Consider the following 49,426-nt stretch of genomic DNA (forward strand, 5'->3'; position numbering starts at 1 on the left):
AACGCGGACAACCGGGGCAGCGCGGCGTCGCGCGCGATCCTGATCGAGCGACGCAGATGCCGGGCCGCGCCGGGGAAGTCGTGCATCTCGCGCAGCGCGAGGCCGATCGCGCGCTCGGCGATCGACCATTCCGCGCGATCTTCCGTCGTGCGGAGGACCGCGCGGGCCATCTCGACGGCCGCACGCGGGTTGCGCTGCCTGGCCTCCAGCGCGTCCTCTGCGGAAAAGTCGCTCACGGCGTCACTTTATCGGCTGTGGTAGCTTGATCAAGCTCGGTCGGGGTGCCCGTCAACGCTGCTTTAGTGAGGCCGTGGTGTCGAAAACGCCAGAAAGCGCGGAGCTTTACCAAAGAGCTTTTCTGCAGCTCATCGCCGAGGACAAGAACATCAGCTTCCACGCCGAACGCGGGCGTGAATTCCTTTATCGACCCGGCCAGCTGCTCGTCAGCGCCGAGGATCAGCAACGCGTGATCGAGAAGCTGCGCGAAAACAACATCGTCGCGCGACCCGGCGAAGGATTCGCCGGAATGGCCCGGTTGACGTTGCCGAACAACGCGGAGGACATTCCGCGCATCGTTCGATTGTTGCGAGATCAACGAAACTGGCCTAATCAGCGGGTGCCACTCGTACAACCGCACCACGTGATCGTCGGCCACGGCGGTCTGATCATGGGCAACCCCGGCGACCGGCCGTACCCGGCGGACCCGATCAGCGCGCCCAAGTCGGACGAGCGGCTCAAGGACATCCGCGTCGGCGTCATCGACACCGGCATCTCGCAGGGCGCCGACAGCGAGCACTCCGACTGGTTCGCCTCGCGCTACGCCAAGGAGATCGACGACGTCGACCCGGCGTACGCCAGCGGGGACGTGTTCGCGTTGCAGGGCGGGCACGGCACGTTCGTCGCGGGCGTGATCCAGGCCGCCGCGCCGGGCGTCACGTTCGACCCCGAGGTCGCGCTCGACGCGAACGGGTTCGGCGACGAGGAACGACTCTGCCGCAAGATCACCGAGCTGGGCCGCAAGAAGGTCAACGTCCTCAACCTGTCGCTGGGCTGCTTCACCGAGGACGACGTGGCGTCCGAACCGATCCGGCGCACGATCGAGGCCCTGCCCTCCGACATCGTCGTGGTCGCCTCCGCCGGCAACTCGGGCACGCAACGGCCGAGCTGGCCCGCCGCCCTGTGCGGGGTCACGGCCGTCGCCGCCGCGGAGCAGACGAAGGACGGCGCGATCATCCCCGGCTGGTACTCGAACTGGGGCCACTGGGTCGATGCCTGCGCGATCGGCAACCGCGCGTCGACCTACCTCAAGGGCGAGTGGAAGCTGCCCGGCGAGGCCGCGCAGCCGTTCGCGCTGTGGGCCTACTGGTACGGCACGTCGTTCGCCGCGCCGCTCGTGACGGGCAGGATCGCCGCCACGATGGCCTCGGACGGCATCACCGCAGTTCAGGCGCGTGACAAACTGTTGAGCGAACCGGAGTTCCACCCCGGCTACGGGGTTTTTGTCAAATAGTTGTATCTGGGGAGCAACCTCGGCCTCCGCCAGTTGTGACCGCAAGGAGTCGACGTGACCTCTGCATCCCCGATCGCCGTGCTCGTGAGCGCGGCGGCCGAGGGCGATCAGTCGGCGTGGAACGAGATCGTCGATCGTTACACGCCGCTGGTGGTGTCGGTGATCTACAAGCACCGGCTGCGCCCAGCGGATGCGGCCGACGTGAACCAGACGCTGTGGCTTCGGCTCGTGGAGCAGATCGGACGACTGCGCGAGCCGGAGGCGCTGCCCGGCTGGATCATGACGACCACCCGCAACGAGTGTCTGCGCGTGCTGCGCGTGCAGCAGCGGACGCACCTCTACGACCCGTTGTCCGAGGCCGACGCGCTGGAGTCGGAGCAGATGGACGCGGACGTGGAGGCCGACCTGCTGGCGGTGGAGCGGCGGCAGGCGTTGCGGGACGGGTTCGCCGACCTCACGGACCAGTGCAAGCGGTTGCTGACGAAGCTGATGACGGATCCGCCGCCGAGCTACCAGGTCGTGAGCGAAGAGCTCGCGATGCCGGTCGGCAGCATCGGCCCCACGCGGATCCGGTGCCTGGAGAAGTTGCGCAAGACCCCTGCTCTCTCAGCTTTCCTGGGAGGGTCGGCCACGAGAGGAGGTGTGCTGGGTGCGGCACGACTGGGACAGTGACGAGATCTTGCTCGATGCCTTGCGCGACGCGTTGAGCACACCTTCGGAAGAGGTTCCGCCGGAGTTCGTGGAAGCCGCGAAGGCCGCGTTCACCTGGCGGAACATCGACGAGGAACTGCTGCTCATCACGTCGTACGACTCGGTGCTGGACGATACGCTGTTCGCCCGCGCCCGGTCCACGGCGACGGCGAGGCAGCTGGTGTTCGACGCCGACGGCGTGTCGTTGCAGGTCGAGGTGTCCGCGGCCGGGATCACCGGTCAGCTGATGCCGGGAGGCGGTTCGGTCACGCTCGTGACACCGTCCGGCGACCACGAATCGGCGGCAGTCGACGAACTGGGGATGTTCGTGATGGGGGCGGCACCGCGCGGACCTGTGAAGTTCCGGTTCGCAAGTGGTTGCACCGATTGGTTTATCCTCTGATAACCATTCGAGTGACACTGGAATTCGCTCGTTCGGCCTACATCTGCGGCCAGTAGGGTTGTCGACGCTCAGAATTCGCATCGCGAGAGGTGTGTACTGCTGTGGTCGATCGAGTCAGCTGGGTTCCGGAAGGTGTCAACGTCGACGTGCCGAGTTCCGCCCGGATCTACGACTACCTGCTGGGCGGCGGCCACAACTTCGAAGCGGACCGCGAGACGGCGGAGGCGCTGATCAAGGTGCTGCCCGTGCGGGGCATGGCGCGGCTCAACCGCGCCTACCTGCGGCGGGCGGTGCTGGAACTCGCGGACCTCGGCATCCGGCAGTTCCTCGACCTCGGCTCGGGCATCCCGACGGTCGGCAACGTGCACGAGGTGGCGCACGAGGTCGCACCGGAGTCGAAGGTCGTGTACGTCGACTTCGAACCGGTCGCGATCACGCACGCCGAGCTGATGCTGGCCGACGAGCCGAACGTGACGGCGTTGCTCGGCGACCTGCGCGAACCGGAGAAGATCGTCGCGCAGGCACGCGAGCTGCTCGACTTCTCCCAGCCGATCGGGTTGCTCGTCGTGGGTGTCCTGCAGTTCATCCCGGACTCCGACGACCCGTGGAGCGTGTTGTCGCGGTACGTGGAATCGCTGTCGTCCGGCTCGTACCTGGCGCTGTCGCACTTCACCGCGGACAGCATGCCGGCGGCCATGGCGGCGGGTAAGGAGATCTTCGCGAAGACCGCGGAGCCGATCACGCCGCGCACCAAGGCCCAGGTGACGGACATGCTGGCAGGGCTGGAGATCGTGGAGCCCGGCATCGTGTTCACACCGCAGTGGCGCCCCGAGACGCCCGAGGACGTCGGCGACGACCCGACGAAGGCCAACCTCTACGCCGCGGTGGGCCGCAAGCCCTGATGGCCACTTCGCCCCTCGCACAGCGCTGGGCGGCTGTTCTGATCGAGAGCGCGTACTCGCCGATGTCCCGGCGGAAGCTGACGCAGCATCTCGAGGAACACGCCGCCCGGCTTCGTGCTGGGCAAGCCGCGATCGCCATCGGTGAATGGTTGGTGCGTCGACGCTTCACCGGCCCGGACTCGTTGCGCCGCACGCTGGAGGTGCTCGCGCCGGAGTTCCCGCCCGACGTGCTGGGGGCCTTGGCAGCCGGGTACGTGCGGGCGACGCGCGACCAGCTGTTCGCCGAGCAGGAGAAGGTCAAGAACGCGCTGCTGAAGGCCGTCGAGGACGCGCAGCGCGACCTGCACGACAGCGAGGCCCGGTTCGCCCAGGTCTTCGCGTCGACGGCGGTCGGCATCGCGATCTTCGACCTGCTCGGCACGGTCGTGGAGGCGAACGAGGGGCTGGCGACGATCCTCGGTTACGAGGAGATGCCGAAGGAGCTGTTCGCCGAGGCGGACGCGGTGGCGCTGGCCGCTGCGTGCTCGCGCATGATCGCGTCCTCTGTGGACACCGACAGGCGCGAGTGGGAACTGAGCCGCCACAACGACGACACGGTGTGGGCGAACGTCGTGCTGTCGGTGCTGCGCGGGTCGGACGGGCTGCCGAAGTTCTTCGTCGCGCTGATCGAGGACGTGACCGAACAGCGGATGCTGCAGGAGTGGCTGCGGCACCAGTCGTTGACGGACCTGCTGACCGGGCTGCCGAACCGCGCGTCGTTCACGGACAAGCTGGAGTCGGCGCTGGCGTCCGGCGAGCCGTACACGTTGGGATACCTGGACGTCGACAGCCTGACGATCGTCAACGACGGCCTGGGCTACGTCGCCGGTGACGCCGTGCTGGTGGAGGTCGCGCGACGGTTGCGAGTGGTGCTGCCGGACGCGGTCGTAGCGCGGGTCGGCGGCGACGAGTTCGTCGTGCTGATCCAGGGGTCGCCGGACGTCGCGGCGCTGGCGGCGATGATCGACGACGAGCTGTCCGAACCGGTGTACCTGGAGGGCGCGGGTGTCGCGGTGTCGACGTCGATCGGCTTCGTGCACGCCCAGGGTCCCGGCGTCGACCCGGCGGTCGTGCTGCGGCGCGCGCATTCGACGTTGCGGCGGGCCGAGAACGGCGGCAAGAGACAGTGGGCGATCTACGACCACGAGGCCGACGTCGCGGATCGCGCTCGTTTCGCACGGATCGCGGCCATGCCCGGTGCCTTCGAGAACGGCGAGATCTCCGTGGAGTACACGCCGGTGTCGTGGATTTCGGGCTCGCTGGCCTTCGTCGAGGCTTCCGTGCGGTGGGGTGCTTCGCGGCACGACGACGTTGTGGCCTATGCCGATGCCTTGGGACTGGCTGCGCGCCTCGGGCAGATGGTGTTGCAGGACGCGTGTTCGCGCGGCGAGCCGGTGCTGATCCGGTTGTCCCGCGACCAGTCACGCGACCCGGACCTGGCGGCGCACGTGCGCTCGAACCTGCGGGCCTGCGCGTTCCCGGCTTCGTCGTTGTTCCTGGCGCTCGACGTGCGGGCGATGCCGGACGGCGAGGAGAACCTCGAAGTGCTGCACGACATGGGTGTCCACGTGTTGCTGCACGAGTTCGGCGGCGGGTTCGCCGGGTTGTCCACTGTGGACCGCAGCCCGGTGTGGGGCGTCCGGCTGGCCACGCCGCCGTCGGAACGGCTGGCGCGCCAGGGTTTGTCGCTGATGGTGCCGCTGCTGCGATCGGCGGGCGTGCACGTGATCGGCGGGCCGGGCGATCGCGACGAGCTCACTGCTCTGGGCGTGGATCTCGTTGTGTCGTGAGCGGTTGTGGCCGTCAGGGAGACCACAACCGCTCACGATCAGCTGTCAGGCAGCGTCGACGACCTCGGTGAGGTCAGCCTTCGCGGTGCCGGCGAAGAGCCGCTCGACACGGGCCTTCTCCGCCGCGTTCGGGGTGCGCGACTTGCAGTCGACACCGCCGGTGGAGCCCGACATCAGACTGGAGCACGGCCCCGGCTTGACGTCCGGCAGACCCAGGATGTGCCCGATCTCGTGGGCGGCGATTCGCCTGATGTCGTACTTCTGGTCGATCGCCTGCTTGCCCATCCAGATCTTGCCGTTGCCCAACGAGGTCGGCTGCGCCCTCGGCCAGCCGGGGTCGGACACGATGGTGAAGTTCGCACGCGCGCCGGCGGCGGCCTTCTTGATCTGGACGTTCTTGACGCTGGAGTTCCAGATCGCCACAGCGTCCGTGATCTCCGTCTCGTACTGCGCCGCACCCGTGGAGTTGTAGGTGATGGTGCGGGCTGCTTGTGCGGTGCCCACGACGCCGAGAGACAGGGCGGCGGCGCTGGCCAGCACAGCAATTGTTTTGCGCAGGAACACAGGAATCTCCTCGCAATGCAGGGTAATTGCTCCCCGACTGTATCGCCGAAGCGTTGGCGCACAAGAAGAGTCAAGTGTCAACCAGCGCTGTCACGGTCCAGAGACTTCGTCGGTGACCGGCCCGCACGCTGCGGTTTTGCGGCGTGCCACCACGAACAGACCGCCGCCGGAAGAGGGGTATAACTGTTGACGCCCAGTGGGCCTGATGGCCCGAAAGGCGTCAGCGCCTACGACCGGCCGATCTCGTCGAGCACGGACCGGATCTTCTCCGGCGAGCACTCGAAGGAATCCATGTCGACGCCGTACGGGGTGTCCTCGGTCGGGTAGAGGTTGCACCAGAACAACCCCTTCGCGGTACCCGGCTGCACTACCAGCCGTCCGTACTTGCCGAACTTCCGCCACTCGAACCTGTTCCGGTCCTCGCCGTTGAGCGGCAACGACACGGTCTCCTTGGAGTCACCGGTGCGCACGTCCGCGACGAGCCGGCCGGAGTAGGCGTTGTCCCCGTCCGCCTTCAGCTGCACCAGAACGTTGCCGGTCTCACCGGGTTCGAGGTTGAACGCGAACGGACGGCTCTGCCCCTCGGCCTTCTCGTACGCCTTGAGGTCGCGGTCCAGCCGGAGCTCCAGCGCGACGAACTCCCCGTTGCCCTGGTCCGGGCACTCGAAGTGCACGGACGGCTGCGCCTTGGTGGTCTCGACGTCCACCGCGCGGATGTTGTCGATGGTGAGCATCGCCCCGTCGTCCGCGGAGTTGCGGATCGCGATGCCCTGGTTCCGCGGGATCTCCGTGCCGAAGCGCCGCAACCACTCGACCTGGTCGCCGCCGCAGACGTTGGTGGAAGCGAACGGCATCTGCTCGAAAGGCACGTCGAGAGGCAGCGCGAAATGGGTGACCTGCGGTTTGTTCGCGGGCTCCGCGGCGAGGCTCGAGGTGTCGGTGCGATCCGTGAACCAGTCGCGCACCGGGCCGGTCAGCGCGGCGATGCCGCCCACCACCCCGGCGACGATGACCAGTCCCCCGACGAACTTCGCGGCGCCCACCTGACCCGCCCCCTCCGAGCTCGAGTGCACTCAGAGGGTAGCGGCCGGCGCGTTCCCGCTGATCACCGTACGGTGAGTCGATGACCTACCCGCCCGGCTACGTCGAACAGCAGATCGAGATCCTGCGCGCTTTGTGCCAGGCAGCGGACTCCTACGCGGAGATCGCCGGGATCATCGCCACGTCAGCGGACGAGGCCACCGCTCTGGCCGCGCTCCAGGAGCGGCTCGGCACCGTCGAGATCGGCGCGCGAGCCGTGCTGGAGATGCAGTTCCGCCGTCTCCTGCCCGACCAACGCGAGCGCCTGCGCTCCCAACTCGAGGAGCTGAGCACGCAGGCGCAAGGATGAGCTAGGCGAACGACGGCTGGCGCAGCGCGTGCTCCACCAACGCGATCAGGATCTGCTTCGTCGACTGCCGGTTCCGTGCGTCGCAAGGAATTATCGGCACCGAGGACGGGATCGTCAGCGCGTCCCGCACCTCCTCGGCCCGGTGGTGCATCAGGCCGTCGAAGCAGTTCACCGCGATCACGTAAGGCAGATCGCGGTCCTCGAAGAAGTCGATGGGTGCGAAGGCCTCGTCGATCCGGCGGGTGTCGACCATGACGACGGCGCCGATCGCGCCGCGGACCAGGTCGTCCCACATGAACCAGAACCTGTGCTGGCCGGGCGTGCCGAACAGGTACAGGATCAGGTCCTTGTCCAGGTGCAGGCGCCCGAAGTCCATGGCCACCGTGGTGGTGACCTTGTCCGGGACCGCGGACAGGTCGTCCACGCCCACCGAAGCCTGGGTCATGACGGCCTCGGTGGTCAGCGGGGTGATCTCGGAGACCGAACCGACGAACGTCGTTTTACCGACGCCGAACCCGCCCGCGATGACGATCTTCGCCGACGTCGCGGTCAGGTCGACCCCAGGTGACCCGGGACGACCCGGAGCACCGTTGCTCATGGGGAACTTCTCTCTACTCAGGCTCGCATGGAAACGTGGAGCTGGGCACGGATCTCCGGCGTCAGCTGGAGACCGACCCGTTCCACCAGCCGGGTCATCGCGTAACCGATGAGCCCGATGTCGCAGTTGGGTGCGGCGAGCACGGCGAGGCAGGACCCGTCGCTGATGGACATCAGGAAAAGATAGCCCCGTTCCATCTCGACGACGGTTTGTTTCACCTCACCCGCCTCGAAGCAACGCGCCGCGCCGAGGTTCAGCGAGACCAGGCCGGAGGACACGGCGGCCAGCTGTTCGGCGCGGTCGTGCGGGAGGCGGTCCGACGACGCGAGCAGCAGACCGTCAGCCGAGACGACGATCGCGTGCGCTACACCGGCGACCCTGCTGACGAAGTCCTCGACCAGCCAGCTGAAGTTGTCCAGTTCCTCAGTCGCGGTGGTCACTGGTGTTCCCTTTCTGCGATCACGGGGATGCCTCCGACGGCCGAGTCGAAGAGCGACTCGCGGCCCATCTGGACACCCTTCTGGTACGTGGCGAACCGCTGACGGAGCCGTTCCGCGGAACGGCCTCCGGTACCGGCGGCCGCCAGCTGGGGAACGGGTGACGACGGTTTGGGAGAGGAGCCCGGAACCAGGCGCGCCTTCGGGACGCGCTTGGGCAGGCCGTTCTCCGTCGTCTGTGCGGGCACGCTGGTTTCCAGCGCCCCGGCGGCACGCCAGCCCTCGTCGGCCGATCCCCAGTCGGACTCGGCGAAGTCTGCTACCGCGCGCGGCACCGCCGTTGGTGCCTCGGACTTCGAAGGTTCCACCGGACGCTGCCGCTTGGGCAGACCGTTCACAGTGGAGGGTTCGGACTCGTCGTGTTCCGGCTCCGCTGCCGGAACGTCCTTGGTGGAACTGGAGCCAACGGGTGTCACGCCGACGACCGTGGCGGCGTCGACGGCCGGCCGCTGCGGTGCGGCAGCCGGAGTCTGGAACCAGCGGGACAGGCTCTCGGCGTCGATCTCCTCGACGTCGTCCCTGATCGCCGGGAAGATCTCGGTCGCGGGGTCGGCTGGCTCCCTGGGCTCGGGAGTCTCGGCCGGCCGTTCCATCGGCGGCTCGTACGAGTACGCGTCCTCAGTGGACACCTCGGATGCCTCGACGCGCGCGGTGAACAGGCCGTCCGCGGACGTCTGCTCGATGCGGTGGCGCCCTGAGGGCTCGTCCTCGGACGGCGCGGACGGCACCACGACCGGGTGCTCTGGCGTCCACTTCGGCACACCGGCGAGACCCTCGTTGGTCGTCTCGACCGGAGAGGCGGCGGGCAGCGGCAGCGCGGGCGCGGGTCCCTTGTGCAGCAACGAAATCGGCAGGATCACCTGGGCGGTGACACCGCCCTCGATGTCGTCGTTGTTGCCGAGCGTCACGCGGATCTCGTGGCGCTTCGCGAGCTGGCCGACCACGTACAGGCCCATCTCGCGAGCGACGGAGACGTCGACCTCCGGCGGCTCGGCGAGCTTCGCGTTGGCCTCGGCGATGTCCGCGTCCTGCATGCCGACGCCGCGGTCGTGGATGCGGATCGCGATCTCGCCCTTGCGGGTCTCGATCGTGCGCACGGTGACCTTGGTGGTGGGCTTGGAGAACGCGGTCGCGTTGTCGAGCAGCTCGGCGACGAGGTGCGCGAGGTCGTTGACCACGCGGCCCTGCACCATCAGGTCCGGCGTCGGCGCGATCTGCACCCGCGCGTACTTCTCGACCTCGGACACCGCGGCGCCGAGCACCTCGGAGACCGCGACCGGGCGGGTGACGCGGCGGTTGACCGTCGTGCCGGAGAGCACCAGCAGGTTCTCGCTGTTGCGGCGCATCTGCGTCGCGAGGTGGTCGAGCTCGAACAGCGACGCCAGGTGGTCCGGGTCCTGCTCGTCCTGCTCCAGCCGGTCGATCACGCTGATCTGGCGTTCCACCAACGCCTGCGAGCGCCGCGACAGGTTGATGAACATGTCGTTCACGTTCGCGCGCAGGGCCACCTGCTCGACGGCGAGGCGGACGGCTTCGCGCTGCACGAGGTCGAACGCGCGCGCGACCTGACCGACTTCCTCGGTCGTGTTGATCGGCACCGGGACGATCGCCTCTTCCGCGGCGCGTTCCGGCTCGCGGTGCGAACGGATTCGGCGAATGGCCTCGGGCAGCTGGTTGCGGGCCACGTCGAGGGCGCTGCGGCGCAGGACGCGGAGCGGTCGCAACATCGACTGCGCGACCATCGCCATCAGACCGAACGCGACGATCAGCGACGCGGCGACCAGTGCGGCGTCGCGCCACGCGTCGGTGCGCGCGATGCTCGCGAGGTTCGAGGTCGTGGCGTCGGCCTGGCTCTCCAGATCCGTGGCGACGTCGCGCAGCAGGTTGGCGGTGTCCTCACCGATCTTGAGGACCTCGGCGTCCGTGATCGACACCGGCTTGCCCTCCGCGTCCTGCGCCAGCGCCAGCTTCACCAGGCGGTTGCGGCCGTCGACCGACGCACCGGACACCTTGTCCTGGAACTTCTGCTGGTTCGCCGCGGAGGCCACGTCGTTGAACTCGTTCAGCGCCGCGTCGAGCCGGGACTGCGCGGCCCGCAGCTCGTCCGTGCCTCCGGGGGCGAATCCCTTGCGCAGCGCGGTCGCCGTGAGGATCGCGTTCTGCTGGCCGAGCTGTTCCTGCGCTTGGTAGAGCGCCTGCGCGGCGGCGACCAGCGGAACGATCGCCGGTTCGCTGAGGCTGGAGATCGCGGCGCGGTGCACCTGGCCGAGCGAGGCGATGATCTGGTTGTAGGCACCGATCACGGCCATGTCCGGGTACTTCGTGCTGAGGATCGTGATGCGCAGGCTCGCCAGGCCGTCCAGCGACTGCAGCGACTTGCCGAACGCTTCCTTCAGCGGCGCGCTCAACGCGGTCGTCGTCGCGCCGGTGTCCCGGTACTTGCCCAGTTCGTTGTCGGTGAGGCCGGTGCGGGCGGCGTGCTCGGGGCACGCGTTCTGCCTGCCGGCGCCGACGCACTGCACCGCCCAGTCGCGCTCGACCTGCAGCGCGTTCTCCACCTTCGCGGCCTGATGGCTCACGGCCAGCTCGCGCTGGACGGTGCCGAACAGCTCCACGTCGTCGAGCTGCGTGTTCAGGCGCAGGCCCGCGAGAGTCGCGGTGCTGAGAGCCGGAACGAGCAGAACCACCGCGAGCTTGCTGCGCAGGCGCCAGTTGCGTAGACGAAACCGGTCGATGCCCCGCTGGTCCTCACGACCGCGCACCGTCAACACTCCCCGCCCCGTTTAATAGCTGCAAACCTGGTGGATCTTGGAGTAAAACACGCGCTTCTCATACCGCCGTTCGGACGACGAAACAGCTGGTTCGAGAATCAACAACTTCGACCTGCGCGGCTAAACGGACCCTCATCGATAATTCATCCGGAGGAAACAGCAGCGCGGGTGACCATGATCACGGCACGATCACAGTCACCCGCGCTGTTCGTCAACTGCCGGAGGGCTGGATGAGCATCGGCTTGACGTCGAACTCCTTGTCGAGCAGGCCGTAGCGCTGCATCAGCTGCGGGACGCGCTGCAGCCGCGTCGCGTCGAGCGTGGTCGGGAACGCGCCGAAGTGCACCAGAGCAGCGGTTTCCTTGTCGACCTTGGCGTACTCGACGAGCAGCGGCTCGACGGTGGGACGGTCGACGGCGTCGGCCTGACCCTTGGCGATCGCGCGCTGGAACGCGGCCACCGTCTTCGGGTTCTCCTTGGCGAACTGACCGCTGGTCGCGAAGCCCGCGATCGGGATGTTGTCTGTCGGACCCGAGGCCGCGTCGAGAATCTTGACCTGGCCGGCGGTGCGCTGAGCCTTGGTGATGAACGGCTCGACCATGAACGCCGCGTCGACGGTCTTGTTCGCGACCGCCGCCTGCATGTCCGGGAACGGCATCTCCTTGAACGTGACCGACTTCGGGTCGACGTTCGCCGCCTCCAGCGTCGCCTTCGCGGTCAGTTCCGCGATGTTCTTGAAGGTGTTGATCGCGATGGTCTTGCCCGCCAGGTCCTTGGGGCTCTTGATGGCCGAGTCACCGGCCGCCAGGATCAGGAACATGTCGGGTTTGGCCTGGTAGCCATCGGCGATGAGCTTGAGCCCGTCGACCGCCTTGGCCGCGTCCTTCGACTGGGCGGCGAAGAACGAGACCCAGTTGCCGAACGTCATGTCCAGCTCTTTGCTGATCAGGCCGGGGATCGCCTGAGCACCACCCTGGATGGTCTTGAGCTCGACCTCGAGGCCCTCGGCGGCGAAGTAACCCTTCTTCTTCGCCACGTGGACGGACGCCACGTCGAGGATCGGCAGGACCCCCAGGGTGATCTTGGCCTTCTCCACCTTGCCGTTCGCGTCGGGGGTGGGAGCAGCCTGCTCTTTGCCGCCGAGCAGTCCACAGCTCGCCACGGTGGCGAGCAGCGTGGCAAGGGCGATGCCACGGACGGCGATGCGGCGGACTCTTCGAGTCATCGGGAGCACTCTCCTGTCGGAGCGGTGTCGTCGTTGCGGGGTGAGCGCGACGGTCAACCACTCAGAGTAGTGATACTGCTCCAAAAGACCCCAGTTGACCGACACGTGCAGGTTCCAGTCCACTACCTGCGGTGAGCATCTAAGCACAGCAGGTCTAGGGCTAGGAGAACCCAGTTGAAGCGCGCTGTAGCCGTTGTCGGCGCCGGGCCGGCCGGTCTGACCTTGGCAAACCTGATCCAGCAGTCAGGTATCGACTGCGTCGTCCTCGAAAAAGCTAGTCGTGCTCATGTGGAAACTCGACCACGGGCGGGTGTCCTGGAGCATCGCTCTGTAACCATGCTCGACTCGCTCGGACTCGCCGATCGTTTGCTGATGGAAGCAGACCGTCACGGAACGTGTGAATTCCGCGTGAGCGGCCAGGCGTTCCAGGTGTCCTACAGCGACTTGTACGGGGACCAGAAGCACTACGTCTACCCGCAGCAGGAAGTTGTCAAAGACCTGATCGGGTCATTCCTCGACGCCGGGGGTGACATCCGGTTCTCGGTCAGCGACGTTGAGTTGCGAGACCTGACGTCCGCTGAGCCGTCCGTGCACTGGACCAGCGCCGATGGGGTGCGCACGTGTGTCAGCGCCGACTTCGTGGCCGGGTGCGACGGGTTCCACGGGGTGAGCCGTCCATCCATTCCCGATGGAGTGCTGAAGGAATTCACCCATCAGCACGGAATTGAGTGGCTGGCCATTCTCGCGGAGGCTCCTCCGTCGACTAAAGCGATCATTTACGCATTGCACGAGGATGGTTTCGCAGGACACATGTTGCGATCGCCTTCCGTTTCCCGCTTCTACTTGCAGGTGCCGGTTGGAACTAAAGCTTCGGACTGGTCCGATGAACAAGTGTGGGAGGCGTTGCACAAGAGGTTCGCGTTGCAGGACTCCACCTGGTCGCTGACCGAGGGAAAGATCATCGAGAAGCGCGTCCTGGACATGCGCAGCCACGTGGTGGAGCCCATGTCGTACGGCCGGCTCTACCTGCTGGGTGACGCAGCCCACATCATCACCCCGGTCGGCGCCAAGGGCATGAACCTCGCGCTGAACGACGCCGCGACGTTCGGACGTGCGCTGATTGACTTCTACGCCACCGGATCCGAGGCCGGCCTCAAGACCTACTCGGACGACTGCCTGCACCGCGTGTGGCGCGCACAGGAATTTTCACAGTGGATGCTGAACATGATCCACACGGACGTGAGCTCGCCGTTCTTCGGACGCTTGGCCCAGGCACGACTGGAGCACCTGGCCGAGTCGGCGGCCTACCGCGCGACCTTCGCGGAGAACTACGTCGGCCCCTGAGGGCACGAATCTCGCCCTCTGGGGTGAGTCCGGGGCTTGCCGCTTGCGCCGACCGGGTGAGATCGGCGGGAAACCGGGTGACACCCCGGGGTCCCCTAACGGGTGACACGGTCCCCCTAGGGATCTCGTTTCGTCACGATCTGGGGCCAACTCCCGATGCCGGGGGATGTCGTTCATCCATACGGTTCAACACGACATCCCCCGATTCAGCTACAGGAGCCTGAGTCCCATGCAGCAGCAGCAGACCGAGACCGCCGCCCCCACGACGGTGCAGACCGGCCCGACCACGGTCCAGACCGGCGACACCACCATCGAGACCGGCGGCACCACGGTGCAGACCGAGCAGGTCACCCTGCACGACTTCACCCTCGGCCTGCTGACCGACCTGGACGCCCGTGAGGCGTTCCAGCAGGACCCGCTCGGCTGCCTCGAGGCCGCGGGCCTCAGCGACATCACCGCGGGCGACGTGCAGGACATCCTGCCGCTGGTGCTCGACGCCGCGTCCGTCCCGAACGTCGACGTCGTGGACGACGTCCTCGGCGGCGGCTCCGAGCTCCCGGCCGTCGACAGCCTGCTGCAGATCGCGGGCAACGTGGAGGGCGTGAACGGCCTCACCGACATCTCCAGCCTCACCGGTGTCGCGGCCCCCTCGGCCATCACCGCGCTGGTCTCGGACTTCTCCGGCCTGGGCGACGTGTCGAACACCCTCGACGCCACCGTTCTGAAGGGCACCGACGTCGTCTCCAACGTCTCGGACATCGCCACCGACAACTCCATCGTCGCCAAGGTGACCGACGTGGCGGACGTCGACGGCGTCACCAACGTGCTCGTGAAGGACCTCGACACCGACGTCCTCACCAAGAACGTCGTCGACACCGACGTGCTCGTGAAGCACACCGACGTGCTGGTCAAGGACGTCGCGGACGTGGACGTCAACCACGTCGCCGACATCTCCCACAACGTCGTTCAGGACGTCGCGCAGGTCGGCGACGTGCACCACAACGTCGGCAACATCCTCGGCGACGTCAACGTCGGCGACATCGACATCCTCGACGGCATCGGCAACCACAACGACGTCGACGTCCACTTCTGAGTTCTCTGGTCGTTCCTGGCGGAGTCACGGGGGAACGGACGGCAGGCGCCCTGAGCTCTGCCCCCGAGCAACGGGTGCCTGCCTCCCCTGCCAGATCTGTTCGCACGCCCTCCTGTGTGAACTTCGCACGGACGATGGCTTTCTCGTTGGCTGGCGGGCCTTCTCGCAAGCCCTGTCGTCCGTGCGAAACAGTTCAGCCCCGGACCGCGGCGGGTCCGGGGCTGAACTGTGTTCAGGGTCAGTCGTAGAGAGACGAGACTCCGCGTTCCATGGCCTCCCGCACGCGGTGCAGGTCCACAGGCGACCCGTGCTCGCCACCGGCGTCGACCGCGCGCCACAAGTCCGGCGGCGCAACGCCTTCCGGCAAATCCACGTACCAGGCGAACCCGCGCGGCCGTGGCGGCGCGCCGGCGTCCACGAGGTACGAGTTGACGAACGTGTCGATGATGTCCTGGTCCGGATGCACAGGCGCGGGTGTGCGCACCACCCGACGAGGACCCGCGGCCCACGCCAGCAGCAACTGGTAGCCGTTGTCGGGCAGCGCGAGCATCCGCCGTTCGGCGAGCAGCACAACCCTGTCCCGCCCGCCGGACACCTCGACGGGTTCCGCGTCGACGACGAGGAACAGGTTCCAGTCGGTCACGCCGTCGAGTGTCTCAGGAAGACACGGTTTCGCTCATCGACTCCCGCTCGGCGGCAGCCCACTTCTCGACGTCCAGCGCCGGCTTGCCCACGTTGAGCAGCCGCGCCACCTTCGACCGCAGCGCCACGAACCCCTCGTCGGTCCGCGTCGTCACCTGGTCGCGCTCGGCGGGCAGCGGCACCTCCAGGTCGGCCACCAGGCGCGCCGGAGAACCACTCAGAACAAGGATCCGGTCCCCCAGGTACACCGACTCGTCGATGTCGTGGGTGACGACGAGAACGGTCGTGTCGTGCTCACGGCGCACGCGCAGCAAGAGGTCCTCCAGCTCGAACCGGGTCTGCGCGTCCACCGAGGCGAACGGCTCGTCCATCAACAACAACGCGGGCCGGTAGGCCAGAGCGCGCGCGATCGCCACACGCTGCTGCATGCCGCCGGAGAGCTGCCACGGCCGCTTGCGAGCGGCACCCGAGAGACCCACCCACTCCAGCGCCTCGGCGGCACGGGCGCGACGTTCCGCGCGCGGCAGTGAGCGCAGCGGGAACTCCACGTTGCCCTGCACGGACAGCCAGGGGAACAGCGAGCGCGAGTAGTCCTGGAACACCACCGCGAGGTGTGAACCGTGCAGAGAAACGTCGCCGCGCGAGGGCGCGACGAGCCCGGAGATCGTGCGCAGCAGTGTCGACTTGCCACAGCCCGATGGTCCGACCACGCACACCAGCTCGCCGGCGCGCACGGTGAACGTGAGGCCACCGATGGCCTCGTGGTCGCCGTAGGTGTGGCCTAGGTCGGCCACCTCAAGCATGTTGCTCATCCCGACTCCTCGGTTGCCACGCCAACACCCTGCGTTCCACCGCCAGCAGCGCGGTGTTGAGTCCGTAGCCGAGCACGCCCAACAGGACGATGCCGGCCCACATGCGCGTGTAGTCGAACTCGCGCTGTGCCTGCATGAGCTGCGAACCGATGCCGTTGTCCGTGCCCACGAGCTCGGAGATCACCATCAGCACCAACGACAACGACAACGAGACCCGCAGTCCGGCGAAGATCTTCGGGGAGGCCGCGGGCAGCACCACCCCGAGAACCCATTGCCAGCGCGGAATCCGGAAGACCGCGGAAGTGTCCACTTTGGTCACGTCGACCGAACGGGCACCGTCCACGCTGTTCAGCAGCACCGGCCACACGACACCGAAGACGATCGTCGCGAGCTGCATCGAGGTGCCGCCGCGGAACAGCAGCAGGAACACCGGCACCAGCGCGGGCGGCGGGATCGAGCGCAGGAACACGAGCAACGGTCCCGCGTACTCCATCGCCCGGTCCGAGCGGCCCAGCAGCAGCCCCAGCGCGACGCCGATCACCGAAGCGATGGCCCAGCCACCCAGAAGCCGCTCGACCGACGGCAGCACGTGCTCGGTGAGGTTCGACGGTTCGAGAACCCACCACTCCCAGGCGGCCGCGAGAATCGCGGACGGCGGCGGGAAGAACGGGTCGTCCGCGAGCCAGCCCAGCAGCTGCCACACGGCAACCAGACCGGCGAACACGGTCCACCGCTGCAGGAACTTGGTCACCAGGCCACCCAACGCCGGCGGACGCGTTCCAGGCCGTTGTTCAGCAGGACGCCGATCGCGCCCGCGACCACGGTGCCTGCCAGCACCTGGTCCATCCGGCCAGGCCCGCTGCGGGCCTCCATGATGAAGTAGCCGAGGCCGATCTGGCTGCCGGCCATGAGCTCCACCGACACCATCACGATCAGCGCGGTCGTCGCCGCGAGCCGGATTCCGGTGAGGACGAACGGCAACGCGCTGGGCAACGCCACCCGGAACAGCACGCCGAGCCGGCCGGTGCCGAAAACCCTTGCGGTGTCAACGAGAAGCGGGTCCAGTTCGTCGAGCGCGTAAATGGTGTTGAACAGGATCGGCCACAGTGCCGCGTACACGGCCAGCGTGATCTTGGTTTCCGGACCGAAGCCGAGCATCACCAGCGCGAGCGGAATCAGTGCCACAGAAGGGATCGGGCGCAGGAACTCGACGACCGCGCGCGTCGCGTGGCGCACCGCCGGGACGCTGCCGAGAACGAGTCCACTCGGCACCGCGATGGCGATCGCGATCACGATGGCGATCAGCACCGCCAACACCGTTGCCACGACATGACTGATGAACGCGGGCGAAGTCAGTTGCGTGACCAGCTCACCGAACACGACGGACGGTGGCGGCAGCGAGTCCGCAGGGACGAGCGGAGAGCGTCCTAAGAGCTCCCACAGCACGAGAAACCCGGCGATGCCGAGAAGTCCCCTTGTGAACGCACGCACTCGGTCACCCTAGAGAGTGGATCTCCCGTTCACAATGCGTGCTTGCCCAACTCCGGGTTGTTTCCCACACATCAGCGCGGTTCGCACACCTTCACGCGCTCCACTTCGCCGAAGCTCTTCACCCATTCGGAGTCCGAGAGCCGGGCGCCGTCTTTTTCACACATCTTCTTGATGATGCGGCTGCTGTCGAGCGCGTACGGCAGCAGCTCCGGGCTGCCGCCGCTCGAGCGCAGCAGGAAGTCGGCGTACTGCGGCCGGTACATCGGCTGCGCGTTGCCGCCCTGCCCCATCACGTACGCGAGCCGGTCCGCCGGACGTCCGGTCGTGTAGATCTGCTGCACCTCGAAGATGTTCTCGCGCACCACCGCGATCCGGGCGTCGTCCGAGAACGTCACGTGCGCGGTCGACCGCGTGACGCTGTCGATCGTCGCGCGCAGCACAGGCGACCCGCTCGGCACGCGCTGCCACACCTGGACCACGCCCTGCGGCGAGTGCTCGACGGCGAGCCAGCGGCCGTCGCTGCTGTAGGTGAGGCTGCGGACGGAGATCGGCTGGGGCAACGGCGGCGCCGCCTGTTCGAAGGTGCCGCCGACGTTCCAGAAGTAGATCGTCGTCATGCCCTTCGCCGCGTCCCACGAGCTGGTCGCGAGCTCACGGCCGTCGTAGCTCAGCGCCATGGTCCCCGCGTCGCGGGCCGGCGCGGGCATCGGCAGCTCCCGCGGGTTCCTCGGGTCGCCGAGGTCGTACACCACGGCCCGTTCGGTGTCGTTCGGCGTCGGCAGGCCGAGCTCGTCGACCCCGCCCATCTTGCCGGCGATCCGCGAGCCGTTCGCGCTGATCTCCATCGTGCGGAACCTGGTGTCCAGCGCGGTCAGGTAGGTGATGTCGTTGGCGCTCTTGACGTCCCACAGGTGCTGACGGCCCGCGGCGTCCTGCGTGACAGCGCGGTGCTCGGCGAGCTTGACGACCTGGTGCCGGTCGGGGAACCGCTTGCCGGGCACCGGACGGTCCTCGTCGAGGCTCCACATGCGGTCCGTGCCGTCCTGGTCGGTCACCGCGACCAGCTCACCGCGCGGCGCGATCTGCACCGTCGCGTTGTCGGCCGACGTGCCGGTGAACGGGATGCCGTGCGTGACCGCGTTGGCCAGCCGCAGCACCTTCTCCGCCTCGATCGACGGGTTCACCGTGTAGCCGACCAGCGCGTACTTGTCCGCGTACGGCTGGCGCTGCTCCATCAACGCCTCGGACTCGGAGATCGCCTTGCCGCCGAGCTCGCGGTCGTGCAGCTCGGTGATCTTGCGTTCGTTGGCCAGCGCGTACACGACCGTGCCCGGCACGAGCGCGAGCAGCACGGCCATCACCGCGATCAACGCCGTCGAGCGCCGCGTCTCCCGCCTGGTGCTGATGTCGACGAACCGGCGTTCCCGCGTCGTGAGGAAGTCGCCGAGGTCCTTGGCCTTGCGCAGCCGCGCGCCCCGGTAGAGCGCCAGCGGGTCGCGTTCGCTCGCCTCCCACAGCTCGATCGCGGTGACGAGCTGCTGGTGCGTGCTGAGGTTCTCGCGTTCCTCGTCGACCCACTCGGTGAGCCTGGGCCAGCGCAGCACGGCGTCGTGGGCGAGCTCGACGCCGTCCTCGGTCAGCGTGACGAGCCTGGCCTCGGCGAGCAGGTCCAGCAGCCGCGGCTCGACGTCGAGCCTGCGCGTGCGGCGCTGCACGATCGCGTTGCGCTGCACGGAAACCAGCCGCAGGAACACCCTCTTCGCCGCTCGGCGGTCGTCCTCGCCCAAGCCCTCGAAGAAGCTCGTCGCCGCCTGGGCGACGACGTGCTCGATGCCGCCAGCCTCCTCGAACCCGGCCTGCGACAACGTCATGCCGCGCTTGCGCCGCCACGTCTCGGTGAGCACCTGCTGCACCAACGGCAGCGCGTGCTGGTTCGCGGCGTCCGCGACCAGCCTGGCGACCAACGCGGTCTCGACCGTCGCGCCGATCTTGGCGGCGGGCTCGGTGATTGCGCGGCGCAGCTGATCCGCGCTCATCGGCTCGATGACGATCTCGTGGCCGCGCAGGTCCGCGCACCTGTCCCGGTGGTCCGCGCGAACGGCGAGGACCACGTGCGGGCAGCGGGTGAGGGCGGTGACGAAGTCGGGCTGGTCGAGCGCCTTCTCGGCGTCGTCGACGAGGAGCGTGAGGCCGGGCCGGTGCTGGCGGATCCGCAGCCGCACGTGGTCGGGGTCCTGGCGGAACTCGGCGGCGAGCTGGTCGGCGGTGGTGTTCTCGAAGATCTCGGCGAGAGCGGCGGCGAGGTCTTCGAGCGCGTGCTCGCCGGGCGTGATGACCACGGCGTCGTCGAGGGCGGGCTTCAGGCCGGCGTGCAGGAGGGACGTGCGGCCGGCGCCGGAGGCTCCGACGAGCACGGTGAGGGGTCTGGCCTTGGTCGACTCGACGATCTGCTCGACGAGGTACTCACGCCCGAAGAACCTCTTCGCGTCGTCCTCGCCGAAAGGCACGTTGCCCGGATACGGTGCGTTGGGATGCAGTGGCAGAGCGTGTTCGGCGGCGAGCTCACGCCACCTGCGGGTCCAGGGCGCCGGATCGCCCTCGCAGGCCCGGACGAACGCCAGCGTCAGCGCGAGCGACGGAAGCTTCCGCCCTCCCGCCGCGTCGGACAACGCCGTGGGCGAGTAGTTGGCCCGCCGAGCCAGTTCGCGGTAGCTCGGTTTGCCGGCCTGGTCACGCAGTCTGCGCAGGTCACCGGCGAACCGCAGCAACGCGGTGTCCTCCGGACCCAGCGGTCGTTCCCCTCGTGGCATGCCGCCTCCCGGCCGGATTGTCCACCAGAGGTTCGCCCGCCGTCTAACGCCCCGCTAATCGCTCACCATCCACCGGACCGCTTGGTGATCGTTCAACCACGGCACGGCGGGCTGAAGTCGAGGTCGCCGAAGTACCGCTCCCACTCCTCGCGGGTCATCGGCCGGATCACCTGGTCGCAGATCCGCGTCGCCGGGTCGCGAGGGTCGACGTTCCACAGCCGCACCGCCTTGTCCGCGCCACCCGTGACGACCTCGTCGCCCTTGGGCGTGAGGCCGACCGCGGCGACCGGCCCGACGTGACCGCGCAGCAACGCCTGCTCCACCGGCTCCTTCCCTGCTTCGAGCCGCCACAGGCGCACCAGGCCGTCGTCCGTGGCCACCGCGACGCTGTCGGTGCCGAGCCAGGCGGAGGTGACCTCGCCGCCGCCGGACGGGATCTCGGCGCGCAGCACCGGGTCGCGCGGGTTCGTGGTGTCCCAGAGGTGGACGGCGGTCGTGGCGGTGGTCAGCAGGAGGCTCTGACCGGCGAACTGGGCGGCGCCGGCGAACTCCTTGGTCAGCGACAGCAGCTTGGGGTCGCGCGGGTCGGCGACGTCGACCAGGTGCACGGAACGGCCGATGGTCGTGGCGGCGAGGACCTGGCCGTCCGAGCGGAACGCGATACCCGCGAGCGGTCCGAGGGAGAGCTGGGTGGTGAGCAGCAGCCTGGGGTGTTCGAGGCGCAGATCGGTCCAGAAGCTCAGGGCGCCGTCGTGGTCGGTGGTGACGAGAGTGGTGCCCTGCCAGGCGATCGCGACGGCACGAACCGGCAGAACGGTCAGCTCACGGGGCCTGCCGAGCGAGACGTCGACGACGTGGACGGCACCGTCCTCGCCCGTCGAGGCGACCAGGCCGCCGGTCGAGTCCATCGCGAGCGCGGTCACCGCACCGGAGTGCCGGGTGGCCTCGTGGGAGGTGCGCGGCGACGGCAGGTCGTCGAGATCCGTCAGCACGACCGTGCCGTCGCGGTGCCCGGTGACGACCTGTTGCTGGGTCGGGCCGACGACCAGCGCCGTCACCTCGGCCTGGGCGCTCCACAGCACCTGGGTGGGCACGTCCTCCTGGCGCAAACCGTTGCGCGCCTGGGACAACGGCGCGAGCTGGTAGGCGGCGAGCGCGACCTGCTGGGCCAGGTCGGGGTTGGTGGAGCGCAGGACGGCGGCTTCTCCCACCGCCTTCAGCACCACGGCGGCGGTGCGTTGTTCGGTGGCGGTTTTGTTGGCCTGCAAGGCGAAGACGGTCGAGCTGGCGGCGACGACGACCAACGCGGCCAGGGCGGCCAGCAACTGTCTTTGGCGGCGGGTGCGTCTTCGTGCGCTCGCCGAGACCTCTTCCTCGGCGGCGAGGCTGGCGGCCAGGAACGCGCGTTCGTGCGAGTTGAGCGCGAGACCCGGTGGCACGTTCGTCAGTCGCCGCCCGCGGAACAGCGCGCCGGGATCGCGGTCGAGCGACTCCCACGTCTCGGTGGCGTGCGTGAGTTCGCGCTGTGCCTTGATGTTCTCGCGATCCTCTTCGATCCACTCGTGCAGCGCGGGCCAGCTGCGGATCAACGCCTCGTGCGCCAGTTCGACGCCGTCGCGGTCGATCACGACGAGCCTCGCGGCGGCCAGCACGCGCAGCACCTCGCTGTCGGCTTCGAGCTCGTCCTTGTGGGCCCGCCGTTTCGTGTCCTCGACCGTGACGAGCCGCAGCAGGATCCGTTTCGCTTGCCGCTGTTGCTCCGACGTGAGGCTGTCGAAGACTTCTTGCGCGGTGCGGGCGACGGCGTGTTCGAGCCCGCCGACCTCTTCGTACGCGGACAGCGTGAGCGTCATGCCGCGGCGGTGCAGCCACGTCTCCGCGAGGGAGTGGGACAGCAACGGCAACACCGCGGCCTGCCCCACCGCGTCGGCCATCAGCCGCGCCAGCAACGCCGTCTCGATCTTGGCACCGACGACGGCGGCGGGTTCGGTGATGGCGAGACGCAGCTCGTCCGGCGTCATCGCGCCGACCATGACCTGGCTGCTCGTCAGCAGTTCGACGAGCTCGGGGTAGTGCGCGCAGTGCCCGTAATAATCAGCGCGCACGCCGATGACGACCTTCGCGCAGTTCTTCAGTGCCGCGATGAGCCACGTGCGCAGCTCTTCGTTGCGACACAACGTGAACAGCTCCTCGAACTGGTCCACGACGACGAGGTGCGGGTGCCTGCGGTGCAGCTCCTCGGGATCCTTCAGCTCATCGGCCAGCTCCACGGCGTCCGCGCCGGTCAGCAACGCCAGCGCGACCGCGCACTCCTCGACGGGATTCGCGCCGGGCGTGAACAACAGCACCGGTTCGCGCGTGCGGGCGATGAGACCGGCCCGCAGCAACGACGACTTCCCCACCCCGGACGGCCCGAACACGCCCGTGAACCGGTTCTTCGTCGTGAGCAGCTCGGCCGTCAACCGCTCGCGCCCGAAGAACTTCGGCGCGTCACCGGGCTGGAACATCGCGAGCCCGACGTACGGACTGTCGTTGATGCCGTGCGGCGCGGACTCGGCGACCTCGTGCCACCGCCGCACCCACTCGTCCGGGTCGGCGTCGCACGCTTTGACGTACGCCTTGGTCACCGCGAGGCTCGGCAGCTTCCGCCCGCCGGCCGCTTCGGAGAGCGCGGCCGCCGAGTAGTGCGCCCGCCGGCTCAGCTCCCGGTAGGTCGGACTGCCGGCCCGTTCCCGCAGCCGGCGCAGATCCGCGGCGAACTGCAGGAGACCGCTCTCGCCCTGGTCGAGAGGGCGTTCCCGTCTCGGCATCCCGTCATTGTTCAGAGAACTTTGTTCAGCGGCCAACGACTGACCGTGAACAACCCGTTCGCCCTAACGTCCCCAGGTGGGGATGGGCCCGGTGCTTTCGCCCCGAACCGGCGCCGGAGTGGCCGTGGGTGGCGTCGCCTCCTGCCACCCACGGCTCAGCTGCTCATGTCCGCAGTTTTTGTCAACCTGCGGACACCGACCGCGTACAACGAGGTGTGCCTAGCTTGGAGAGGTATGACCACTGACTCGGTCGTGCCCGCCAGGATGGTCTGCGAGATGGTGCGCGGCGTCCTGCTGCACTGGCCAGGCGAACCGCCGCGGCGCGTCCCGGCCGGCACCGTGTTCTACGTCGACGCGTGGGTCGGCGACGGGTGGTATCGCGGCTGGCTCTGCGACGACCCTCGGCCCACCCAGATGCACGCGCGAGACCTCGGCCTGCCGTCCGGCGGTCAGCACACCGGTACCCGCTTCACGCCGGGGAAGTAGCGCCGCCACTCGTCGTCGGTGAGCTCGATCGTGCGTTCGCGGCACAGTCCGCGCTTCACCTTCGCCAGGTCGGTCTGCAACGACCAGCCTGCCGGCTGGTCGTCGATCACGCTGAACGCCTGCTCCCGGTCCCGGTAGCGCAGCCCCTGCGCGCTGCCGCGGAAACCGCCGAAGGATCCGGCCGTGGTCGCCTCGCCCTTCTTGCTGATGTCCCAGACGTCCACCGTGGCGCTGCTCTGCACGGCGAGCCGCTCGTCGTCCGCGCTGAACTCGAAAGCGCGGGTGTCCGCTTCCGCTCGCGGCACCGTCCCCCACACCGTCGGCTCGTTCGTGCTGATGTCCCAGATGGTGAGGCCGGAGCCCGTCCAGCCCGCCAACAGCCTGCCGTTGTTGCTGATCGCGACGACCCTGGTCTCGTCGGGGACCTTCCACCAGGTCCGGATGTGCTTGCCGCCGTTGCGGAGATCCAGGACCTCCACGTGCACCACCCGCTCCTTCTCGTCGCGGATCAGCAACGCGACGTCGTCACCGGACGGGGCCACGGCAGCGGAGAACACGCTCATGTACGGCCAGGGAGTCTCCAGCGGTCGTGCCGGATCCCGGAGATCCCAGATGAACGCCTGACCGCGGCCTTGGGGATCGCCGTCGCGCAGGACGACTTCGGCCGCGACGGTTCCGTCGCGGTTCACGCTCAGGGCGTGTCCCGTGCCGTGCAACGAGAACGCGCCGAGCTGCTTCGGCGAGCGGGGGTCGCTGACGTCCCAGATGCGCGCCCCACCCGACTCCTCGACGGTGATGACCCGCCGGTCGTCGTTGGTGAGCACGGCCTGGCTGACCTTGTCCCCCATCGCCGGGGGCCTCGCGCCCTGGTCGTTCCACCCGGCCAGGATCGTGGCCGGCCTGATCCCGTCCGTCCCGATGAGGAACTCGCTGTTCGTGGCCATCGACAGGTTCCGGCCGAGCGTCTGGGCCCCGAACGACACCGCCCTCGTCATCCGGGCGGCATCGGCGTTCAGGACCGCGTCGCGCGTCGCCGGCCCCGGCGTCACCGCGTACGCCGCGAGAGCCAGGCGCGCGGCCTTCAACGGGTCGGTCGGAACGAGCCGCATGACCTCCGTCGCGGCACGGCCGGCCAACGCGTCGTTGCGCTGCTGAGTCGCCTCGTCCGCCTTGACCGCGGCGAACACGACGGTGCCCGCCAGCAGCAGGACCAGCACCGACAGGATGCTGACCACCACTCGGACCCGTCGGGCGCGGCGCCGTCCGTCGGCTTGGCTCGCGGTGAGGAAGGCGCGTTCGGGGTCGGAGAGGGTGTGCTGGCTCAGCTCCTCGGCCTGGGCGAGGCGCGCGCCCTTGTAGAGCAGGTCGCGGTCGCCCTTCCACTCCGCGGCCGCCACGGTGAGCTGGTGGTGGACGCGCAGGGCGTCGCGGTCCTCGGCGATCCAGTCGCGCAGCCGTGGCCAGGACCTGATCAACGCCTCGTGCGTGAGTTCGGCGTGGTGCTCGGTCAGGGTGACGAGCCGGGCGTTGGCGAGGTGTTCGAGGACTTCCGCGTCGAGATCCTCACGGGACGCGCGGCGCTTGGTGTCCTCGGTGCCCTCGCCCAGCGCGATGAGGCGCAGGAAGGTTCGGCGGGCGGTGAGCTGCTGCCGGTGGGTCAGCTTCTCGTAGACGGCCTCGGCGGTGCGGGCGATGGCGTGGTCGACGCCGCCCGCCTCCTCGTAGCCGACGAGTGACAGCGTCATGCCGCGGCGCCGTTGCCAGGTCTCGACCAGGGCGTGCTGGACGAGCGGGAGCGCCGCCGCCTGACCCGCCACGTCCGCGACGAGGCGGGTGACCAGGGCGGACTCGACCGTGGCGCCGACGTGCTGGGCGGGTTCGATGATGGCGCGGCGGAGCTCGTCCGTCGTCATCGGGCCGACCAGGAGCTGACCGCCTTCGAGCGCCTCGACGAGTTCGGGGTGGCGGCCGATGTGGCCGTAGAAGTCGGCGCGGACGCCGATGACCACGCGCGGGGCGTTCGCCAGGGCCTGGACGAACCAGTCGCGTTGCTCGGGACCCGCCAGGGTGAAGATCTCCTCGAACTGGTCGACGACCAGCGTGAGGTCGTGCTGACGGGCGATCAGGCCCAGCGCCGCCGGGTCGGTGAGCTCGGAGTGCAGGACGACCGCGGAGTCGCCGGTCGCCTGGGCGAGCCGGACCGCGCACTCGTCCTGGGGCTGCACACCCGGCGTGAAGATCAGGGTGTTGCCGAGCTTGGGGAGCAGGCCCGCGCGCAGCAGTGACGACTTGCCCGAGCCGGACGCGCCGAAGACACCGGTGAAGGGGCGCGTGGTGACCAGGTCGACGAGCTTCGCGGTGAGCTTCTCGCGACCGAAGAACCGATCGGCGTCTTCCTTCTCGAACGCCTTGAGCCCGACGTACGGCGCCTCGCCACGCGGCTCGGGCGGGGCGGCGATGTCGCGCCAGCGCTGTTCCCACTCCCGCACGTCACCGTCGCAGGCTTTGACGTAGGCGAGGGTGACGGCGAGCGACGGGAGTTTCTTGCCACTGGCGGCGTCCGAGAGCGTGGCCGCGGAGTAATGCGCGCGTGAAGCGAGCTCCCGATAGGACGGTTTGCCGGCCTTGTCGCGCAGCTTGCGCAGATCGGCGGCGAAACGGCCCAGTTCGGTGTCTTCGCTGTCCAACGGGCGTTCGGTGCGTGGCATGTCGGTCTCCCCCTGTGACCGATTGTCTACACCGTGTTGTTCAAAGCGCATGATCGACCCCTTACAACGTGGTTCGCCGTAGCGTTTTCGTTGCAGGTGGTGATCGGGGGATCGCCGGTTGCGCCCCTCCGGACTCGGGGGTCGGAGGGGCGCTCTTACCTAACTCAGAGACCGACGAGCTTGTAAAGCCCGCCGACTTCCTGGCGGTTCAGGACCCGCATCGAGCCGGGACGCTGGTTGCCGAGGGAGACGTCGCCGACCGCGACGCGCACCAGCGACTGCACCGGGTAGCCGACGTGCTCCATGAGGCGGCGCACGATGTGCTTGCGGCCCTCGTGCAGCACGATCTCGACCAGGGCCTTGCCGGGGACAGCGCTGATCAGCTTGAAGGAGTCGACCTTGATCGGGCCGTCCTCCAGCTCGATGCCGGCCTTGAGCTTCTTGTTCAGCCCCTTCTCGACCGGGCCGGGGACCTCGGCGAGGTAGGTCTTCATGACGTTGTAGCTGGGGTGCATCAACCGGTGCGCGAGCTCGCCGTCGTTGGTGAGCAGCAGCAGACCCTCGGTCTCGGCGTCGAGGCGGCCGACGTGGAACAACCGCTCCTTGCGGTTGCGCACCAGGTCACCCACACACGGACGGCCCAGGTCGTCCTCCATCGTGGAGAGCATCCCGTACGGCTTGTTCAGCGCGATCGTGACGACGTCCTCGCGGATCTGCACCCGCACGCCGTCGACGTGCACGATCGCCGTCTCGGGGTCGATCCGCCGCCCCTGCTCGCGCACGACCTTGCCGTCGACCTGCACCCGCCCCTGGTCGATCAGCTCCTCCGAAGCACGGCGCGAGGCGATCCCCGCCTGCGCGAGCACCTTCTGCAGGCGCACGCCCTCGTTCTCAGACATCGTCGATCGCATCCACTTCGGGCAGCAGCGGCGCGATTGGAGGCAGGTCTCGCAGTGACGAGAGCCCCAACCGCTCCAGGAACAGTTCGGTCGTGCGGTACAGGATCCCACCCGTGTCGCTGTCCGTGCCCGTCTCCTCGATGAGCCCCCGCGCGACCAGGGTCCGGATCACACCGTCCACGTTGACACCACGAACCGCCGCGATCCGCGCCCGCGTGACAGGCTGCCGGTAGGCGATCACCGCGAGCGTCTCCAGGGCCGCGCGGGTGAGTTTCGCGCGCTGGCCGTCGAGCAGCAGCTTCTCCACGAACGGGGCGAACCGATCTCGCGTGTAGAACCGCCAGCCGTCCCCCGCCCTGCGCAGGTCGATGCCACTGCCGGACTCGGTGTACCGAGCAGCCAGTCTACGGAGTGCCTCCTTGATTCGCTTAACCGGCTGCTCAAGGGCACTGCCGAGCTGGTCTTCGGCGATCGGGCTGTCCACGACGAGGAGCACGGACTCGAGCGCCGCCTCGAACGTCGCGTCGTCGGTGAGGTCGGGGAGGCCGCTGTCCTCGATCGCTTCTTCGGGGGCGGCGGCGAGGAGCTGGGCTTCGAGGGTGGCGGCGTCGGCAGCGTCGTCAGGGTCGACCTCGACCTCAGGCCCGGGCTCAGCAGCTGGCTCGGGCTCGGCGGCTTCGGGCTCGGCCTCGGGCTCGGGCTCGGCGGCTTCGGGCTCGGCCTCGGGCTCGGCGGCAGGCTCGGGTTCGGGCTCAGCGTCGGCTGCCGGCTCGACAGCCGTGTCGTTGCCCCCATCACCGTCACCGTCGTAGGCCGGTCCCGCGTTCTCGACCTCTGCCGCGTCCGGCCCCACCAGTGGCTCGCTCATCAGCCGTAGTCCTCGTCCTCGTCGCCGGCGTGCACCTGCGCCTGCGCTTCCTCCAACGTCCCACCGACCCACGTCACCTGCAGCGGCCCGAGCGGGTCCTCCTGCTCGAAGGCCAGCGACTTCTCCCGGTACAGCTCCAGCAGCGCCAGGAACCGCGCCACGATCTCCATCGTCTCGGTGCACTCCGCGACGATCTCCGAGAACGTCGTCGTGCCCTTCTCGATCAGCAACGCGCGCAGGACGTCCGCCGTCTCGCGAATCGACACCCGGTGCTGGTGGATGTGCGCGACCGACAGGGTCCGCTTCTGCTTCGGCCGGAAAGCGGCCGCCGCGATCAAAGCGAACTTGTCCGGCGTCACCCCGAGCATCACCTCGGGCAGCAGCCCCTCGAACCGAGGCTCAAGAGACACCGACCGCGGATACCGCCGATAAGCACCCTGCTCCAGCTCGGCGAACAAGGCCGCCACCTGCTTGTACGCCCGGTACTGCAGCAACCGCGCGAACAGCAGGTCCCGCGCCTCCAAGAGCGCCAGGTCGTCCTCGTCCTCGACGTCGCCCTGAGGCAGCAGCCGCGCGGCCTTCAGGTCCAGCAACGTCGCCGCGATCACCAGGAACTCGGTGGTCTCGTCGAGGTCCCAGTCCGAGCCCATGCCGCGGATGTGCGCGATGAAGTCGTCGGTGACCTGGTGCAGCGCCACCTCGGTGACGTCCAGGGTGTGCTGCGAGATCAGCTGCAGCAGCAGGTCGAACGGACCCTCGAAGTTCGTGAGCCGAACCTTGAACTTGCCGTCGTCAGCAACAACAGGGGCTTCCTCTGTCACTGCTCGCGCAACCTGCGTACCAGCAACGACGCGTCACCGTGCGTCTCGAGGTCGTCCAACACGATCGCGATCGCCTCGCGCACCACACGCCCGCGGTCGACACCCAGGCCGTGAGAACCGCGCAACAACAGCCGCGCCTGCTCCAGAGCCATGAGCTCCTCGTCCGACACGTACACCGTGATCTTCGTGGTGTGCTTCGTGCGACCGGAGCCCCGTCGTTGCTGCGGAGGCTCGACCGAGTCCGAGACCTCGGGAGCAGGAGCAGCGGTCAGCCGGAAGAGCTCCGCCGCCCCCGGCAGTGAAGGGCGACGGTTCACCGGGCGATCACCTCTCGAGCCAGCGCGCGGTACGCGTTGGCACCGGAGGAACGCGGTGCCCACCGCGTGATCGGCTCACCGGCGACGGTCGTCTCCGGGAAGCGGACCGTGCGGTTGATGACCGAGTCGAACACGATGTCGCCGAACGCCTCCACGACGCGGGCCATGACCTCGCGCGAGTGCAGCGTGCGCGGGTCGTACATCGTGGCGAGGATGCCGGTGATGTTGAGCTTGGGGTTCAACCGTTCCTTGACCTTCTCGATGGTGTCGATGAGCAGCGCCACCCCGCGCAGCGAGAAGAACTCGCACTCGAGCGGGATCAGCACTCCGTCCGCGGCCGCGAGGGCGTTCACCGTGAGCAGGCCGAGCGAGGGCTGGCAGTCGACCAGCACGTAGTCGTAGTGGTCGATGACGGGACGAAGGGTGCGCACGAGTGTGTGTTCGCGGCCCACCTCGGACACGAGCTGGATCTCCGCCGCCGAGAGGTCGATGTTGCTCGGCAGCAGGTCCATGTCGTCGACCATGGTCTTGCGGATGACGTCGCGGACGGCGGTGTCGCCTTCCATGATGACGTTGTAGATCGTCGTCTCGAGCTGGTGCGGGTGCACGCCGAGGCCCACGGACAGCGCGCCCTGCGGGTCGAAGTCGACGAGCAGCACCCGTCTGCCGTACTCGGCCAGTGCCGCGCCCAGGTTGATGGTCGACGTCGTCTTGCCGACGCCGCCCTTCTGGTTGCACACAGCGAGGATCTTCGCCGGGCCGTGGTGCAGCAACGGCGGCGGATCCGGGATGTGGCGGCGCGGGCGGCCGGTCGGGCCGATGCCGTCGACCTGCTCCTGAGCGACGTCGTCCACCGGCGCGGCGTGCGGAGCCAGGTTCAGATCGGCACGGGGCGCGAAAACGTGCTCCGGTGTCGACATGGCTGGCGTTCCCTCACTCGTCGTAGTCGTCTCTCCGGGCGCAGCCTAGGCCGCACCCGTGCGAGCGGCAACGCGCCTCGCCGGTGTTTGTCAAGACTTTGTTAGGCAGGAACATCCGCTCGTGTGCGCCTGTCGGCGGCGGAAAGCACCACGTCGAGGAGGCCCGGGAAGAGAAGATCCAGGTCGTCGCGACGCAGCGACACCCACCGCTGGTTGCCGCGGCAGCGTGTTCGTGTGATGCCGGCTTCGCGCAACACGCGCAGGTGCTGGGAGAGGGTCGACTTCGCGACGTCGACCTCGAAGGCCCCGCACAGCCTCTCACCGCTCAACTGGATCTGGCGCACGACCGCGAGACGCGTCGGGTCGCTCAGCGCGTGCAGCACCGCGGCTAGATCAATGGCCTGTGGGGACGGCTCGTCCAAGTTCGGCACCTGTCCACCGTACCCGTGGAAGCCTCATGTTCCAGTGGCCCGAGGGTGTGCAGTTGCGTAGACCTCCCTCAAAGTCGTAACGGTTACCAGTGTGTACACCTGAGTGGTCGTAACCGATGCGTGCCCGAGAAGTTCTTGCACCACCCGAACGTCAGCACCCCCTTCCAACAGATGGGTGGCGAACGAATGCCGCAACGTGTGCGGAGACACCGCGGCGCTGATTCCGGCCTCCTCCGCGGCGGTCTTCAGAACGGTCCACGCGCTCTGCCGCGACAACCGTCCACCGCGCGCGTTCAAGAACAGCGCGGGCGTGCCACGACCCTTTGCCGCCAACGCGGGGCGTGCCCGAACCAGGTACGCGTCCACGGCGGCCAGTGCCGGTCGACCGACCGGGACGAGCCGCTGTTTTCCACCCTTTCCGTCGAGCAGCACTGTCCGTTCGGAAGCGTCGATGTCGTCCACGTCCAACCCGACGACCTCGGAAATTCGAGCACCCGTCGAGTACAGCAACTCCAGCAACGCCTTGTCCCGCAGGTTCCCCACGGTGTCGAGCAGCGTCAGGACATCGTTGACAGGTAACGCTTTCGGCAACCTCTTCGGCGGCGAAGGCGGGTGTACGGCGCGTGCGGCGTCATGCGGCACAACGCCTTCCTTGTGCGCGAAGCGGTGCAAGCCGCGCACGGCGACCAACGTCCGTGCCGCCGACGACGCCGCAAGACCGCTCTCCCGCAATGCAGCCAGGAACTCGCTCACCTGGATCTCGGTCACCGCACCGAGATCCGTGATCCCCAGAGCCTCCAGGTGTTCGGTGTACCGGCGCAGATCGCGGGTGTAGGAGTCGAGCGTGTTGCGTGCCGTGCCGCGTTCGACGGCGAGGTGGTCCAGATAGGTCGCCACCAGCTCAACGATCACGCCAGCCCTTCCAACACGATCTCGCCGTCACGAGCGTTGACCCCCTTGGCCAACGCCGCGTCCTCCGCCACCGCACGCTCAAAACCCTTGTCCGCCAACGCGAGCACGTACTGCAGCGTCACGTTCGTCAGCGCGTACGTCGACGTGTTCGGCACCGCGCCGGGCATGTTCGCGACGCAGTAGAACACGGAGTCGTGCACGCGGTAGGTAGGCGAGTCGTGCGTGGTCGGCCGCGTGTCCTCGAAACACCCGCCCTGGTCGACCGCGATGTCCACCAGCACGCTGCCGGGACGCATCCGCGACACCAGCTCGTTGCTGACGAGCTTCGGCGCCTTCGCCCCCGGCACCAGCACCGCGCCGACCACCAGATCCGCCCACTGGCAGGCCTTCTCGACCTCGTAGACGTTCGACGCGATCGTCTGCAGGTGGCCGCGGTAGGTGAAGTCGATCTGCCGCAACCGGTTGACGTTGTTGTCCAGCACGACGACCTCGGCCTGCATGCCGACCGCCATCGTCGCGGCGTTCATCCCGGCCACTCCCGCGCCGATCACCGCGACCTTGCCCGCAGCGACTCCGGGAGCGCCGCCGAGCAGCACACCCCGCCCGCCTTGGGCTCGCTCCAAGCAGTGCGCGCCCACCTGCGCCGCCATCCGCCCGGCGATCTCGCTCATCGGCGCCAGCAACGGCAGCGACCCGTCCGGCAGCTGCACGGTTTCGTAGGCGATCGCCGTGATGCCGGAGGAGGCGATGGCCTTGGTGCACTCCGGGCTCGCCGCGAGGTGCAGGTACGTGAAGAGCACCTGATCACGCCGCATCCGGTGGTACTCGGGCTCGATCGGCTCCTTGACCTTCAGCACCAGGTCCGCGGACGCCCACACCTCGTCGGCCGTGGCAACGATCCGCGCGCCGGCCGCTGTGTACTCGTGGTCCGGAAAAGACGAGCCCGCACCGGCGTCGTGCTCGATGACGACCTCGTGCCCGCGACGCACCAGCTCGACCACACCGGCGGGGGTGATGGCGACCCGGTACTCGTGGTTCTTGATCTCCTTTGGGACACCGACCAGCATCGTCGCAGCGTATTCCCGATATCGATCTGCTGCATCGGATAACGTGCTCAGCCGTGTCAGACGCATTCGGGCCAGAGCAGCAGCGCATCGGCAACCAGCAGCGCGAAGAGGCGATCACCGCGCTCAACGACCACTTCGCGCTGGCGCGGCTCGACATCACCGAGTACCAGGAACGGGTGAACCGCGCGTCCTCCGCGCAGTCCTACTTCGAGCTGGCAGAGCTGTTCCGCGACCTGCCCCAGCCGCACCCGCCGTTCCTCGCGCCGCCCTCGATGCCGCCGTTCCCCGCCGTGCCCCCGCCCCAGCCGGGCTTCGCGCCGCCGCAGCCCACCCAGGCCTACTACCCGCCGCCCACCGGACCGCAACCGCAGTACGCGCCGCCGCCTCCGCCTCCCGGCATGATGCCGCCGGGCGCGGGCTACCCGAGCCCTGCCGCCCCGTACGGCTACGACCCGATCACCGGCATTCCGTACTCGGACAAGTCGAAGGTCGCCGCGGGTGTGCTGCAGCTGTTCCTCGGCCACTTCGGCGTCGGCCGGTTCTACATGGGCGACACCGGGATCGGCGTCGCGCAGCTGCTGACCTGCGGTGGGTGCGGCATCTGGGCGTTGATCGACGGGATCATGATCCTGGTCAACGGCGGCACGGACGCGCAGGGCCGCAAGCTCAGGGACTAGGGCCTGTATCGAAGTCCCGTTCGATGAGAGTCGCGCCTGAGGTGGTTCCTGGTGGTGCGGCCGAACGGGCCGCATACCGGTGTTGTATTTGGGTCGTTCGGCCGTGCCGCCAGGGGCCGCCTCAGGCCCGGCTATCGCGAACACGGACTTCGATACAGGCCCTAGTTCTGCTCGGAGGCCGCCTTGATCGAGGCGGCCTCCGTCTCCACGTACCGCTTGGTCAGCGACTTCGACATCAGCCAGCCGATCGGGGCCAGCGCACCGGACACGGCGACCGCGAGGGTGAGCCGGCAGCCGTCGGGGTGCGGTTCCACGTCGTGCGAGGCGACGACGGTGACACCGGACGACTTCGACTCCCACGTGTACGACGCGCCATCGGTCATCTCGGTGACCGTCCAGACGCCGGGAGGCAGCTTGGGCTGCACCAGCTTGGTGCGTGAACCGAGGGCCAGCGGTCCGTCGTCGAGCCGCTCCACCGAGTCGACCGTCGGAATCCGCTCCGGCCACTGCTCGATGTCGACGAGCACGTCCCAGACGCGCTCGGGAGGGGCCGCGATCACCACTGTGTGCTGCAGGCCAGGCATGCGGAAAGCCTAGATCCCGGCGAGGTTCCTGGCCACGCCCCAGATTGCGGCGATCACGATGACGGTGACCCCGACCTGTTTCGGCACCGATCGCTTCTGACCGGTCCACTTGTCCCGCGTCCACCGCGAGAACAGCCACACGGCCAACGGCACCCCAAGCGCCAACATGACCGCGTTGAAGTGGAACGCGCCGACGACATCACCGTGCAGCAACGCGTGCACCATGCGCGTGACCCCGCACGCCGGGCAGTTCAGCCCCGTCAGCCAGTTGAACGGGCACTTCGGCAGCAGGTTGCCGGGCTTGTTCGGGTCGACGAACAGCAGCAACACCGCGCCCGCACCACCAAGGGCGAGAACGCTGAGCGGCGCGCGCAACCGCGTGACCGCACCACTCAGCGTCTTCATCGCTCCAACCTACTTCTTGCGCGCGACGAACCGGGTCGGCTTGTCGCGGAAAGGCGCATCCGCCGGACGAGCCTCCGCACGACCGTCCAGCACCTCGCGGGCCGCGAGCAGGCCGGCGACCGACGACGCGTTCACGATGTCGCCCGCCAGCACCATGCGAACCGCCTCGTCGAGCGGGAAGCGGTGGATCTCCAGATCCGCCTCCTCCTCGCCCTGCACCTCGCGGTCCACCTCGGACAGTTCGCGCGCCAGGAACACGCGCACGACCTCGTCGGTGAACCCCGGCGACGCGGCGACGTCGACCAGCACGTGCCACTCCGAGGCGTCGAGCCCGACCTCCTCGGCCAGCTCGCGGCGCGCGCCCACGACCGGCGGTTCGCCGTCGTGGTCGAGCAGACCCGCGGGCAGCTCCCACAGGTGCCGGCCGAGCGCGTGCCGGTACTGATGGACCAGCGTGACCTCACCGGCGGCGTTCACGGCCACGACCGCGACCGCGCCGGTGTGCTCGACGATCTCGCGCTTCGCCGTTCCGCCGCCGGGCATCTCCACGTCGTCGACGCGCAACGCCAGGATCTTGCCGACGTGCACGTCCTCGCTGGAAACCGTCCGGAAGTCGTGCCTCACTTCGACGCGCCTGCGGTCAGCGGCAGACGGTCCGCGACGCGGTAGTCGATCGCGGCCTTCACGAACGCCGCGAACAACGGGTGCGGCTTCGTGGGACGCGACTTGAGCTCCGGGTGCGCCTGCGTGGCCGCGTAGAACGGGTGCACGTCGGCGGGCAGCTCGACGAACTCGACCAGGCGGCCGTCCGGCGACACACCGGAGAACACCAGACCGGCGTCGGCGAGCTTGCCGCGGTAGGCGTTGTTGACCTCGTAGCGGTGACGGTGCCGCTCGGAGACCTCGGTCGCGCCGTACGCGTTGGCCACGACCGAACCCGGCGTGAGCTTCGCGATGTACGCGCCGAGCCGCATCGTGCCGCCCATGTCGCGCTGACCGGAGACGACGTCCTGCTGGTCGGCCATCGTGGAGATGACCGGCGAACCGCCCTCTTCGAACTCGCTGGAGTTCGCGTCCTCGATGCCCGCGAGGTTGCGCGCGGCCTCGATCACCATGCACTGCAGGCCGAGGCACAGGCCCAGCGTCGGCACCCCGCGCGTGCGGGTGTACTTCAGCGCGCCGATCTTGCCCTCGATGCCGCGCACGCCGAACCCGCCGGGGATCAGCACCGCGTCCATGCCGGACAACGCCCGCGCCGCGCCTTCCGGCGTCTGGCACTCGTCCGACGGCACCCACTTGACCTCGACCTTGGCGTGGTGCGCGAAACCGCCCGCCCGCAGCGCCTCGGTGACCGAGAGGTAGGCGTCCGGCAGGTCGACGTACTTGCCGACGAGCGCGATCTTCACCGTCTCGGACGGGTTGTGCACGCGCTCCAGCAGGTCGCCCCACACCGTCCAGTCGACGTCGCGGAACGGCAGGTCGAGGCGCCGCACCACGTACGCGTCGAGGCCCTCGGCGTGCAGCACCTTGGGGATGTCGTAGATCGACGGCGCGTCGACGGCGGCCACGACCGCCTCGGTGTCGACGTCGCACATCAGGCCGATCTTGCGCTTCAACGCGTCCGGGATCTCCCGGTCCGCGCGGCACACGATCGCGTCGGGCTGGATGCCGATGTTGCGCAGCGCCGCGACGGAGTGCTGCGTCGGCTTGGTCTTGAGCTCGCCGCTCGGCGCCAGGTACGGCACCAGGCTGACGTGCAGGAAGAAGACGTTGTCGCGGCCGACGTCGTGACGCACCTGGCGGCACGCCTCGAGGAACGGCAGCGACTCGATGTCACCGACCGTGCCGCCGACCTCGGTGATGACCACGTCCGGGGTGACGCCGTCGGCGTCCGGCTCGGCCATCGCGCGGATGCGGCGCTTGATCTCGTCGGTGATGTGGGGAATGACCTGGACCGTGTCGCCCAGGTACTCACCACGCCGCTCCTTGGCGATGACCTCGGAGTACACCTGGCCGGTCGTCACGTTCGCGTCGCCGCTCAGATCCCGCGCGAGGAACCGCTCGTAGTGGCCGATGTCGAGGTCCGTCTCCGCGCCGTCGTCGGTCACGAAGACCTCGCCGTGCTGGAACGGGTTCATCGTGCCGGGGTCCACGTTCAGGTACGGGTCGAGCTTCTGCATCGTTACCCGCAGGCCGCGCGAGGTGAGCAACTGGCCGAGGCTGGAGGCGGTGAGCCCCTTGCCCAGGGAGGAGGCGACGCCTCCCGTGACGAAGACGTGCTTGGTCGTACGTGCCTGCTGCACCAACGGGGCTCCCGTGAAAATCGTGGGGGCGAAATCCCCCTATCCACGGGCCATAACGCTAACACGCCGCCGGTCACTCAGCGCACCACGACCCGGCAGATCACATCACCCGATCGGCGCAGTGAGGGGTTTCCCCGAAGTTCCCCCGGCACGGGCCGAGATCAGGAATCGTTGTCACGTGACCTTCGACGTGGCAGGGGAAGCAGCCAGAGCCGTGCGGGAACGCTCCGCGGCATGGCGTTTCATCGAGGGATTCGCGGCCGCGTGGGCCGAGCCGATAGGGCCGCTCGACGGCTGGAGCCGCGCCGAGCTCGCGGCTACCGAGGAGCAGCTGTGCGTGCGGCTCCCGGAGGCGCTGAAGGAAGCGCTGTCGTTGTTCGGCAAGCGCCCGGACCTGACGAGCAACCAGGACCGGCTGCTGACGCCGTCCGAACTGCGCCTGGATCAGGACGTGCTGATCTTCCGCGACGAGAACCAGTGGGTCGCCGCGTGGGGCGTGGAGCTCGGTGCCGACGACCCGGCTGTGGTGATCAAGCTCGACCTGATCGACAAGTCCGAGGAGCGCTGGGACGCGTGGCTGCCGCGGTTCTCGCTCGCGTGCGTCGAGATGGTGCTGTCCGAGGCGTTGTTCCGCGACGGGGCCGAGACAGCCGACAGGGAGACGTCCGAGGCGGACGTCTCCCTGCTGGAGGAGCACTTCACCGAGCTGCCGCTGAACTCTCCCGGCACGCGCTGGTTCGTCCGCGACGACGTGATCGTGCGCGAGGACGACGGTCAGTGGCTGTGGGCCCGCGCCCGTACACCGCATGCACTCGAGGTGCTGCAGAAGGCGCTACCAGGCGACTGGACGACTGAATACTGAATGCAGTCTTTGTATTCAGTATCCGGGATTCAGCCTGCGGTACCCGGTGACGACGCTTCGGCGTTGCCGGCCACCCCATACCGTCCACTGCGGCCTTCCAGCTGTTCGCGCAGCGCCATCACGACGACGACCTGGCCGGCCGGCGTGTCGGAATTGTCTACAGTAGACAGAATGGAAGTTGCGTTCGTGTCAGCGCGGACGACGCCGATCGCGCCGGTGCCGTTCGCGGAACCGTTCGCACCGGCGAGCACGACACCCGCACCCGAGCGGTCGAGCTGCGTCGCGAACCGCGCGACCGTCGAAGCCCTGTCGGCCGCCGAGTCGCCGATCGCCGCGCCGCCCGTGAGGACGATCGCGAGCTGAGCGGGCTTCACGCCGGAGGTCGCCTTCACGAAGCCGGCGTTGGACAGCCCGGAGAGGGCGCTGGCCGTCTCGTCCGCGGTGGCCTGCGGTTCGTTGTTGGCGGGGTTGAGCAGCAGCAGTTTGCCGAACAGGCCACCCGCGCGCGTGCCGGGGTCACCGGCCGTGGGGAGCTGCGAACCGGCGGGCTGCAGCCGTGCCACGAGGTCGCGGAGCTGGTCCGCGCGGGACGGGTCGGCGAACGCGTCGGTCAGCTGGATCTCGCCCGTCACGGCGGCGCCGGCGGACTTCAGCAGTCCACTCAGAGCGTCCCGATCGGACGGACGAGCGTCGGACGTCGTGACGATGACGACCGTGCGGTCGGTGAGCCTGTCCTTGACCGCGAGCGGGCCGACGGACGCGGCGAACTTGTCCGCCTCGGTCAGCTTGGCGTTCAACGCGTTGCGGTCGTTCTGCAGGTCGTTCACCTGCTGTGCCAACGAGTTCTTCTCGTCGCTCAACCCGGACAACAGCCGCCCGCTGATCGCGGTCGACCCCAGCACGACACCGACCGCGAGCGCCAGGAACACCGCGGTTATAGACACTATGTGGTAGCGCAGCGAGATCACGAGAAGAACCCCTTGAACCAGTTGACGACGAATTGCCACGCGTCGACCACGATGTCGACGTAGACGTGACCGACGCCGGACACCGACAGCGCCGCCACCATGGCGACGATCGCGGCGACCACCAGCAGGACGATCACGCCCATGGACACCCGGCTGCGATGCAAGGTCGCGACGGCCTCCCCGTCGACGAGCTTGCTGCCGAGCTTCAACCGGGTGAGGAACGTGGAGGGGTTGGAACCGGAGTGCCCGCGGTCGAGGAACTCGCGCAACGTCGCGCGCAGCCCCACCGTGACGACCAGGGACGCTCCATGTGCCTCGGCCAGCAGCAACGCGAGATCCTCCGCGTTGCCCGACGCGGGGAACGTCACCGCGCCGATGCCGAGGTCCTGGATCCGCTGCAGACCCGGCGCGTGGCCGTCGGTCTGCGCGGGCACGACGACCTCGGCGGCCGCGCGCAGTGACGCGGTGCCGATGCCGTCCGGGTCGCCGACGATGATGTCCGGCTTGTACCCGGCGTCGTGCAGCGTGTCCGCGCCGGTGTCGACGCCGATCAGCACCGGCCGGTACTCGCGGATGTACTTGCGGAGCTTGCGCAGCTGTTCCGCGTGCGACGGTCCACCCGCGACGACGAGCACCTGCCGGTCGCGCATCGGCACGTACACCTCGGGCACGCCGACGCCGTCGAGCACGAGGGCCCGTTCACGGCGCAGGAACTCGATGGTGTTGGCGGAGAAGGCTTCCAGCTGCGCCGACATGCCGGCCTTCGCCTCGATCATGGCGTCGGCGATGCTCTCGGCGTTCTGCTCGATCCCCTTGGCGAGCTCGCGTTCCCCGGCGTAGACGACACCGTCGTGCAGCCGGATCTTCACGCCTTCCTTGATCTCGCGCAGGGCGACCGCGCCGACGTTGTCGATGAGCGGAATGCCCGCCTCGATCAGCAGTTCCGGACCCAGGTTGGGAAAGCGCCCGGAAATGGACGGCGAGGCGTTGACGACACCGACCACCTCGGCCGCGACGAGTGCCTCCGCGGTGCGCCGGTCGAGGTCGACGAGGTCGAAAACAGCGACATCACCGGGACTGATTCGCCGCACCAGGTCGCTCGCGCGCCGATCAACCCGCGCGACGCCCGTGACACCGGGAAGTTCGTGGTTGGAGCGGCTCAGCAGCCCGGAAAGCTTCATGCGTCAGATAGTGACTCACGGTGCGCACGCGACAGGTGAGGCACGCCGGGTAATTCGCGCTGGTCAGTCGTCGGGGTGAACTACTACGGCCCCAAACGCGAGGATTGTTGCTCCGATCAGGACCCAGATCCCGTTGCCGAAGCCCGCTTCCAGAGCCGGATCGATGGCGATGTTGCCGGTCTTGTGAAAGCTGATGGCGTTCAGCAAATACACGAACAGCATTCCCGTGACGCCGGCGAGTGCGGCGGCTCCGGCGAATGCGACTTTTCGCCACAGGATGCCCGCGAGTGTTGCCGCGGCGGCCGCGGCGATCGGGATGCCGAACAGCGGGGCGTGCTGATCCGGGGTGGCGCCGAAGTGCGTGCTCCAGCCCGTGGTGACGTAGGCGGTCTGCGGCTGGTCCGGGGCGAGCCGGATCAGCAGTTCCGAGAACGGCAGGAACGTCGCCGTGACGGCTGCCGCGGCTGCCGCGACGAGGAGTGCCGCGGTGAGGAGCTTCACCTGGGCTCCTTCTGTGCCGCGATGGCACCGGTCAGGGCTGCCAGCGTTCCGGCTGCGAGGAAGACCAGGCCGTAGCCGATCGCGAAGTCGCCTTGCTGCTCGACGGCGTGGCCGCGTTCCGAGATCGTGAGCACGGTGGTGATGCCGACGGCGCCCAGCTGCGCGGCGGCTCCTGCCAGCGCGGCGCGGTTGACCCAGATTCCCGCGACCAGGAACGCGGCGGTGATCGCGATCGGCACGCCGTACCAGGGCGAGAGCTCGCCGGCGGGCCAGTCACCGGGCTTGTTCACGACCTCGGTGCCCCACGCCCTGACGATGACCTCGACATTTCCCGCGTACGTGGTCGAGTACCACGGCAACACCAGTGCCGTCGCCGTCAGCACCACCCCTGCCGCGATCAACGCCACGGCCGTCGGTCTTCCGATCACCGCGTCTCCTGCTGTTCTTCCTGCTCCAGCACAGCGATCCCGAACGGTGGCGTGTCGTCGTCGCTGTCGAGCTGATGCACGACCACTTCTTCTTCGGACTCTTCTTCCTGCGGCGGTTCCTGCTTCCGCTGCAGGAGCGCCGCGCCGACCAGCCCGATGATCGCACCCGCTGCCATCAGGTACAGGCCGTGGAGGAGATCGAACTCCACCTTCGGCCCGCCCTCTGCCGGCCACGCGCTCATGACCTCCGCCTCGTGCCGGATCTGCAGCCAGTACGCGAGCACGATCCCGCCCAGCGCACCCGCCGCCGCCATCGCCGCGGGCCTGCCGACGAACGCGGTCTGCCTGCGCAGCACGAGCACCGCGGCCACCACCATCAGCCCCGCGGCGATCACCAGCGGCCAGCCCATGGCTTGGTAGGCGTCGCGATCGGGCCCGTCCTTCGGCTCCGACATGACGATCCACAGCGTCGAGGTGTACGTCTGCTCGTTCGCGACCACAATCCGGGCATAGCGGTAGCTGGTGCGGTAGGTCGCCTCGAAGCTCCCCACGAACGCCAGGCCGGCCCCCAGCACCAGCAGCAGGACAGCGATCTTCCCCCGGTCAATCACTCTTCGGCTCTTCCTTCTGGCTCGGCTGTTCCAGCGGCTCCACGATCACCGGGAACCCGTACGGCGGCGTCTCGCTCTCGTCGCCTTCGATCTGGTGGATCACCACGCCGTCGGCAGCCGGCTCGCTGACCCTGCGCGGCAGTTCCTGGTGCAGCACCGCCGACACCACCCCCACCCCGGCCGCGACGATCAGCATCGTCACCCCGTCGCCCTGCTCGACGTCCAACGGCACCGGCGCCTCGAGCTCCTTCAGCTTGCCGATGATCCCCTGCACGCTCGTGACCGCCGACCACGCCGCGCCCGTCAGCAACCCGGCTCCCAGCAACGACCCCACCCGAGCCGCCGGCACCCGGAACGCCAGCACCGTCGCCAGCACCATCACCAGCGCGGCCCCCACCGCCGGTTCGCCGAACTCGATGGGCCCGAGCATCAGCGCGCCCCGGAAGTCGTCCCGCTCGGTGACCCACGACGTCGCCTCGTACCGCAACGTCCGCCCCTGCAACTCGACCTGCACGGCGTAGGAGTTGAGGAAGGTCGCCGCGATCGCGAGCCCGGCCGCGACGAACACCAGCACCGCCCCGAACACCCGGCGCGTGGTCACAGATCCGGTCCACCTTCCACCGCACCACCGTGTGCGTCCGCTGACCGGAGCTTCGGTCAAGCTCCCATCATGCCCGCCCGACGGGGCAAGGTCGCGTCAGAGACACGACGACCGGCGCGGTCCGCGATCTGCGCGGACACACGCCGGTCTGAGTGGGTCTTGTCAGGCCTTCTTCTTGCGGCGCCTCACCACGGGAGCCGCCGACTTGTCCGCCTTCGCCGCCGCCAGCAGTTCCTCGGCGTGGGCGCGACCCGTGTCCGTCGAGTCCATGCCGGCCAGCATGCGAGCGAGCTCGACCACCCGCTGCGTCTCGTCCAACCGGCGCACCGCCGACCGCGTGAACGTGCCGTCCGCCGACTTGTCCACCACCAGGTGCCGATCGGCGAACGCCGCCACCTGCGGCAGGTGCGTCACGACGATGACCTGGTGCGAGCGAGCCAGCCGAGCCAGCCTGCGCCCGACCTCGACCGCCGCGCGGCCACCGACACCGGCGTCGACCTCGTCGAACACCAGGGTCGGCACCGGGTCGGAGTGCGAGAGGACGACCTCCAGCGCCAGCATCACGCGCGAGAGCTCGCCGCCGGACGCGCCCTTGTGCACCGGCAGGGCCGGGGCGCCGGGGTGCGAGATGAGGCGGAGCTCCACGTCGTCGACTCCCGACGCGCCCGCGTGCAGGATCGAGCGGCCCACGTTCAGCGCCTGCGGGTCGCCCGACTCGGCGTGGCGGGGGCGCACGGCCAGCTCGACCGACGCGTGCGGCATCGCGAGGCCGTCGAGCTCCTCGGTGACGGCCTTGCCCAGTTCCAGGGCCGCTTCCGTGCGCGCGGCTGTGACCTGCTCGGCCAAGCCGGCCAGCTCGACGGCCAGTTCGTCGCGGCGAGCGGCGAGACCGGCCAGCGCCTCTTCCGAGGTGTCGAGGCCGTCGAGGCGCGCGCGGGCGTCCGCGGCCCACGCGATCACGCCGTCGACGTCCGCCGCGTACTTGCGGGTCAGCGCCTTCAGCTCGGCCTGGCGCTGCAGCACCTGCTCGAGGCGACCGGGGTCGGCTTCGAGGTGGTCGAGGTAGCCGGAGATCTCGGCGCCGACGTCGGCCAGCAGCGTCGCCGCCTCGACCAGACGCGGTTCCATCTCGCGCAGCTTCGGGTCCTCGGACGCGGACAGACGGCGAGCGGCCTCGGAGATCAGGCCGAGCGCGCCGGGGTTGTCCGGGTCGCCCTCGAGCGATCCCGACACCGCGAACTGCGCGCCCTGAGCGGCTTCGCGGAGCTGGTCCGCGTCGGCGAGACGACGGGCCTCGTCGTGCAGCTCTGCCTCTTCGCCTGGCTTGGGGTCGACCGCGTCGATCTCGGTGAGGCCGTGCCGCAGCAGGTCGGCCTCGCGGGCCAGCTCGCGCGAGCGTTCGGTGCGTTCCTTCAGCTCGGTGGTGACCTTGAGCCACTCCTCGCGAACCGACTGGTACGCGCGCAACGGCTCGGCCACGTCGTCGCCCGCGAAGCGGTCCAGCACACCGCGCTGCTCCGTCGGGCGCATCAGCCGCAGCTGGTCGTTCTGCCCGTGGACGGCGATCAGCTGCTCCGCCAGTTCGGACAGCACGCCGACCGGCACGGAACGACCGCCGACGTGCGCGCGGGAGCGGCCGTCGGAGCCGACGGTGCGGATCGCGATCAGCGAACCGTCCTCGTCCGGCTCGCCGCCGACCTCGTCCGCCACCTTCGCGGCAGGGCTGCCCGCCGGTGCCTGGAAGCGGCCTTCGACCACCGCCTTGTCCGCACCGGTGCGCACGCGGGACGCCTCCGCGCGGCCACCGCCGAGCAGGTGCAACCCGGTCACGACCATGGTCTTGCCCGCGCCGGTCTCACCAGTCACGACGGTGAATCCGGGGTCTAGTTCAAGGGTGGCCTCGTCGATCACGCCAAGGCCATTGATGCGCATCTCGGCCAGCACAGGGCGAACCTTACTTGTCGAGTCCGACATTTCTTCGCGGGCACCGTAACGAGCGAGTGCCGATGCACCGAGCGGCGCGATCAGCCTGCCGATGGTCCCCGCCATCCCTTCACCGGCAGGTCGAACTTCTCGACCAGCCGGTCCGTGAACGGAGCCTGGCGCAACCGCACGACCTTGAGCGGCACCGCGCCTTCCACGATCTCGATCCGCGCGCCGGCTGGCAGCTCGAACGTGCGGCGGCCGTCCGCGGACAGCGCCGCCGGATGACCCGTCGCCTCGATCTCGAACGCCACGTGCGACTTCGGCGACACGACCAGCGGCCGGGCGAACAGCGCGTGCGCGTTGCTCGGCACCACCAGGATCGCCTGCACGTCGGGCCACACGACCGGCCCGCCCGCGGAGAACGCGTACGCCGTCGAGCCCGTCGGCGTCGCACACAGCACGCCGTCGCAGCCGAACGCCGACACCGGTCTGCCGTCGACCTCGACGACGACCTCCAGGATGCGCTCGCGGATCAGCTTCTCGACGCTGATCTCGTTGAGCGCCCACGTCTTCACGACGACTTCGCCGTTCACCTTCGCGATGAGGTCGAGCGTCATGCGCTCTTCCACGAAGTAGTCGCGCTCCAGCACGTGGCCGACCGCCTCGTGCAACGCGTCCGAGTCCGCCTCCGCGAGGAACCCGACCCGGCCGAGGTTGACGCCCAGCACCGGAACGCGCGCGGGGCGGGCGAGCTCGGCACCGCGCAGCAGCGTGCCGTCACCGCCCAGCACCAGCACGAGCTCGGTGCCCTCGGCCGCGTGGTCGTCGGCCGGTACGACCTTGGTGCAGCACGACGGGCCGAGGTCACGCGCCTCGTCGTCGAGCACCCTCGTCGTGACGCCCCCGACCGCGAGACGGCCGGCCACCTGACGGGCGAGATCGATGTTGCTCTGGTGGCCGGTGTGGACGACCAGCAGGATTTCCCTCATTGGGGCCCTTCTGCGACAGCGGTACGCACCATCTCCGCGGCGTCCACAGGATCGCCTTTGCGGAGCCAGAGGAAGTATTCGACGTTGCCGGACGGACCTGGCAACGGGCTCGCTACGACCCCGTGCACGGCCAGGCCTGATTCCGCTGCTGCCTCAACCACTTCGAGGACGGCTCCGGCGCGCAGCTCGGGGTCGCGGACGACGCCACCGGAGCCGAGACGTTCCTTGCCGACCTCGAACTGCGGCTTGACCATCGGCAGCAGGTCGCCCTCCTCGTCGAGGCACGCGGCGAGTGCGGGAAGCACAAGCCTCAACGAGATAAACGAAAGGTCCGCTACGCAGAGTTCAACTTTTCCGCCGATGTCCTCGGGGGTGAGGGTGCGGACGTTGGTCTTGTCCTTCACCACGACCCGGTCGTCGGTCTGCAGCTTCCAGTCGAGCAGACCTCTGCCGACGTCGGCCGCGACGACCTGCCTGGCGCCCTTGCGCAGCAGCACGTCGGTGAAACCGCCAGTGGATGCGCCGGCGTCGAGACAACGCCTGCCGGTCGGGTCGATCTTGAAGCCGTCGAGCGCGCCGATCAGCTTGTGCGCGCCCCTGGACGCCCAGTTCGGGTCGTTGCCGAGGTCTTTGACGACGACCGCGTCGGAGGTCTCCACGGCGGTCGCGGGTTTCGTCGCGACGGTGCCGCGCACCGTGACGCGGCCGTCCGCGACGAGTTGGCTGGCGTGCTCACGGGACCTGGCGAGCCCCCTGCGCACGAGTTCGGCGTCGAGCCGCACCCTGCGAGGCACTGTGCATCACACCTGTTCGATGCTCGACAGTGCGTCGGTGAGCGTGGCGTGCACGGCGTCGAACCGCGCCACGTGCTCGGCGAGGGGAACGTTCTCGAGCCCGTCGAGCCGCTCCAGCGCGCCGTCGATGGCGTCGGCCGGGTTGGGCGGCGGTCCGGGCAGGGGGTAGCTCACGGTCTTACGGTAGCCGATGCAGTACCGACAGGTCCGCGCCGACATACGTGGGCCGCTGGTCTTCCGGAAGCGCTTGCGCCTCTTCAGCCGTCGACACACCCGTGAGCACAAGCAGCGAGTCCATCCCGGCGTTCACCGCGCCCAGAATGTCCGTGTCGAGCCTGTCGCCGATGACGAGCGGACGGTCTGCCTGGAGCTCCTTCGCCGCCTGCTGGAGCAGGGGCGTGGCGGGCTTGCCGGCGACGAGCGGTTCCTGGTTCGTGGCCGTCCTGAGCGCGGCGACCATGCTGCCGTTGCCGGGCAGCAGACCGCGTTCGGTGGGCAGGGTGGCGTCGACGTTGCACGCCACCCACAGCGCGCCTTTTCTGATCGCCACGGCGGCCTCGGCCAGCTCGCGCCAGCCGAGGTCCATGGAGAGTCCCTGCAGAACCGCTACCGCGCCCTCGGCGGTGTCGGTCGGGATGAGCCCGCGCTTGAACACCTCGGCTTCGAGAGCCTTGGTGCCGAGCACGAGCACGGTGGAGCGCTTCGGCAGACGATCGGCCAGCATGGCCGCGCCCGCCTGGGCGGAGGTGCTCACCTCGTCGATGCTCGTCTCGAACCCGAGCTCGACGAGGTGATCAGCGACCGCCTGCGGTGAGCGAGAAGCGTTGTTGGTGACGTACCGGATCCCGAGGCCCTTGGCTCTGGCCTTCGCGATCTGTTCCGCGGCGCCGGGAACGACCTCTTTGCCGCGGTAGACGGTGCCGTCGAGATCGATCAGCAACGCGTCGTACCGGTCGACCAACGTCTCGCTCACTCTTGTCCGTTCTCCTCCGTGGAGGCGGTGTCGTCCTGGGTCAGCTCGAACGCGCGCTCGGCGGCGTCCGTCTCCCCTTCGTCGTCGGCCTCGGCGGCGTTGAGGAACCACTTGACGGCTTCCTCGATGCGACCGGCCGCGGCCAGGTTGTCTGCGTAAGCGTAGAAGAGCCGCGCGGAGTAGGGAGTCCGCTGCCCCGGATCGAGGTCCGGCCCCTGCAGCGCGACGACCGCCGCCTCCAGCTGCCCCATGTCCCGGCGAGCACCGGCCGCGACGATCCGCAGCTCGATCTCGTCCTCCTGGGACAGGTCCTTCACAGCCGGGTCCTTGGCCAGGTCGATGGCCCGCTCCGGCCGGCCCAGGGCCCGCTCGCAGTCGGCCATGATCGCCAGGTGGCCAGGTCCGGCCATCATCCGGCGCGCGGCCCGCAGCTCGCTCAGAGCCTCGGCCCACTCGTCCGCGAAGTACGCGGTCAGACCAGCCGCCTCGCGCACCACGCCGACCCGCGCCGCCTTGCTGCGCGCGTACCGGGCGTGCTCCAGGGCGAGCTCGGGCTCCTCGTCGATCAGCAGCCCAGCCGCGGCCAGGTGCCGGCCGACGATCTCCGCCAGACCCTTGGGCAGGCTGCGCAGCTCGGCCCGGATCTCCGGGTCGAGAGCCGACAGGTCGGCCTCTTCCGGCAGCTCGGGACGGCCACCGCGGGGCGCGGGCGCCTCGTCGCGATCTTCCCGCTCGTCCTGGTCGCCGCGAACTTCGCGGTCGTCCTCGTCGTCGTCGCTGTCGCCGTCGCCGTCCTGGTCGTCGTCAGCGTCGGCGTCGGCGTCCTCGCGGGCCTCGACGGCGTCGGTGTCGTCGTCCTCGGCGTCGACGGCAGCCGGGCCGCTGTCGACGTCGCCCTGCTCATCGGAGTCAGTGGCCGACTCGGCATCGCGACCGGCGGCGGCACGCGTGGCCGCGGCACCGTCGCCCAGGCGGTAACCCGGACGCTCGGCAGCCTCCGAGGTCACCTCGGCGGCCTCGTCGGTGCCGGCGGTCTCCTGCTCGGCAATGCGCTCCTGGAAGCGCGCCGCACGCTCACGGCTGCGCTCGTCCCGGCGGTCGTCACGCTGCGGCGCGGAACGCTCGTCGTTGCGGTAGCCGCCACGGTCGTCCGACCGCTCGCCGCGGTACCCACCGCGATCGCCCGAGTCGCTCTTGCGGTAACCACCGCGGTCGCTCGAACCCTGGCCGCGGTACCCACCACGGTCGCCAGAGCCCTCGCCCCGGTATCCGCCACGCTCACCGGAATCGCTCTTGCGGTAACCACCGCGCTCGCCACCGGAACGGTAACCGCCACGGTCGCCCGAGTCGTCCTTGCGGAAGCCGCCGCGGTCGCTCGAGCCCTGGCCGCGGTACCCACCACGGTCGCCGGAGTCGCTCTTGCGGTAACCGCCACGCTCGCCACCCGAGCGGTAGCCACCACGGTCACCGGAATCGTCCTTCCGGTATCCGCCGCGCTCGCCACCCGAGCGGTAGCCACCGCGATCACCGGAATCGTCCTTGCGGTAACCACCGCGCTCGCCGCCGGAACGGAAGCCGCCACGGTCACCGGAGTCGTCCTTGCGGTAACCGCCACGCTCGCCGCCCGAGCGGTAGCCACCGCGGTCGTTCGAGTCGTCCTTGCGGTAACCGCCACGCTCGCCACCGGAACGGAAGCCACCACGGTCGTTCGAGTCGTCTTTGCGGTAACCCGGACGGTCGCCGCCGGAGCGGTAGCCCCCACGGTCGCTGGAACGCCCGCCGCGATCACCGGAATCGTCCTTGCGGTACCCGCCGCGCTCGCCGCCCGAGCGGTAGCCGCCACGGTCGTTCGAGTCGTCCTTGCGGAAGCCCGGACGGTCACCACCGGAGCGGAACCCGCCGCGGTCTCCGCCAGAGCGGAAGCCACCGCGGTCGCCCGAGTCGTCCTTGCGGTAACCACCACGGTCGCCACCGGAACGGTAGCCACCACGGTCGCCGGAATCGTCCTTGCGGAAGCCCGGACGGTCGCCGCCAGAACGGAACCCACCGCGGTCTCCACCCGACCGGTAGCCACCACGGTCGCCCGAGTCGTCCTTGTGGTAACCGCCGCGCTCGCCGCCAGAGCGGTAACCGCCACGGTCACCCGAGTCGTCCTTGCGGAAGCCGCCGCGGTCGCTCGACCCCTGGCCGCGGTACCCACCACGATCGCCGGAGCCGCCTTCGCGACGCTGGTAGCCGCCGCGGTCGTTCGAGTCGTCCTTGCGGTAGCCGGGACGGTCGCCGCCGGAGCGGTAGCCGCCGCGGTCGCTGGAGTCGCTCTTGCGGTAGCCGCCGCGGTCGCCCGAGCTCGAGCGGTCGCTGCGGTAGCCGCCGCGGTCGCTGCCGGAGCGGTTGCCGGCGCGGTCGTCTCGACGGTCTCCGCTGCGGTTGCGGTCGCCGGAGCCCTCACCACGCTGGTAGCCGCCGCGGTCTTCGCGCGGCTTGAAGTCGCGACCGCCGCCAGAGCCGGCGCGGTCGTCACGCTTGTTGTTGCTGAACTTTCGATCGCCTGTCGAGCGGTTGCCGTCGGACTGGCGCGGTCGGTCTCCCTGGCCACGCTGACGGTCGCCGGGACGATCCCCGAACCTGGACACCAAATCCTCCTATGGACACGCTGAAAGGGGCCTGTGAGCGAGCACTGTTGTTGTGCCCCGCATCACAAGCCCCTTCAGGGAAGTAAAGTTCGGCGGCGACCTACTCTCCCACACCGTAACCAGTGCAGTACCATCGGCGCAGAAGGGCTTAACTACCGGGTTCGGAATGGGACCGGGTGT

At 68.9% G+C, this 49,426-nt stretch carries 50 protein-coding genes and 1 rRNA gene (1 of these 51 only partly in view); 11 read left to right on the forward strand and 40 right to left on the reverse strand.

Annotated features, from left to right (window positions below):
• Both AB0M24_RS38870 and AB0M24_RS38875 read right to left on the reverse strand, forming a co-directional pair.
• Positions 1 to 236, reverse strand: the beginning of a protein-coding gene (locus AB0M24_RS38870) for a CHAT domain-containing protein (protein ID WP_363778503.1). 2,353 nt of this gene lie to the left of the window's left edge; 236 of the gene's 2,589 nt are visible here — the first part of the coding sequence; its start codon is at positions 234 to 236; its stop codon lies beyond the left edge, outside the window.
• Positions 233 to 655: a hypothetical protein gene (locus tag AB0M24_RS38875; RefSeq protein ID WP_363778505.1), complete on the reverse strand. Its 423-nt coding sequence runs from the start codon at positions 653 to 655 to the stop codon at positions 233 to 235. The genes AB0M24_RS38870 and AB0M24_RS38875 overlap by 4 nt, the downstream gene beginning before the upstream one ends.
• Between AB0M24_RS38875 and AB0M24_RS38880 the strand changes: the two genes are divergently transcribed.
• The 5 genes from AB0M24_RS38880 to AB0M24_RS38900 all read left to right on the forward strand — a co-directional run bounded on the left by AB0M24_RS38880 (position 641) and on the right by AB0M24_RS38900 (position 5,334).
• Positions 641 to 1,510 carry a S8 family serine peptidase gene (locus tag AB0M24_RS38880; RefSeq protein ID WP_363778507.1) on the forward strand — a complete coding sequence of 290 codons (870 nt, stop codon included), beginning with the start codon at positions 641 to 643 and terminating at the stop codon, positions 1,508 to 1,510. The two genes, AB0M24_RS38875 and AB0M24_RS38880, sit on opposite strands and share 15 nt — an antisense overlap.
• A gap of 54 nt (positions 1,511 to 1,564) precedes the next feature.
• A complete protein-coding gene (locus AB0M24_RS38885) occupies positions 1,565 to 2,182 on the forward strand; it encodes a sigma-70 family RNA polymerase sigma factor (protein WP_363778509.1) in 618 nt (205 codons plus the stop codon).
• The gene (locus tag AB0M24_RS38890; RefSeq protein WP_363778511.1) at positions 2,160 to 2,603 is read left to right on the forward strand and encodes a hypothetical protein; all 444 of its coding nucleotides are present in this window, start codon (positions 2,160 to 2,162) and stop codon (positions 2,601 to 2,603) included. Before AB0M24_RS38885 ends, AB0M24_RS38890 begins: the two co-directional genes overlap by 23 nt.
• Positions 2,604 to 2,704: 101 nt before the next feature.
• Positions 2,705 to 3,505 (forward strand): SAM-dependent methyltransferase, encoded by an 801-nt coding sequence (locus AB0M24_RS38895; protein WP_363778513.1) that lies wholly within the window; start codon positions 2,705 to 2,707, stop codon positions 3,503 to 3,505.
• A complete protein-coding gene (locus AB0M24_RS38900; protein WP_363778516.1) occupies positions 3,505 to 5,334 on the forward strand; it encodes a diguanylate cyclase in 1,830 nt (609 codons plus the stop codon). Before AB0M24_RS38895 ends, AB0M24_RS38900 begins: the two co-directional genes overlap by 1 nt.
• Positions 5,335 to 5,379: 45 nt before the next feature.
• Here the strand turns inward: AB0M24_RS38900 and AB0M24_RS38905 are convergent, their stop codons facing one another.
• Positions 5,380 to 5,898, reverse strand: coding sequence for a snapalysin family zinc-dependent metalloprotease (locus AB0M24_RS38905; RefSeq protein ID WP_363778518.1), 519 nt, complete (start codon positions 5,896 to 5,898; stop codon positions 5,380 to 5,382).
• 227 nt (positions 5,899 to 6,125) lie between these two features.
• Complete coding sequence (locus tag AB0M24_RS38910) at positions 6,126 to 6,941, reverse strand: hypothetical protein (RefSeq protein WP_363778520.1); 816 nt, start codon at positions 6,939 to 6,941, stop codon at positions 6,126 to 6,128.
• Positions 6,942 to 7,021: 80 nt separating this feature from the next.
• Between AB0M24_RS38910 and AB0M24_RS38915 the strand changes: the two genes are divergently transcribed.
• Positions 7,022 to 7,288, forward strand: coding sequence for a hypothetical protein (locus AB0M24_RS38915; RefSeq protein ID WP_363778522.1), 267 nt, complete (start codon positions 7,022 to 7,024; stop codon positions 7,286 to 7,288).
• 1 nt (position 7,289) lies between these two features.
• On the opposite strand, the gene AB0M24_RS38920 is transcribed toward AB0M24_RS38915, so the two are convergent.
• From AB0M24_RS38920 to AB0M24_RS38935, 4 genes are all read right to left on the reverse strand, one after another.
• Positions 7,290 to 7,886 (reverse strand): ATP/GTP-binding protein, encoded by a 597-nt coding sequence (locus tag AB0M24_RS38920; protein WP_112227775.1) that lies wholly within the window; start codon positions 7,884 to 7,886, stop codon positions 7,290 to 7,292.
• Between the two features lie 17 nt (positions 7,887 to 7,903).
• Complete coding sequence (locus AB0M24_RS38925) at positions 7,904 to 8,326, reverse strand: roadblock/LC7 domain-containing protein (protein ID WP_030468876.1); 423 nt, start codon at positions 8,324 to 8,326, stop codon at positions 7,904 to 7,906.
• Positions 8,323 to 11,145, reverse strand: a complete 2,823-nt coding sequence (locus AB0M24_RS38930) for a nitrate- and nitrite sensing domain-containing protein (protein WP_363778525.1) — start codon at positions 11,143 to 11,145, stop codon at positions 8,323 to 8,325. The genes AB0M24_RS38925 and AB0M24_RS38930 overlap by 4 nt, the downstream gene beginning before the upstream one ends.
• 220 nt (positions 11,146 to 11,365) lie before the next feature.
• Positions 11,366 to 12,379, reverse strand: coding sequence for an ABC transporter substrate-binding protein (locus AB0M24_RS38935; protein WP_363778527.1), 1,014 nt, complete (start codon positions 12,377 to 12,379; stop codon positions 11,366 to 11,368).
• Positions 12,380 to 12,553: 174 nt separating this feature from the next.
• On the opposite strand from AB0M24_RS38935, the gene AB0M24_RS38940 reads away from it, so the two are divergent.
• Both AB0M24_RS38940 and AB0M24_RS38945 read left to right on the forward strand, forming a co-directional pair.
• Positions 12,554 to 13,723, forward strand: coding sequence for a 4-hydroxybenzoate 3-monooxygenase (locus AB0M24_RS38940; RefSeq protein ID WP_363778529.1), 1,170 nt, complete (start codon positions 12,554 to 12,556; stop codon positions 13,721 to 13,723).
• 229 nt (positions 13,724 to 13,952) lie between these two features.
• Positions 13,953 to 14,816, forward strand: a complete 864-nt coding sequence (locus tag AB0M24_RS38945) for an IniB N-terminal domain-containing protein (protein ID WP_363778531.1) — start codon at positions 13,953 to 13,955, stop codon at positions 14,814 to 14,816.
• Positions 14,817 to 15,054: 238 nt separating this feature from the next.
• Here AB0M24_RS38945 and AB0M24_RS38950 read toward each other — a convergent pair whose 3' ends face one another.
• The 6 genes from AB0M24_RS38950 to AB0M24_RS38975 all read right to left on the reverse strand — a co-directional run bounded on the left by AB0M24_RS38950 (position 15,055) and on the right by AB0M24_RS38975 (position 23,381).
• On the reverse strand, positions 15,055 to 15,459 hold the full coding sequence (locus AB0M24_RS38950; RefSeq protein ID WP_363778534.1) for a DUF5956 family protein: 405 nt from the start codon (positions 15,457 to 15,459) through the stop codon (positions 15,055 to 15,057).
• Positions 15,460 to 15,472: 13 nt separating this feature from the next.
• Positions 15,473 to 16,270, reverse strand: a complete 798-nt coding sequence (locus AB0M24_RS38955) for an ABC transporter ATP-binding protein (protein WP_363778536.1) — start codon at positions 16,268 to 16,270, stop codon at positions 15,473 to 15,475.
• Entirely contained in the window at positions 16,254 to 17,021 is a 768-nt protein-coding gene (locus tag AB0M24_RS38960; RefSeq protein WP_363778538.1) for an ABC transporter permease, read from the reverse strand. The genes AB0M24_RS38955 and AB0M24_RS38960 overlap by 17 nt, the downstream gene beginning before the upstream one ends.
• Positions 17,018 to 17,761, reverse strand: coding sequence for an ABC transporter permease (locus AB0M24_RS38965; protein WP_363778540.1), 744 nt, complete (start codon positions 17,759 to 17,761; stop codon positions 17,018 to 17,020). Before AB0M24_RS38965 ends, AB0M24_RS38960 begins: the two co-directional genes overlap by 4 nt.
• 71 nt (positions 17,762 to 17,832) lie before the next feature.
• Complete coding sequence (locus AB0M24_RS38970; RefSeq protein WP_363778542.1) at positions 17,833 to 20,571, reverse strand: helix-turn-helix domain-containing protein; 2,739 nt, start codon at positions 20,569 to 20,571, stop codon at positions 17,833 to 17,835.
• 92 nt (positions 20,572 to 20,663) lie between these two features.
• The gene (locus tag AB0M24_RS38975) at positions 20,664 to 23,381 is read right to left on the reverse strand and encodes a helix-turn-helix domain-containing protein (protein WP_363778544.1); all 2,718 of its coding nucleotides are present in this window, start codon (positions 23,379 to 23,381) and stop codon (positions 20,664 to 20,666) included.
• A gap of 234 nt (positions 23,382 to 23,615) precedes the next feature.
• Here AB0M24_RS38975 and AB0M24_RS38980 point away from each other — a divergent pair, with 234 nt between their 5' ends.
• Positions 23,616 to 23,867, forward strand: coding sequence for a hypothetical protein (locus AB0M24_RS38980; RefSeq protein ID WP_363778545.1), 252 nt, complete (start codon positions 23,616 to 23,618; stop codon positions 23,865 to 23,867).
• Here AB0M24_RS38980 and AB0M24_RS38985 read toward each other — a convergent pair.
• The 9 genes from AB0M24_RS38985 to ald form a co-directional block, all read right to left on the reverse strand.
• Positions 23,831 to 26,575 carry a helix-turn-helix domain-containing protein gene (locus AB0M24_RS38985; protein ID WP_363778547.1) on the reverse strand — a complete coding sequence of 915 codons (2,745 nt, stop codon included), beginning with the start codon at positions 26,573 to 26,575 and terminating at the stop codon, positions 23,831 to 23,833. The genes AB0M24_RS38980 and AB0M24_RS38985 overlap by 37 nt on opposite strands.
• A gap of 164 nt (positions 26,576 to 26,739) precedes the next feature.
• Entirely contained in the window at positions 26,740 to 27,474 is a 735-nt protein-coding gene (locus AB0M24_RS38990) for a pseudouridine synthase (RefSeq protein WP_363778549.1), read from the reverse strand.
• A complete protein-coding gene (gene scpB / locus AB0M24_RS38995) occupies positions 27,467 to 28,342 on the reverse strand; it encodes an SMC-Scp complex subunit ScpB (protein WP_363778551.1) in 876 nt (291 codons plus the stop codon). The genes AB0M24_RS38990 and scpB overlap by 8 nt, the downstream gene beginning before the upstream one ends.
• Positions 28,342 to 29,163, reverse strand: a complete 822-nt coding sequence (locus AB0M24_RS39000; protein WP_363778553.1) for a segregation/condensation protein A — start codon at positions 29,161 to 29,163, stop codon at positions 28,342 to 28,344. Before AB0M24_RS39000 ends, scpB begins: the two co-directional genes overlap by 1 nt.
• Positions 29,160 to 29,480, reverse strand: a complete 321-nt coding sequence (locus tag AB0M24_RS39005) for a hypothetical protein (protein ID WP_363778555.1) — start codon at positions 29,478 to 29,480, stop codon at positions 29,160 to 29,162. Before AB0M24_RS39005 ends, AB0M24_RS39000 begins: the two co-directional genes overlap by 4 nt.
• Complete coding sequence (locus tag AB0M24_RS39010) at positions 29,477 to 30,400, reverse strand: AAA family ATPase (protein ID WP_363778557.1); 924 nt, start codon at positions 30,398 to 30,400, stop codon at positions 29,477 to 29,479. Before AB0M24_RS39010 ends, AB0M24_RS39005 begins: the two co-directional genes overlap by 4 nt.
• A gap of 101 nt (positions 30,401 to 30,501) precedes the next feature.
• A complete protein-coding gene (locus AB0M24_RS39015) occupies positions 30,502 to 30,831 on the reverse strand; it encodes a helix-turn-helix domain-containing protein (protein WP_086668375.1) in 330 nt (109 codons plus the stop codon).
• Between the two features lie 24 nt (positions 30,832 to 30,855).
• Entirely contained in the window at positions 30,856 to 31,740 is an 885-nt protein-coding gene (gene xerD / locus AB0M24_RS39020; protein ID WP_363778603.1) for a site-specific tyrosine recombinase XerD, read from the reverse strand.
• Entirely contained in the window at positions 31,740 to 32,810 is a 1,071-nt protein-coding gene (gene ald / locus AB0M24_RS39025) for an alanine dehydrogenase (protein ID WP_363778560.1), read from the reverse strand. Before ald ends, xerD begins: the two co-directional genes overlap by 1 nt.
• A 53-nt stretch (positions 32,811 to 32,863) precedes the next feature.
• On the opposite strand from ald, the gene AB0M24_RS39030 reads away from it, so the two are divergent.
• Positions 32,864 to 33,487, forward strand: a complete 624-nt coding sequence (locus AB0M24_RS39030; RefSeq protein ID WP_363778562.1) for an NINE protein — start codon at positions 32,864 to 32,866, stop codon at positions 33,485 to 33,487.
• 161 nt (positions 33,488 to 33,648) lie between these two features.
• Here the strand turns inward: AB0M24_RS39030 and AB0M24_RS39035 are convergent, their stop codons facing one another.
• From AB0M24_RS39035 to AB0M24_RS39050, 4 genes are read right to left on the reverse strand one after another with little or no spacing between them, the layout of a single operon-like run.
• Positions 33,649 to 34,071, reverse strand: coding sequence for an SRPBCC family protein (locus AB0M24_RS39035; protein ID WP_363778564.1), 423 nt, complete (start codon positions 34,069 to 34,071; stop codon positions 33,649 to 33,651).
• Positions 34,072 to 34,080: 9 nt separating this feature from the next.
• Complete coding sequence (locus AB0M24_RS39040) at positions 34,081 to 34,476, reverse strand: DUF2752 domain-containing protein (RefSeq protein ID WP_363778566.1); 396 nt, start codon at positions 34,474 to 34,476, stop codon at positions 34,081 to 34,083.
• Between the two features lie 9 nt (positions 34,477 to 34,485).
• Positions 34,486 to 35,100: an NUDIX hydrolase gene (locus tag AB0M24_RS39045; protein WP_363778568.1), complete on the reverse strand. Its 615-nt coding sequence runs from the start codon at positions 35,098 to 35,100 to the stop codon at positions 34,486 to 34,488.
• Positions 35,097 to 36,782: a CTP synthase gene (locus AB0M24_RS39050; protein ID WP_363778570.1), complete on the reverse strand. Its 1,686-nt coding sequence runs from the start codon at positions 36,780 to 36,782 to the stop codon at positions 35,097 to 35,099. Before AB0M24_RS39050 ends, AB0M24_RS39045 begins: the two co-directional genes overlap by 4 nt.
• A gap of 175 nt (positions 36,783 to 36,957) precedes the next feature.
• On the opposite strand from AB0M24_RS39050, the gene AB0M24_RS39055 reads away from it, so the two are divergent.
• Positions 36,958 to 37,641: a hypothetical protein gene (locus AB0M24_RS39055; RefSeq protein ID WP_363778572.1), complete on the forward strand. Its 684-nt coding sequence runs from the start codon at positions 36,958 to 36,960 to the stop codon at positions 37,639 to 37,641.
• 29 nt (positions 37,642 to 37,670) lie between these two features.
• On the opposite strand, the gene AB0M24_RS39060 is transcribed toward AB0M24_RS39055, so the two are convergent.
• The 13 genes from AB0M24_RS39060 to rrf form a co-directional block, all read right to left on the reverse strand.
• Positions 37,671 to 38,609, reverse strand: a complete 939-nt coding sequence (locus tag AB0M24_RS39060; RefSeq protein ID WP_363778574.1) for a copper transporter — start codon at positions 38,607 to 38,609, stop codon at positions 37,671 to 37,673.
• Positions 38,606 to 39,790 (reverse strand): putative cytokinetic ring protein SteA, encoded by a 1,185-nt coding sequence (steA, locus tag AB0M24_RS39065; protein WP_363778576.1) that lies wholly within the window; start codon positions 39,788 to 39,790, stop codon positions 38,606 to 38,608. The genes AB0M24_RS39060 and steA overlap by 4 nt, the downstream gene beginning before the upstream one ends.
• Before the next feature lie 63 nt (positions 39,791 to 39,853).
• Entirely contained in the window at positions 39,854 to 40,291 is a 438-nt protein-coding gene (locus AB0M24_RS39070; RefSeq protein WP_363778578.1) for a hypothetical protein, read from the reverse strand.
• A complete protein-coding gene (locus tag AB0M24_RS39075) occupies positions 40,288 to 40,719 on the reverse strand; it encodes a hypothetical protein (protein WP_363778580.1) in 432 nt (143 codons plus the stop codon). Before AB0M24_RS39075 ends, AB0M24_RS39070 begins: the two co-directional genes overlap by 4 nt.
• Entirely contained in the window at positions 40,716 to 41,330 is a 615-nt protein-coding gene (locus AB0M24_RS39080) for a hypothetical protein (protein WP_363778582.1), read from the reverse strand. Before AB0M24_RS39080 ends, AB0M24_RS39075 begins: the two co-directional genes overlap by 4 nt.
• Positions 41,323 to 41,931: a hypothetical protein gene (locus AB0M24_RS39085; RefSeq protein WP_363778584.1), complete on the reverse strand. Its 609-nt coding sequence runs from the start codon at positions 41,929 to 41,931 to the stop codon at positions 41,323 to 41,325. The genes AB0M24_RS39080 and AB0M24_RS39085 overlap by 8 nt, the downstream gene beginning before the upstream one ends.
• A gap of 162 nt (positions 41,932 to 42,093) precedes the next feature.
• Positions 42,094 to 43,875 carry a DNA repair protein RecN gene (gene recN, locus AB0M24_RS39090; RefSeq protein WP_363778586.1) on the reverse strand — a complete coding sequence of 594 codons (1,782 nt, stop codon included), beginning with the start codon at positions 43,873 to 43,875 and terminating at the stop codon, positions 42,094 to 42,096.
• A gap of 80 nt (positions 43,876 to 43,955) precedes the next feature.
• On the reverse strand, positions 43,956 to 44,846 hold the full coding sequence (locus tag AB0M24_RS39095; RefSeq protein ID WP_363778588.1) for an NAD kinase: 891 nt from the start codon (positions 44,844 to 44,846) through the stop codon (positions 43,956 to 43,958).
• Positions 44,843 to 45,640, reverse strand: coding sequence for a TlyA family RNA methyltransferase (locus AB0M24_RS39100; RefSeq protein WP_363778590.1), 798 nt, complete (start codon positions 45,638 to 45,640; stop codon positions 44,843 to 44,845). Before AB0M24_RS39100 ends, AB0M24_RS39095 begins: the two co-directional genes overlap by 4 nt.
• 6 nt (positions 45,641 to 45,646) lie before the next feature.
• Positions 45,647 to 45,859 (reverse strand): hypothetical protein, encoded by a 213-nt coding sequence (locus tag AB0M24_RS39105; RefSeq protein ID WP_045317932.1) that lies wholly within the window; start codon positions 45,857 to 45,859, stop codon positions 45,647 to 45,649.
• Positions 45,819 to 46,613, reverse strand: coding sequence for an HAD-IIA family hydrolase (locus AB0M24_RS39110; RefSeq protein ID WP_363778593.1), 795 nt, complete (start codon positions 46,611 to 46,613; stop codon positions 45,819 to 45,821). The genes AB0M24_RS39105 and AB0M24_RS39110 overlap by 41 nt, the downstream gene beginning before the upstream one ends.
• Positions 46,610 to 49,246, reverse strand: coding sequence for a hypothetical protein (locus AB0M24_RS39115; protein WP_363778595.1), 2,637 nt, complete (start codon positions 49,244 to 49,246; stop codon positions 46,610 to 46,612). Before AB0M24_RS39115 ends, AB0M24_RS39110 begins: the two co-directional genes overlap by 4 nt.
• Before the next feature lie 87 nt (positions 49,247 to 49,333).
• A 5S ribosomal RNA gene (rrf, locus tag AB0M24_RS39120) occupies positions 49,334 to 49,426 on the reverse strand; the annotation flags it as partial.

The organism is Lentzea sp. NPDC051838 (genome assembly GCF_040681245.1).
Classification (GTDB): Bacteria; Actinomycetota; Actinomycetes; order Mycobacteriales; family Pseudonocardiaceae; genus Lentzea.

Coding starts and splice junctions, on each gene's coding strand:
- AB0M24_RS38900 (WP_363778516.1), top strand. CDS start 3,505: ATGGCCACTTCGCCCCTCGCACAGCGCTGGGCGGCTGTTCTGATCGAG.
- AB0M24_RS38915 (WP_363778522.1), top strand. CDS start 7,022: ATGACCTACCCGCCCGGCTACGTCGAACAGCAGATCGAGATCCTGCGC.
- AB0M24_RS38920 (WP_112227775.1), bottom strand. CDS start 7,886: ATGAGCAACGGTGCTCCGGGTCGTCCCGGGTCACCTGGGGTCGACCTG.
- AB0M24_RS38935 (WP_363778527.1), bottom strand. CDS start 12,379: ATGACTCGAAGAGTCCGCCGCATCGCCGTCCGTGGCATCGCCCTTGCC.
- AB0M24_RS38945 (WP_363778531.1), top strand. CDS start 13,953: ATGCAGCAGCAGCAGACCGAGACCGCCGCCCCCACGACGGTGCAGACC.
- AB0M24_RS38955 (WP_363778536.1), bottom strand. CDS start 16,270: ATGAGCAACATGCTTGAGGTGGCCGACCTAGGCCACACCTACGGCGAC.
- AB0M24_RS38970 (WP_363778542.1), bottom strand. CDS start 20,571: ATGCCACGAGGGGAACGACCGCTGGGTCCGGAGGACACCGCGTTGCTG.
- AB0M24_RS38975 (WP_363778544.1), bottom strand. CDS start 23,381: ATGCCGAGACGGGAACGCCCTCTCGACCAGGGCGAGAGCGGTCTCCTG.
- AB0M24_RS38980 (WP_363778545.1), top strand. CDS start 23,616: ATGACCACTGACTCGGTCGTGCCCGCCAGGATGGTCTGCGAGATGGTG.
- AB0M24_RS38985 (WP_363778547.1), bottom strand. CDS start 26,575: ATGCCACGCACCGAACGCCCGTTGGACAGCGAAGACACCGAACTGGGC.
- AB0M24_RS38990 (WP_363778549.1), bottom strand. CDS start 27,474: ATGTCTGAGAACGAGGGCGTGCGCCTGCAGAAGGTGCTCGCGCAGGCG.
- scpB (WP_363778551.1), bottom strand. CDS start 28,342: ATGAGCGAGCCACTGGTGGGGCCGGACGCGGCAGAGGTCGAGAACGCG.
- AB0M24_RS39010 (WP_363778557.1), bottom strand. CDS start 30,400: ATGTCGACACCGGAGCACGTTTTCGCGCCCCGTGCCGATCTGAACCTG.
- ald (WP_363778560.1), bottom strand. CDS start 32,810: ATGCTGGTCGGTGTCCCAAAGGAGATCAAGAACCACGAGTACCGGGTC.
- AB0M24_RS39035 (WP_363778564.1), bottom strand. CDS start 34,071: ATGCCTGGCCTGCAGCACACAGTGGTGATCGCGGCCCCTCCCGAGCGC.
- AB0M24_RS39040 (WP_363778566.1), bottom strand. CDS start 34,476: ATGAAGACGCTGAGTGGTGCGGTCACGCGGTTGCGCGCGCCGCTCAGC.
- steA (WP_363778576.1), bottom strand. CDS start 39,790: ATGAAGCTTTCCGGGCTGCTGAGCCGCTCCAACCACGAACTTCCCGGT.
- AB0M24_RS39095 (WP_363778588.1), bottom strand. CDS start 44,846: ATGAGGGAAATCCTGCTGGTCGTCCACACCGGCCACCAGAGCAACATC.
- AB0M24_RS39105 (WP_045317932.1), bottom strand. CDS start 45,859: ATGTCGGCGCGGACCTGTCGGTACTGCATCGGCTACCGTAAGACCGTG.